Below are 56,443 nucleotides of genomic sequence, written 5' to 3' on the forward strand. Positions count from 1 at the left end.
GAAGAGCCGTTCAAGACCAGGACGTTGATAGGTCGGGTGTGTAAGCGCTGCGAGGCGTTGAGCTAACCGATACTAATTGCTCGTGCGGCTTGACTATATAACACCCAAGACAATTGCGGATAACGCAGAGCCTAACCGCTCAAACGAAATCAATACCACTCAGTTCCATCTCGTCCCCCAGTGATCAACCGTTTTGCCTGACGACCATAGCGGTCTGGAACCACCTGATCCCATCCCGAACTCAGAAGTGAAACAGACCAGCGCCGATGGTAGTGTGGCGTTGCCCATGTGAGAGTAGGTCATCGTCAGGCGCCTAATACCTAAAACCCCAGCATCCCAGATGCTGGGGTTTTTTATTGCCTGAAACTCAAGCCCTCACTCACCACAGCCCGGTGATATACTCTTTCCATAATGAACGAAATCTCAGAATGGAGCCTGCCAATGCCTGTCACTGATCACCTGGTTATCTTCGATACGACGCTCCGTGATGGTGAGCAAAGCCCCGGCGCCACCATGAACAAAGCGGAGAAGCTCCGCATTGCGAAAGCGCTGGAAAAACTCCGGGTCGACGTTATTGAGGCAGGGTTCGCGATTGCCAGTCAGGGTGACTTCGAGGCGGTGAAAGCGATAGCCGAGTCCATCAAGGACTCAACGATCTGCAGTCTTGCCCGGGCGCTCGACAAGGATATTGATCGCGCGGCAGAAGCTATCCGGCCGGCACAGCGAGGGCGTATTCATACGTTTATCGCCACGTCGCCCATTCACATGAAGCACAAGCTGCAAATGCAGCCCGATGAAGTGATCGAGCAGGCGGTTCGCTCGGTGAAGCGCGCGCGGAGTCATGTCGACGACGTAGAATTCTCTTGCGAGGACGCCGGACGTTCCGAGCTGGACTTCCTTTGCCGGATCATCGAGGCCGCCATTGATGCCGGCGCCAGCACGATCAATATCCCGGATACGGTCGGTTACGCCATTCCCGAACAGTTCGGTGAAACCATCCGTCAGTTGATGAACCGGATTCCAAACGCGGACAAGGCCATTTTTTCGGTGCATTGTCACAACGATCTGGGGCTGGCTGTGTCCAACTCCCTGGCGGCGGTCTCCCAGGGGGCCCGTCAGGTAGAGTGCACCATCAATGGTTTGGGTGAGCGCGCCGGTAACGCGGCGCTCGAGGAAATTGTCATGGCGGTTCGTACTCGCCAGGATCTGTTCCATATCGATACCCGCATTGATGCCCAGCACATCGTGCCCGCGTCTCGTCTCGTTTCCACAATCACCGGGTTTCCTGTACAGCCCAACAAGGCTATCGTCGGCGCCAATGCCTTTGCCCATGAATCCGGGATACACCAGGATGGAGTTCTCAAGCACCGGGAGACCTACGAGATTATGCGGGCGCAGGACGTGGGTTGGCATACCAACAGCCTCGTCCTGGGCAAACACTCCGGTCGGAACGCCTTCCGTACCCGTTTGCTTGAGCTGGGAATTCAGTTTGAGACCGAGACGGAGCTGAACGAGGCCTTTACACGGTTCAAGGCGCTGGCAGATCTCAAGCATGAGATTTTTGATGAGGATCTGCAGGCGATTGCCAGCGATACCCGCCAGAAAGAGGAAGATGGCCGCTACGGTCTGGTTTGTATGCAGGTATGCTCCGAGACCGGGGTGGTGCCCAAGGCCAATCTGACCCTGACCGTGGACGGTAAAGAGCACAAGGTTGAAGCTGAGGGCAGCGGCCCGGTCGATGCCACGTTCAAGGCGATCGAATCTTTGGTAGATTCGGGCTGCAATCTCCAGCTTTATTCCGTAAACAATATTACCAGCGGCACCGATGCCCAGGGTGAGGTGACTGTGCGCCTGGAACGCGGTGGCCGCATCGTTAACGGCGTCGGTGCTGATACTGATATCATCATCGCGTCCGCCAAGGCTTACATAGAGGCCTTGAACCTGATCAGTAAGGGTGGAATTCGACAGCATCCACAGGTTGCGGATGTGTGAGACTGCAAATTCGGTGAGTCCCGGCAGGCTAAGTAAATGATTGGATCGGAAGCAGAGCGTCAGTTTTATCTGGGAGCGGCGGGGATACGCATGTGGTATGCCCGGCAACCGTTGCCGGGCGCGGCCCCCAGCCCGGATTTTGAGTTTCCTGAGGAGGTTGATGCTCCGGAGGCAATCCCTGGAATTTCCGAATCTGTACCCCGCCCGGTAAGAGAGTCAGGCCGCGCGGCGCCGGGTAAACCGGCAGTGCCGGATCGAACTGAGGGCGTTGCCCGAATTGCGGATCTGCAGGCATTGATGGAAGGTGAGGCTGTCGCCCCAGGAAAAACCTCGCGAGAGCCCCCCGAATCGCCTTCCGGGTCGGATGACGCTGCGGAGCAAGCACCGCCAGAGGAAATGTCAGAACCGGCTTCCGGGATTCCCTCTGAGAGCGTTAACTTCATGATCTGGGCGGGAACCGGGGCGGTACTTATCGGAGGCATGTCCGAGGATGCCAGCAGTCGGCTGCAGGAAACCCTCGCCCTGAATATTCTCAAGAGCCTTGGTGAAGGCCAGCCTCGAGTGCTCGGGCAAGTCTCCTGGCCCATTTTTAACAATCTGTTGGTGCCCGGGAACTCCGGCCATGACTTTGTTGAGGTGATGCGCAGTGTTCTGTCAGGCATAGAGCGTCAGCAGGTTGTAGTCTTGCAGGGTGGAGAAGATGCAGAACAGAACTGGCTGAGGGAAGCGCTTGGTCGCGAAGCAGCAGTTCGGTTTCCGCACACCCTTGCCGCGATTGCCGGTAACCCGACACTGAAGCGGTCCCTATGGGAACAGATACGGCCTCTGGTCGCCCGTTAATGCCTTATCCGGAAACCTACCAAAAAGTTCTCGACGCCGATCTGATCGTACGGCCCCTGATACCCGAGGATGTCCTGGAAGTGCTCGATATAGAGCGCCAGGGATATTCCCACCCCTGGAGCGAATCGGTGTTTCTGGATTGTTTCAAGGACAACTACCGGCTCTGGGGTGCCTGCCATGGGGGCACGCTCACGGCGTATGCTGTCGTGGCCTATATGGTTGATGAAGCGCATTTGCTGAATATCTGCGTTCACCCGAGAGCCCGCGGTGAGGGTGTGGGTCGCTATCTTCTGAGGCATGTGCTGGCAACCGCAGCCCATGAAGGCATGGCCCAGTTGTTGCTCGAAGTCAGAGTAAGCAATCATGCCGCCCTCGCCTTGTATCAGAATGAGGGCTTTCATGAGATCGGCCAGCGCCCCGGGTATTATCCGTCTGCCAGTGGGCGGGAGGATGCCCGGGTCCTGATGCTTGCCCTTGGCTAGTGATCACTGTAGTGCGGGTTAGCGTCACAGCGGCATAGGGCCTATAATGGCCGCCTTTTCCAGAACTTCAGATTCAGGTTGCTTTTTGATTATGTCTAACCTTTCCCAGGAAGTGGCCAAGCGCCGCACCTTCGCCATTATCTCGCACCCGGATGCCGGTAAAACCACGATTACCGAGAAGGTGCTGTTGTTCGGGCAGGCAATCCAGAAGGCCGGAACAGTCAAGGGAAAGAAGTCTGGCCAGCATGCCAAGTCCGATTGGATGGAAATGGAGAAAGAGCGGGGTATTTCGGTAACCACCTCCGTCATGCAGTTTCCCTATGGTGGCAAGCTGGTAAACCTGCTCGATACGCCGGGCCACGAAGACTTCTCGGAAGACACCTACCGCACGCTCACGGCGGTGGACTCCTGTCTGATGGTTATTGACAGCGCCAAGGGTGTCGAGGAGCGGACCATCAAGCTGATGGAGGTTACCCGGCTGCGGGATACGCCGATTATCACGTTCATGAACAAGCTGGACCGGGACACCAGGGATCCGGTGGAGCTGATGGACGAGGTTGAGGAAGTTCTGAAAATTGCCTGTGCACCGATCACCTGGCCCATTGGCATGGGCAAGAGCTTCAAAGGGGTTTATCACCTGCTTCGGGACGAGGTCATTCTCTATCAGTCCGGTCAGGGGCATATGATTCAGGACAAGCGCGTTATCTCAGGGCTGGACAACCCGGAGCTTGATCAGGCGATTGGCGCTTACGCAGGCGACTTGCGCGATGAAATTGAGCTGGTCAAAGGCGCGTCTCATGAGTTTGATCAGGAAGCTTTTCTTGCTGGCGAACTGACGCCGGTCTTCTTCGGTACCGCACTGGGTAACTTCGGCGTGGACCACATGCTGGACGGTCTGGTGGAGTGGGCGCCGGCGCCGCAACCGCGGGAAACCGACCAGAGACTGGTCCAGCCGGCCGATGACGGGTTCTCGGGCTTCGTATTCAAGATTCAGGCAAATATGGATCCGCAACATCGAGACCGTGTTGCCTTCCTTCGCATTGTCTCCGGCAGTTACAACCAGGGTATGAAGGCCCGCCATGTCCGTATCGGCAAGGAAGTTCGGTTTTCCGACGCGCTGACGTTCATGGCCGGCGACCGAGAACACGCCGAACAGGCGTTTGCCGGCGATATCATCGGCCTGCACAACCATGGCACTATCCAGTTGGGTGATACCTTTACTGCCGGCGACGACATGAAGTTCACCGGCATCCCCAACTTTGCGCCCGAACTGTTCCGCCGGATTCGTCTGAAGGATCCGCTCAAGGCCAAGCAGCTCCAGAAAGGGCTGATACAGCTCTCGGAAGAAGGCGCTGTCCAGGTGTTCAGGCCCCTGCGAAATAACGATCTTATCGTGGGCGCGGTCGGTGTGCTGCAGTTCGATGTGGTGGTCAGTCGCTTGAAAAGCGAATACAAGGTGGAGGCCATCTACGAGCCAATTAACGTGGCTACTGCGCGGTGGGTCACCTGCAGCGATGAGCGCAAGCTTGACGAGTTCCAGCGCAAGAACAACGACAACCTGGCCCTCGATGGCAGTGACAGGCTGGCCTACATTGCTCCGACCATGGTCAACCTGAATCTCGCCCAGGAGAGGTATCCAGACATTCAGTTCCACAAGACCCGGGAGCATTAACGATTCCGGGCGGAGGTAACTGTGCAGCTGATCGATGCCCATTGCCACTTTGATTTTCCGCAGTTCGACGGCCGCCGCGATGCAGAGCTTGATCAGGGCCGATCGCGCGGACTCAGCAGGCTGGTGATACCCGGTGTCCGGCGACCGGACTGGGACCGGGTCCGCGAGACAGCGCTGGCTCATGATGGTCTGTTTTACTGTCTCGGCATTCATCCCTGGTTTGTGGGTGAGCATTCTGAAGAAGACCTGAATCAGCTCCGCCGGCTGCTGCAGGGGCATCCCGACCGCTGTGTGGCAATCGGTGAATGCGGCCTCGACCGGCTCAAAGGCAACCTCGAAACGCAATGGCCCTGGTTTGAGGCGCAAGTGGATCTGGCCCGGGAGCTGGACATGCCGCTGGTGATCCACTCGGTCAAGACCCATGACGAAGTCCACGGTTTACTCAATCGTCGCCAGTGGCACGGTCGAGCCCTGATTCACGGGTTCAGCGGAAGCTTCCGGCAGGCTGCAAAGCTGGTCGATCTTGGATGCTTTATCGGGGTGGGGGGCGTGATCACCCATCCCCGGGCCCGAAAGACTCGCGATGCAGTTGCAAGATTGCCGCTGGAGGCGCTGGTGCTTGAGACCGATGCCCCAGATATGGCGCCGGAAGGCGTACCGCAGGGAAAGAACTCTCCACGCTACCTGCCGGATATTCTGGACGCGCTCGCGGAGCTCCGTGGCGCGTCGCCGGAGCAACTGGCGCCGGCACTTCTGGAAAACGTCTCTCGTTTATACGGTTGGGCCGCTGCCGGTATAGGGGAATAACGAAACGAGGCGACACAGGGTTGGCTTTCCTGGGTGGTTCGAGTATACTTCGCGCCCTGGCTTTTCAAGGCGATGTCATTATCTCAGCCCCGAATGATGACAACGCAACACAGGTATGGAACCCCCTCCGGATGCCTTGCATTTACCGGTGGTGGTTTTTAACGTTTCTTATATAGCGTTCAAGGCGGAATCAATGAAGACTCTGAGTGCGAAACCAGAAACAGTAAAACGTGACTGGTACGTTGTAGACGCAGCCGGCAAGACGCTGGGTCGTCTGTCAACCGAAATCGCCCTTCGTCTGCGGGGCAAGCATAAGCCTGAGTACACCCCCCACGTAGACACTGGTGATTACATTGTAGTGATCAACGCCAGCCAGGTGCGGGTTACCGGCAAGAAAGCATCTGACAAGATGTACTACAGTCATACCGGCTTTCCGGGTGGAATCAAATCCATCAACTTCGAGAAGCTGGTCGACAAGGCGCCCGAGCAAATCATCCAGAAGTCTGTCAAAGGCATGCTTCCCAAGGGACCGCTCGGTCGCGCCATGTTCAAGAAGCTGAAAATCTATGCCGGCGCTGAGCACCCTCACGCAGCCCAGCAGCCCAAAGAACTCGACATTTAACGGAAGGCGGATATGTCTGTAGCACAAAATTACGGTACTGGTCGCCGCAAGACATCCACGGCTCGGGTTTTTATCAAGCCGGGAAGCGGTAACATCTCTATCAATGGTCGCTCAATCGAAGATTTCTTCGGTCGTGATACCCTGCGCATGATCGTTCGTCAGCCCTTGGTGGTTGCCGAATCTACCGATCGTTTTGATATCCAAATCACCGTCAAGGGTGGTGGTATCAGTGGCCAGGCCGGCGCAATTCGCCATGGTCTGACCCGCGCTCTGATGGATTACGACGAAACTCTGCGTCCGGCGCTGCGTAAAGCGGGTTATGTTACCCGTGATGCACGTGAAGTCGAGCGTAAGAAAGTGGGTCTGCGTAAGGCGCGTAAGCGTCCTCAGTACTCCAAGCGTTAATTTCGCTGGAGCAGATCCTGGAAAACCCGGCCCTTTTCGGTCGGGTTTTTTTGTGTTCGGGCGATTTGTCAGCAAATTGATCTGGAACAGGGATGAGGCGCCAGCGGCGGCTTTCCGACTTGTAAGCCTTTGGTAATTTCATTACCATTTGGGCGCTTATATTTTTGGGTTGTGAAGTCCTTTTAGATGCACATTGCCGGCTGCGTTGCGGGCTGTGACATCGCCTGATGGGAGAAAACCATAATGAGTAATGGCGACGTGAGCCAAGGCAGGCGCCGGTTTCTGATCGGTGCTACGTCTGTGGTGGGTGGAGTCGGCGTCGTCGGTGCGGCGGTTCCGTTCCTGGGGTCATGGAATCCCAGTGCAAAAGCGGAAGCGGCCGGTGCACCGGTAACCGTCAATATCAGCAAGATCGAGCCGGGCCAGCAGATTACTGTTGAATGGCGAGGCAAGCCGGTCTGGATCATCCGCCGTACCGAAGAAATGCGGGCAAATATCGAAAAGCTGAACGACCGGGTGAAAGATCCCCAGTCTGAAGCGCCGCAGCAGCCTCCGTATATCGATGGCATCCTGCGCTCGCTGAAACCGGAATTTGCTGTGCTTGTAGGTCTGTGTACCCACCTTGGCTGTGTTCCATCCTATCGCCCGGAAGTTGCTCCGGCAGATCTGGGTGACGAGTGGCTGGGCGGCCTGTTCTGCCCCTGTCACGGTTCACGATACGATATGGCCGGCCGGGTTTATGAGGCGCAGCCTGCTCCCCTGAACCTGGAGGTGCCGCCCTATCGTTACGACGATGATGTGACCCTCACGATTGGTCTTGATCCGGAGGCAGCGTAATGAGCAAGTTACTCAACTGGGTAGACGAACGGCTTCCGGTCATTGATGCCTGGAACAAGCACCTTGGCAAGTACTACGCCCCGAAAAACTTCAACATGTGGTACTTCTTTGGTTCCCTGGCGATGCTGGTTCTCGTGAACCAGTTGGTCACGGGAATCTGGCTGACCATGAGCTACAACCCTTCGGCGGAAGGCGCATTCGCATCCGTTGAATACATCATGCGCGATGTCGAGTGGGGCTGGCTGCTGCGTTACCTGCATTCCACTGGTGCCTCGGCATTCTTCATTGTGGTCTATCTCCACATGTTCCGGGGGTTGATGTACGGCTCCTATCAGAAGCCGCGTGAGCTGATCTGGATCTTCGGTATGCTGATCTACCTGATCCTGATGGCTGAAGCGTTCATGGGCTACCTCCTGCCGTGGGGCCAGATGTCCTACTGGGGTGCGCAGGTTATCGTTAACCTGTTCGGGGCTATCCCCGTGATCGGTGAGGACCTCTCTCTCTGGATTCGTGGTGACTACCTGATTTCCGGTATTACCCTCAACCGTTTCTTCGCACTGCACGTAGTGGCGCTGCCGATCGTTCTGCTGGGCCTGGTAGTGCTTCACATCCTGGCACTGCACGAAGTGGGCTCCAACAACCCCGACGGTATCGATATCAAGAAGAACAAGGACGAAAACGGCATCCCCAAAGACGGAATCCCGTTCCATCCTTATTACACCGTGCACGACTTGCTCGGCGTGGGCGTTTTCTTCTTCATCTTCTTCATTGTCGTGTTCTTCTTCCCGGAAGGTGGCGGGTTGTTCATCGAGAAGCCGAACTTCGAGCCGGCAAACCCGTTGAAAACACCAAATCATATTGCGCCCGTGTGGTATTTCACTCCGTTCTACGCAATGCTGCGTGCGGTGACGATCGACCTGTTCGGTCTTGACGCCAAGTTCTGGGGTGTTGTTGTGATGGGTGCGGCAATCGCCATCCTGTTCGTACTGCCCTGGCTGGACAAGAGCCCGGTACGGTCCATGCGTTACAAAGGCTGGCTGAGCCGTATTGCACTGGCCATCTTCGTGGTGAGCTTTGTGATCCTCGGCTATCTCGGTCTTGTACCCGCTACTGAAGGCCGCACAATGGTTGCCCAGGTTCTGACGGTGCTGTACTTCCTCTACTTTATCCTCATGCCGTTCTATACGCGCATGGAGAAAACCAAGCCAGTTCCAGAGAGGGTGACAGGATAATGAGAAAGCTGATTTTTGGTCTTTTCATCGCGGTCCTGCCAGCTCTCGGGCTGGCAGCGGTTGCAACCGTGCCGCTGGACAGCTTTGAGTCAGATCATTCTGACAAGGCATCTCTCCAGCGCGGAGCGGCAACCTTTACCAACTATTGCATGGGTTGTCATTCCATGGAGTATGCGCGCTACAAGCGTGTAGCTGATGATCTCGAGATTCCCGATGAGCTGTATGAGGAAAACCTGATCTTCACCGGCGCCAAAATTGGCGAGCTGATGAAAAACTCCATGAACAAGGACATGGCTGCTGACTGGTTTGGCGCTCCGCCACCGGACCTTACGCTGGAAACCCGTCTGCGTGGCGAGGCGTGGGTGTATTCCTATCTGCGTGGGTTTTACAAGGACGAGTCGCGTCCACTGGGCGTGAACAACGTGGTGTTCCCTGCTGTGGGTATGCCCCATGTTCTGGTTGGGATGCAGGGGCTTTGCGCCGTTGAGCCCAATATCGGTACCCCGGCCAGCGTTGAGCCTTTGAGTGGCAACATCAACAACGCGGACGTTTGTCCGGAGTACGCGATCGAAGGCAGCATGTCTGGAGCCGAGTTTGACCAGGCCATGTATGATCTGACCAACTTCATGTCTTACATGGCTGATCCGGTCAAGCTTGAGCGTGAGCGTCTGGGGATCTTTGTCCTGATTTTCGTGGCCATCTTCTTCGTGTTTGCCTACTTGCTCAATCGTGAGTACTGGAAGGACGTACACTGAGAAATAGGGTATAATCCCGTCCCCTGAGTTCCAGCGGGCATAACCGGCCCGCTGGATTTTTGCGTTTTTTCAGGATCATTTCGGTTTGTTTACTCGTGAGGTAGTTCTATGGGCGTTGTGACCAAGCGGTCATCAATGACGTTTTTCTCGGATCCGGCCAGCCATTACAGCCACAGGGTGCGTATTGTTCTGGCAGAGAAGGGTGTTACCGTCGATATCGTTGATGTGGATCCGGACAACCCGCCGGCTGAACTGGCGGACCTGAACCCATACAACGCCCTGCCGACGCTGGTCGATCGTGATCTTGTGCTCTATGAGCCCAACATCATGATGGAATACCTCGACGAGCGTTTCCCGCATCCGCCCTTGTTGCCGGTTTATCCTGTTGCGCGGGCCAACAGCCGTCTGATGATCCATCGGATCCAGAAGGATTGGTGTGGCCTTGTCGACCAGATTTTGGCCCAGCCGAACGCCAAGGCGTCCGACACAGCTCGTAAAGAGCTGAAGGAAAGTCTGTTGGCGACGGCGCCGCTGTTTGGTGAGATGCCGTTTTTCCTGTCTGAAGAGTTCACCATTGTTGACTGTTGCATTGCCCCTATCCTGTGGCGTCTTCCGTCGCTGGGTATTGAGCTGAATGAGAAGCAGGCCAAGCCGCTGCAGAAGTATATGGAGAGCATCTTCGGTCGGGATGGCTTCAAGGCAAGCCTGTCAGATCTGGAAGAAGACATTCGCAGCTGATTTGGTAACGTTCCGCTGGCCGGAGCAGGAGAGTGGCAGTGGCTGAGAGTAAAAACACCATGACGTCCAGCCGTCCGTACCTGGTACGAGCATTCAACGAGTGGATTCTGGACAATGACTGTACCCCCTACATAGTAGTGGATGCAGGCATTCAGGGTGTGCAGGTGCCCACCGAGCATGTCGCGAACGGGCAGATTGTGCTGAATATCAGCCCGGGCGCCGTGCGCGGCCTGGTCATCGGTAATGGCGCGCTGGAATTCAGTGCCCGTTTCGGAGGCGTGCCCATGCAGGTGTTTATTCCGTTGCAGGCGGTGATGGCGATCTACGCCAAGGAAAACGGTGAGGGCATGGTCTTCGGCAGTGAGCCAGGCTCCCCCGATCCTGACGGTACCTCAAGGGAGCGCGATGGTGAGCAGCCTTCACCCGGTCAGGAGGATCGCCCCTCGGGCAGACCTACCCTCAAGGTTGTGAAGTAACTCCCGCGCACTCGTTCTGAAAAAGCCAGCTTACGCTGGCTTTTTTTATCCCCCGAAGATTTTTGCGTCGATAAGCCCGCAAAGGGCATTGATGATGAGCAAAAGCAGAGGTGTGGCCTCGGTGGGGCTGAGATCGTTCAGGGCGATTTCATGGTCTTCCGGATGCAATAAAGAGGTTATGTCCGATTTCTCCCTGGCGCTGAGAACCACGACACTCATTTCCCGGTCATGGGCAACCTGGATAGCCTGGATAAGATTTGCCTTGTGGCCATCGTCGACGATCACGAACAGCAGATCCCCGGGTTTGCCAATCGCCCGGACCTGACGGGAGAAGGTGTCGTTGAAACGGTTATCACGGCAGATGGCCGAATAGGTCGTTGCGTCGGCGCCGAGATTGATGGCGGGCAGTGCCGGCCTGTCCTGTTCGAACCGGTTCAGAAGAGCGGTACAGAAGTACTGGGCGAGAATGTTGGCATTACCATTGGCGCAGGTAATAATTTTCCCGTCCTGGAGCAGGGTTTCCACGAAGGCATTGGCAACCTCCTCGATAGCAGGGCCGGCCGTACTGGCGGCCTGCGCGGTATGCTCCATATGGCTTGCGAACCACTGGTTGATCTGGTGTTCGGTGTCGGTCATTTTCGGTATCACTATCCTGCCAGAATTGCATTCCTGATCCATTGTACCCGGTATTTTTTGACGGTACCCGGGCTGATGGCAACCACATCTATCCGTGAGAGATTGTCCCAGAGCCCGTGCCTGTGCAGGTAAAACGACACTGCACGAATCAGGCGTCTTTGTTTGGGGTAATTGATGGAGCTTGCAGGATCAACAAGACTGCCCGCGCCCCGATAGCGAACCTCGAAGAAGACGAGAGTCTCACCCTCCTGGCCGACGAGATCAATCTCGCCACCGCGATTGTAGACGTTGCGCTCAATTATCCGGACGCCCCGACTGGCGAGGTAACGGGCTGCAACGCCCTCGAAGTGGTTACCCAGGGTTTTGATGCCATCCATGGCTGCTGCTTTGCTCCTTTGGTGTTATTCGCTGAGGGGGGCGGTTTCCTCTTGGGCGCTTTCCATCTCTCCCTCTTCGGTTACCGGCTCAGGGATGAGCTCGGGAGCTCCGTTGCGGAACTGGGCCCAGAGCTGTTCCCGATGGATGCTGCCCTCGGGTGTCATGGTCAGGACACCTGTTTGCCCTGATATCGAGGCGCTTTCGACCTGTTTCAGCAACGGCAGGCGTTTGCTCAGGTGCCACGCATCGGCGCCCATGGCGAAAAGGCGCCCGGGCTGGCCACGGGTTCCGGACAGATTCTCAGTGGCTCGTGTACGCAGCTCATTATCCTCGCCCAGAACCCAGGGAATGTCGGTGAAAATAACACCGTTCAGGTCGCGGTCCCGTGAAGGTGCCGGTGTGCCCTCATAAATAATGGAAGGCGAGTATACAGGCAGGTCTCCGCCGAAATAGAAGGCGAAAAGCGGCTTGAATTGCCGCGCAACAGTGGGTTCTGCCACCATCACGATGGCGTCGGCATCCTGCCGGCGACGTGGCTCGAATTCGACATTCATACCAATGGTGCGTTCAACCTGGATGGCCCTGTCGCGGGAAACGGTGATGCCCAGCAGGTCAGCCGTTACCGCCCGCAGGTTGTCTTCCCGATAGAAGCGCTCGATATCCAGGGCAACACCTTCATGGGAAGCCATGCGTTTCAGTAAGGCAGCTTCAACGCGATCGCCCCATTCGCCGCCGGGGATAAGGACCAGAACCTGGCGCAGCTGTTCTGCGGCAAGCCGGTCGGCAATTTGCCGGGCCTCGTCCTCGGCCGAGAGACCGAACTGGTAAAGTCCGTTAGCAGGCTTGGTCTCCGCAGGCAGATAATTCAGTCCGAGGGCGGGTACCGGCAGCGTATTCATTGAGCCCAGTCCGGCCAGCGCCTCTTTTTCCAGGGGGCCGACAATCAGGTCGATATCCTGTTCCGACAGCTGCTTGTAAAGTTCGCTGAAAGAGGTGCCGGCCGTATCAAATATCCGGATGTCGGTTTTGCCCCGGTCGGCGGAGTCATCCAGATAGTAGGCTGCCAAAAAGCCATCCCGGATCGCTTTGCCAGCCGTTGCCAGCGGGCCCTGGAGAGGCAGGGCAAGAGCGATTTTTTCCGGACGGCTGTCCGCCAGTGTGGCGATCAGCTGGAGTTCCGAGGGCAGAACCTGGGCGGCGGGATGGCCGGGCCAGTTGTTTTGCCAACCTCTGATGAGTCGGCCCTGCTCGTCTATGCCGGTGTCCGGATTGCGCACCAGGTTCGCCAGCTCGAGCCAGCCCTGGGCTTCATAGCCAATCGCTTCGGCAGAGGCCGAGCTCAGCTCGTTGCCCGGTACCGTCTCCAGCAGGGACCAGATGCGGTTATGAATCTTTTGCGCATCCGCCGTGTTATCCGTCTGGGCCAGCAGGATCAGGGTCATGGCAGCAGGCATGGGTTTGCCCGCCAGGTCGTAAGTGTCCGCCTGCAGGTTGGCCGCCCGGGCCATCAGGTCGGCCGGGTAGTCTATGAAAGTCGACGGCGTGAGTTCGGCGGCAAGCTCTCTTGCCCAGGATTCATCCTCGAGAGCCTTGGCGCTTGCCATGGCCAGCAGGAGTTTCTGGTTGCCAAGGCCCGCAGCCGGTTGCGCCAGCTGCGAACTTTGAAGTAGCGTTCGTGCTGCCATGTCGTTGCCCTGGTCCTGGAACCTGCTGGCGATCCGGAGGAGGTAGGCCTGGGCGGTCTCGATATTATCTTCGTTGCCGGCAAGCTCGAGTGCCTGGTCAGCCGTTTGCGCGATATGGGTTTCGAGATTCACGGTGGCGCAGCCCGCCGACAAAAGGGCGGCAGTAAATACGCTGGCCAGGGCTCGTTGATGAATGCGGATCTTTAACATGGCAGGCTCGACATACTCCGGATGATTGGGCTTGTAGCGCCAGACTAACGCTGGCAAGTTTAACAGCTCCGGGGTTAATTCACATGACGTAACTGTCACGGTCCCTGATACCCGATCACAGAGGCACAAGCTTTGAAAAACGAGGTCAGCGATTTTCCGTCGTCCGATAGCCGAAGGGGTGAATTGGGCGGCACTCTTTATGTTGTTGCCACCCCGATTGGCAATCTTGAGGATCTGTCTCCACGGGCAACCCGGACCCTGGCCGGCGTGGATGTGGTCGCAGCAGAGGATACACGTCACAGTGGCCGGCTATTGAGCCATCTGGGCATACAGAAACGAATGATCGCGTTGCATGACCATAACGAAAAAGACCGCGCTGCCGGGATCCTCGCTGAGCTTAAGGTTGGGCGCGATGTGGCGCTGATCTCCGACGCCGGTACACCGCTGATCTCCGATCCTGGCTACGTGCTGGTGCGCGACGCCAGGGCTGCGGGGTATCGGGTGAGCCCGATTCCGGGTCCCTGTGCACTGGTGGTGGCTCTGAGCGCGGCCGGCCTGCCGACGGACCGCTTTCTGTACGTGGGGTTTCTGCCTGCCAAACGTTCTGGTCGCAGGGCCAGTCTTGAGCCATTGGCCAATGAGCTGGCCACTCTTGTGTTTTACGAATCGCCTCACAGGATTATGGAGTCGGTGCGGGATATTGCCGAGGTGCTGGGCGAGGATCGTGAGATGGTTTTGGGGCGGGAAATCACCAAGACCTTTGAAACCTTCTATTCCGGTTCGGTTGCGGAGGTTCTGGCAGAGTTGGAACAGGACCCCCACGGAACCCGGGGGGAGTTCGTGGTCATGGTTCGCGGTGCGATGGCTCAACCCGGTAACGATGACGCGGCTACCATGGATGTGGACCGTGTGCTTCGGGTTTTGCTGGCAGAGCTGCCGGTGAAGAAGGTCGCCAAAATGGCCTCGGAGCTGACCGGTTTGTCGAAAAATGAGCTTTACCAGCGCGCACTGGCGCTGAAGGACAGCTGAGTGCAGTGGCGTTTTCCCTTGCAAGGCTCTGGGCGCAGGAGTATTGTCTCGCCCGAGCTCGCCAGACAGTCGCCGCCGGTTTTCCGGGGGAGGAAAGTCCGGGCTCCACAGGGCAAGGTGCCAGGTAACGCCTGGGCGGCGCGAGCCGACGGAAAGTGCAACAGAAAGTATACCGCCTAAGCGCCCTCGGGCGCCGGTAAGGGTGAAACGGTGCGGTAAGAGCGCACCGCGTGGCTGGCAACAGTCCACGGCGATGGTAAACCCCACCTGGAGCAAGACCAAATAGGAATCCAATGGCGTGGCCCGCGCTGGATTCGGGTAGGTTGCTTGAGGTCTGTGGTGACGCAGACCCTAGATGAATGACTGTCCAAGACAGAACCCGGCTTATCGGCGAGCTCGCTCTTTTCCCTTCCTGTGGCATTCGTCATTCTCAACAGATGTCCTTTATATCCAAAAAATCTTAAACCTCACTTGCAGTCTTCAGACTTTTTTGCAGGTATTTGATTTTGCTTCTTTTCTTTTCCGTAATCTCACCATTTCGTCGAATCCGTCTCTGTAACCTCTTGTCATAAAAGGAACTTTTCCAAGTGTGGCGCTGATTGCGGCGCTTGCATTGTGTATTGCGTGTTTCTATAGTGTGCAGAAGTGGGAAAAAGTGGTTTCTAGTGGTTTTTTGTGGATATCGGGCACCCAGAGACAGCGTAAATGAGTAATTTTCTCGGCAGTCATGCCATCAATATGGATGCGAAGGGTCGCCTGGCGATTCCCTCCAAGGTGCGCGAAGAGCTCGCGCAGGCCTGTGGTGGGCGCATTGTATTGACAGCAAACGCTGACGAGGAGCGGTGCCTGCTGGTCTATCCGGAGCCCGAGTGGGAAGTTTTACGGCCCAAAATCGAGGCGCTTCCCAATATGAATAAGGCGGCCCGGCGGCTGCAGCGTTTGATCCTGGGTAATGCTGCGCCCATGGAGCTGGATTCGGCCGGGCGAATTCTGATTCCGCCAACCCTGAGAAGCTATGCCCATCTGGAGAAAAAGCTGATGTTGATCGGGCAAGGCAAGAAGCTCGAGCTCTGGAGTGAAGAGCGCTGGTTTGCCTGGCTGGATGAATCCTCTGATGACGAAGACATGCCGCCCGAGATGGAGGCGCTGTCCTTATGACCACCGATCGCAGTCAGGAGGCCGGAGCAGCGTACTCGCATCGCTCGGTGCTCCTGGATTCGGCGGTCGACTATCTGGTCAACGACCCCGACGGTTATTACGTGGATGGCACCTTTGGACGGGGTGGTCACAGCCGTCTTATTCTCGGTCGCCTCGGCCCGTCGGCGCGGTTGCTGGGTGTCGACAAGGATTCCGAGGCAATCCGCGCGGCAAAGGAATTGGAAGCCCAGGATAACCGGTTTCACAGTTTCCACGGTTCTTTCGCCGAGCTGGGCGCTGCCATGGCCGGTCAGGGTTGGCAGACAGTGAACGGTGTGTTGCTGGATCTCGGCGTATCATCGCCGCAGCTTGATGATGCCTCCCGTGGATTCAGCTTCATGCGTGATGGCCCATTGGACATGCGCATGAATACAGAGCAATCGCCCAGTGCGGCCGAGTGGCTTGCGACAGCGGACGAGTCGGACATCGCAAACGTGATCTTCCGTTACGGCGAGGAGAAGTTCTCGCGGCGTATCGCCCGGCTCCTGGTCGAGCGTCGTCAGGCAGCGCCCGTCGAGACCACTCGCCAGTTGGCAGAGTTGGTCAGCGAGGCGGTGCCGAAGAAGGAGAAACATAAGCATCCGGCCACCCGGACCTTTCAGGCAATCCGGATTTTTATCAACCGGGAGCTGGAAGATCTGGAAGTGGGTCTTCAGTCTGCTGTTGACCACCTTGCCCCGGGGGGGCGTCTGGTGGTCATCAGTTTTCATTCGCTGGAAGACCGGCTGGTCAAGCGGTTCATGAGGGATCTGGCGCGCGGGCCACAGCTGCCCAAAGGTGTGCCCGTAACCGCAGAACAGGAAGCCTCGGACTTCCGGCTCGTTGGCAAGGCCAGCAAGGCCGGCGCAGAAGAAGTAAGTGACAACGTACGTGCCCGCAGTGCAGTCATGCGGGTGCTGGAACGCACCGATATCAGGAAAAACTCGCAGGGGAGCGCGTAACCATGGGCGCTGTTGCCATTGAAGAGCCGGTAAAGACGGCGAAGCTCAACAAGCAGAAGGTCCGGAACGGTGTTGCAACCGCGGTCCGGATTTCAAGGCAGGTTTTCGCTGCCACGAAGCAGGGCAAGGTGCTTGTCTCGCTTGGTCTGGTTGCCGTGTTGCTGGCTTCCTCTATTGGCGTAGTGGTCAGTGCCCACGAGAACCGGGAGCTTTTCAACACACTGTCGCAGCTTCAGTCCGAGCGCGACCGTTATCAGAGCGAGTGGAGCCAGCTTCTGCTCGAGCAGAGCGCGTTGAGCGCTCATGGCCGGGTCGAAAAGCTGGCGGCTGAACGTTTCGGCATGGTGGTGCCGGGACGTCAGGATATTGTGCTGGTGCCACTGATGTCGCCGGTTACCAGCCGGTAATCAACGAGAACAACAACGAATCAGGGTGATCGACGTGTCCGATCAGGGAAAGAAGACAACATGGGGGCAGCGTTTGGCGTCCGGGCTGGCAGTCTGGCGTTTTGGCTCCGTCGTGGGCGTCTTTCTCCTGGTCGTGGGTGTGCTTGGCTGGCGCCTGGTCGACCTCCATGTTGTGGATAATGATTTCCTGCGCAAGCAGGGTGATGTCCGTACGATCCGGGTTGAGAGTATTGATGCTCATCGTGGTGTTGTCACCGATCGTTATGACGAGCCGCTAGCAGTCAGCACACCAGTGCAGACCATCTGGGCGAATCCTTCTGAAGCCAATCCCTCCGAGGCGCGACTCACCAACCTTGCGCGGCTGCTCGATATCAATGAAGCCTCTCTCCGGCAACGTCTCGAAGAATACTCCGGGCGGGAATTCATCTATCTGCGCCGCAAGGTTCAGCCGGATCTGGCCAGAAAGGTTCTCGAATTGGAAGTTGACGGGATATACACCCGTCAGGAGTACCGTCGCTATTACCCCGCGGGCGAAGTGACCGCTCACGTTGTGGGCTTCACCGACATCGACGAGCGCGGGCAGGAAGGGATCGAGCTTGCCTACAACCAGTGGCTGTCCGGTGAAACCGGCCGGAAGCGGGTCCTGAAAGACAACCGTGGCCGGATTATCAAGGATCTGACCCTGATTCGCGATGCCAGCCCCGGCCAGAATCTCGCCCTCAGCATCGACCTGCGCCTCCAGTACCTGGCCTACCGGGAACTCAAGGCTGTCGTGGCGGCTCATAATGCCAGAGGGGGTACGCTGGTCATGCTCGACGTGGATACAGGTGAGGTCCTGGCGATGGTCAACCAGGGGTCCTATAACCCCAATGACCGCAGTCAGCTCGCAGCGGAAAATCTTCGAAACAAGGCTATTACCGACCTGTTCGAGCCCGGCTCAACCATGAAGCCGATCACCATGGCGGCTGCTCTGGAATCCGGCAGCTACTCCGTTAACAGCACCATTGATACCAACCCGGGTTTTCGCCGTTTCGGTCGTTTCACCATCCGGGATCATCGCAACTATGGCGTCATGGATATGACCGAGATCATCGTCAAGTCCAGCAACGTCGGAATCAGCCGGATTGCCACCGACCTTGGCGGCGATGTGATTCGTGATCTCTACGCCCGTCTGGGGCTTGGCCAGCCAACGGGGATTGGTTTTCCCGGCGAAGCGGTGGGCGTATTGCCATCGCCACCCAAGTGGCGCCCTGTGGAAGAGGCGACGCTGTCTTACGGATACGGTATGAGCGTGAACGCTCTCCAACTGGCCCAGGCCTATATGGTGATCGCCAATGGTGGCGTGCGCTATCCCCTGAGCCTGGTCCGGCAGGATAAGAAGCCGGAGGGGCAGCGAGTGCTCTCGGAGCAGGTCACCCTCCAGGTTCGCAATATGCTGCGCGAGGCCGTTTCAAGGGGTACCGGTAAGCGGGCCCAGCCGGGATTCTACTCGGCCGGCGGCAAGACCGGGACCGTTCATCTTGTTGGGGCCCAGGGTTACGAGGATAGCCAGTACAAGGCGATTTTTGCCGGTATGGCGCCTATTGATAACCCCAGGCTGGTTACGGTTGTGGCCGTTGATGCGCCGCAGTCCGGAGAATACTACGGTGGTGAAGTGGCCGCGCCAGTATTCTCACGGGTAATGAGTGACGCACTGCGACTGTTGAATGTGAAGCCTGAACTGGAAGTAGGAAAGGCCGAAATGGCTTCTTCTGCACCCGGAGAGCGAGGGTAGGCCTATGTGCATCACATCTCTCAGCACGTTATTGCAGGGTATCGTAGCGGTTCCGTCGGTGTTCGACGTGACCATCCACGGACTGAAAACCGACAGTCGGGAAGTCGCCTCCGGCGACGCCTTTATCGCCCTCTCGGGCGCCCGAACGCCGGCTGATTACTATGTCGATAAGGCCATTGCAGCGGGCGCAACGGTCATCCTCCTGGAAGCGCAGCAGGCGGGAGAGTGCACCGAACACCACGGTGCCCTGATGGTGCCTGTTGCTGGCCTGCGCAGTCTGGTGGGGCGAATCGCAGACCGCTTTTTCGAGCATCCGTCGCAACGGCTTCGCCTGATTGGCGTGACCGGAACCAATGGCAAAACGTCGGTCTGCCAGTATGTCGCACAGCTGCTCAAGGAAACGGGAACGCCCTGCGGTATTCTCGGCACCCTGGGCTATGGCATGCCCGGCGCCCTCCAGCCCGCGACGCACACGACACCGGATGCGGTTCAGGTCAACCGGGTCCTGTCGCGGATTGTTAAACAGGAAGGTCGTGCTGCGGTGATGGAGGTGTCTTCCCATGCCCTTGACCAGGGCCGCGTGGATAACCTCTCCATGACCGGCGCGGTATTCACGAATCTGACCCGGGATCACCTGGACTACCACGGCTCCATGGAAGCCTATGGTGCCGCCAAGGCCCAGCTATTCCAGCGCGAAGAGCTGCATTTTTCGGTCATCAATTTTGACGATCCATTTGGTCGACAGCTGTTCGAACAGCTGGACGGCAAATGTGATCGCGTGCGCTACAGCCTGCACGAGGCCCAGACCGAGCTCTGGTTGCGGGAATTCCGACCAACCGACGAAGGTTTCGAAGCTGAGGTCGATGGCGAATGGGGCCGGTTTGTTGTCTCGGTTCCGCTGATGGGAAGTTTCAACGCGAGCAATGTATTGGCGGCTATGGCAACCGTTCTCACGCTTGGGGTGCCGATCGAGCGCGTACAGCAGGCTGTGGGTCGGCTCACACCGCCACCTGGCAGGCTGGAGCGGTTTGTGGGTGCAAATGGTGTCAGGGTGGTAGTCGATTACGCCCACACCCCGGATGCCCTCGCCAATGCCCTGACAGCACTGCGCCCGCATGTGACCGGTGAGCTGGTGTGCGTATTTGGTTGCGGCGGTGACCGTGATGCAGGTAAGCGCCCGGAAATGGCCCGGGAAGCCGAAAGACTTTCGGATCGGGTGGTCGTTACCGATGACAATCCCCGCAGTGAGGACCCCGAAGCAATTTCAAAGGATATCCTGGCCGGTTTCACGGACGCTGCCCGAGTCTCTGTCATCCATGATCGGGCCGAGGCCATTCAGTCGACAATCCGCTCGGCCACGCCAAACGACGTGGTTCTGATTGCAGGGAAAGGTCACGAGGCGTATCAGGAAATCGCCAGCCAGAAATACCCGTTCAGTGATGCGGAGCAGGTTCGCCACGTCTTGAAACTCAATGGGGGTGTGGCATGATGCGCGCCTTTTCGCTGGCGGAAGCCAAGCGTTGGCTGGGCGCCGAGTGCACTTCGGGCGATCTTGAGTCGGTGAGCTTCACCGGGGTTTCCACTGATACCCGTACCCTCGAGCAAGGCCAGCTGTTCGTGGCCCTGCGAGGCGAAAATTTTGATGGCCACCGTTTCCTGCAACAGGCCATGGATAAAGGCGCAGCTGGCCTGGTGGTCGATACGCCTGATACCAACTTGGCTCTGCCTCAGTTGGTAGTGAATGACACGCTGGAGGCCCTTGCACGGCTAGCGGATGGCAACCGTGAAGAAAGCACAGCCGCCATCCTCGCGATCACCGGTAGCAGCGGTAAGACCACCGTCAAGGAGATGTGCGCCGCCATTCTCTCGCAGATGGGCAGGACGCTTTCGACAAAAGGCAACCTGAACAATCACATCGGTGTCCCGCTTACGCTGTTCGGCCTTTCTCCGGAACACCGGTACGGCGTGATTGAATTGGGTGCCAGTGGGCTGGGCGAAATTGCCCATACCGTCGCCCTGGCGAAGCCCCGCGTTGCCATTCTCACGAATGCTGGCGAGGCTCATCTGGAAGGGTTTGGCAGCTACGAGAATATTGTCCTGGCCAAGGGCGAAATCATTGACGGCGTGGCGGCAGATGGGCTGGTGGTGCTCAACGGCGACGACCCGGCCTTCGCGCAGTGGCGAACGCGTGCCGGAGCCCGCCGCGTCGCTGGCGTCAGCCGTCTCGGCGCCGAAGCTGATTATCACGCGGTCATCGAGGGCCAGGACGCCGAACCGAGAACCCTTCAGGTGAGCGGCCCGGACGGCTGGCGATGCCGGGTCACGCTGGGGCTGGAGGGCGATCACAACATCACGAACATGCTGCTTGCTATTGCGGCCACCCGTGAGTTGGGTGCCAGCGATCAGGCGATTGTTGCAGGGCTGGCCAGTGTTGCGCCGGTGAAGGGGCGGCTCCAGCTCTTGCAGCTGTCGCCGGAACTGACCTTGATTGACGACAGCTACAACGCCAACCCGTCGTCCATGAAAGCCGCGCTTGGAGTTCTGTCCGGGCGCGAGGGGCAGAAGATTGCGGTACTTGGCGCCATGGCAGAGCTTGGCGCTGAGGCCAGGGCGTTGCACAGGGAAGTTGGAGACTGCGCCCGGAAGCACGGCATCGACCGACTGATCACGGTGGGCCCGGGTTGTGAAGGTTATGCCGACGGGTTTGGAGAGTCCACGGAGCTTGGGCTGGGCCATGAGCAGGCCGTTGAGTCGGCTATTAGAGACAAAAACACACCATTGACAGTGCTGGTCAAGGGTTCTCGCAGTTCCGCCATGGAGCGTGTGGTGGAGGGAATTAAAGAAAAGGTGAATAACTCATGCTGCTCTGGCTGACAGAGGTCCTATCACAGTATTTCTCCGCACTGACGGTGTTTCAGTACCTGACCCTGCGTGGAATTCTGGGCACACTCACCGCGCTGCTGATTTCGCTGATCATCGGCCCGGTGATGATCCGCAAGCTGAGCCAGTACCAGATTGGTCAGGCGGTGAGAGATGATGGTCCGCAAACCCATCTCAGCAAAGCTGGCACCCCGACTATGGGTGGCGCACTGATCCTTGTGGCCATTGGCATCAGTACGTTGCTCTGGGCGGATCTTGGTAACCGCTACGTCTGGGTCACCCTTCTGGTGACGCTGCTGTTCGGCGCAATCGGCTGGGTTGATGACTATCGCAAGGTGGTGGAACGCAACCCGCGGGGCCTGCCGGCCCGCTGGAAGTATTTCTGGCAGTCGGTCATCGGCGCTACGGCGGCCGTCGTGTTGTTCTTCAGTTCCGCCTTGCCCCAGGAGACATCTCTGTATGTACCCTTTGTAAAGCAGGTGTCCCTCACCCTTGGCCCGGTGTTGTTCATTCTGCTCACCTATTTCGTGATCGTTGGCAGCAGCAACGCCGTCAACCTGACTGACGGCCTGGACGGTCTGGCAATCATGCCGACGGTGATGGTCGCCGGTGCGCTTGGTATCTTCGCTTACCTGTCCGGGCACGCCCAGTTCGCCAATTACCTGCTGATCCCGCACCTGCCGGGCACCGGGGAGCTTATCGTTTTCTGTGGCGCGCTCGTCGGAGCCGGGCTTGGTTTTCTCTGGTTCAACACTTACCCGGCCCAGGTATTCATGGGGGATGTGGGCGCTCTGGCCCTCGGCGCAGCCCTGGGTGTGGTTGCGGTGATTGTTCGCCAGGAAATTGTCCTGTTCATCATGGGCGGGGTGTTCGTGATGGAGACCATATCGGTGATCCTGCAGGTTGCGTCGTTCCGTTTGACCGGGCGGCGGATCTTCCGCATGGCGCCGCTGCACCACCACTTTGAATTGAAAGGCTGGCCGGAGCCACGAGTGATTGTCCGGTTCTGGGTTATCACCGTCGTTCTGGTCCTGATTGGCATCGCCAGTCTGAAACTGAGATAGGAAAGCGCTGCAACTATGAGTGTCATTGTTTCGGATCGTCGCACACTGGTCGTAGGGCTCGGTAAAACCGGGCTTTCCTGCGTGCGCTATCTGTCCGAACAGGGGCGGGACGTAGCTGTGGCCGATAGCCGCCAGGCTCCTCCAGGCCTTGATCAGCTGAAGGCAGACTGGCCGGATATTCCGGTCCACCTGGGCACCTTTGACTCGGAACTGTTTGCCGGTTTCAACGAACTGGTGGTAAGTCCGGGCATCAGCATTGCGGAGCCTGCCATTGCTGCAGCCGCGCGCCAGGGCGCAAGAATCCGCGGGGATATTGATCTGTTCGCCGAGGCGGCCGATGCGCCCATCGTGGCCATTACGGGCTCCAACGGTAAAACAACCGTTACCACCCTGGTGGGTGAAATGGCGAAAGCCGCGGGCCGGAAAGTGGCTGTTGGCGGCAACATCGGCACCCCGGCCCTGGATCTTCTGGGGCAGGGCGCCGACCTTTATGTGCTCGAGCTGTCGAGTTTCCAGCTTGAGACCACCGATGAGCTGAATGCCCTTGCGGCGACGGTACTGAACGTCAGTGACGATCACATGGATCGTTACCCGAACAAGATGGCTTACTTCCAGGCCAAACAGCGGATTTTCCGGGGCTGCAAGAATGCCATTGTTAATCTGGACGACGCCCTGAGTACCCCCATGGCACGGGACACTCTGAGGTTCCTGTGTTTCGGTTTTCACCGGGTGAACCCGGAAACGTTCAGCACCCGGGACGATGACCAGGGCACCTGGATTACCTTTGGCTTCGATAACCTACTGCTGGCCAGCGAGCTGAAGCTGATGGGGCATCACAATATCAGCAACGTGATGGCCGCTCTGGCACTGGGCCATGCCGCTGGTCTGCCCATGGATGTAATGCTGACGGTCGCCCGTGAATTTCCGGGGCTGCCGCATCGCTGCGAGTTTGTGCGCCGGCTGAACGATGTGGATTTCATCAATGATTCCAAGGGCACCAATGTCGGAGCCACAGTGGCCGCCATTGAAAGCCTTGCACCGGACAATGGCAAAGTGGTGCTGATTGCCGGCGGAGATGGCAAAGGTGCCGATTTTACCGCCCTGGAAGCGCCCATTGCCCTGCATTGCCGGGCCGTACTGTTGATTGGGCGTGATGCGCCGGCCATCGCCGATGTGCTGGGCAGCGGTATTCCGGTTTATCGGATGGAGAATCTCGCCGAGGCGGTTTCCCGTTCCGCAGAGCTGGCGGTGCCGGGGGATCGGGTATTGCTTTCGCCGGCCTGCGCGAGTTTTGACATGTTCCGTGATTATCTCGATCGCGGTGACCAGTTCCGTTCTCTGGTGGAGGCCCTGTGATGCACGCAGATCTTTCCCTGCAGAACCGGAACCAATGGCTGGGCGAGATCCAGCCGCTACCGATGTTGGTGATCAGTTCGGTTGCACTGCTGGTCATGGGCGTTGTCATGATTTCCTCGGCGTCCATGGATATGGCCGCTGAAACCATGGGGAACAGCTACCACTACGTGATTCGCCAACTGATGTTTGCCGGCCTTGGTTGCCTGTTGGCGCTGGTCGCCGTCAACGTTCCGGTAGCCTGGTGGGAGCGCAGCGGCTGGCTGCTCCTGGGGGTCGGTCTGCTGGCCCTTGTTCTGGTGCTGACGCCTCTGGGAAGGACCGTCAACGGCTCTACCCGCTGGATCCCGTTCGGCCTGTTTAACGTCCAGGTGTCGGAAGTGGCGAAGCTCTGCCTGATTGCTTACCTCGCAGGCTACGTGGTCCGTCGCCGGGATGAGCTGCTCAATACCTGGGCTGGCTTCCTCAAGCCACTGGTTGTTCTTGGATTGGCATCGGTTCTGCTGGTTATTCAGCCGGACTTTGGTGCCACTGTGGTGCTGGTGACGGCAGCGGCGGGCATGATCTTTCTCAGTGGTGTGCGGCTTAGCCGGTTTGTCCCCCTGATCGGTACGCTGGTGGTTCTCGGTGCCATTCTGATTGTTACCCAGCCATACCGCCTGAAACGGGTGGTCAGCTATCTTGACCCCTGGAAAGATCAATTCGACAGCGGTTACCAGCTGACTCAGTCTCTGATCGCCTTCGGTCGCGGAGACTGGGGCGGCGTCGGGCTCGGTAACTCCATCCAGAAGCTGTTCTATTTGCCGGAGGCACATACCGACTTCATCTTCGCCATTATTGCCGAAGAGTTCGGTCTCCTGGGATCCCTACTGGTACTCAGCCTTTTCACTCTGTTGGTGGTGACCGGGTTCGTCATTGCCCGTCGGGCAGAAAAGGCTGGCATGCCGTTCGGTGCCTGTTTCGCCTACGGCCTGACCTTGCTGATCGGGCTGCAGGCCGGGATCAACATGGCGGTCAGTACCGGCCTTTTACCAACCAAGGGTCTGACTCTGCCACTGGTAAGTTACGGCGGATCCAGCCTGATGATTACCTGTATCTGCATTGGCATTCTGGCCCGCGTCGAAATGGAGCGTCTCGATCAGGAAAAACTGGCCCGTGAAAAGGCCGGCCCGAAGACGCGGGGAGGTGCGGTGTATGACTGAACAGCGTCGCTTCCTCATGATGGCCGGTGGTACCGGAGGCCACGTTTTCCCGGCCCTGGCGACGGCCCGTGCGCTTGAGGCTCGAGGTCATCAGGTCTACTGGCTCGGAGCCAGTGGCGGGATGGAGCAGAGATTGATCGGGGAAACCGATATACCGCTGTCATTGATTCATATTTCGGGTTTGCGGGGCAAGGGCAAGCTTGCTCTGTTGCTGGCACCGTTCCGGCTGATGCGGGCACTGGGTGAAGCGTTCACCATCCTGCGCCGGATTCGCCCGGATTGCGTCGTCGGCATGGGTGGGTTTGTGACCGGGCCCGGTGGTGTCGCCGCCTGGCTGAGCCGAACACCGCTGGTGATTCATGAACAGAACGCCATCGCCGGTATGACCAACCGGATTCTGGTTAGATTTGCGGAAACCGTGCTGGAGGCGTTTCCGGGTAGTTTCGGGCCGAAAGTGGTTACCCGCTGTACCGGCAATCCGGTGCGGGAGGACCTCGCCGCCTTGCCAGTTCCGGAAAAGCGCATGGCGGACCGTGAAGGTGCCCTCAGATTGCTGGTGATCGGCGGCAGTCTCGGCGCGCAGGTCTTCAATGAACAGCTCCCCGAGGCGCTGGCCATGTTGCCGGAGGGTGACCGGCCAGTGGTCCGTCACCAATGTGGTGAGCGCCATGCCGAGGCAGCGAAGCAGGCCTATGAGGAGCATGGCGTGGAGGCGGCCGTCGAGCCGTTCATCAAGGACATGGCCGAGGCCTATCAGTGGGCAGACCTGGTGCTGTGCCGGGCAGGCGCACTGACGGTTTCGGAATTGTGCGCCGCGGGTATCGGTGCGGTGCTGGTGCCCTTTCCCCACGCCGTGGATGACCACCAGACGAAAAACGGGCAACAGATGGTGTCGGCGAAGGCAGCCATTCTGATTCCACAGGCAAAAATGACCCCGGCGGTGCTTGCGGAAACCCTGGGCGATCTGGCCCGGGATCGTGGCCGGGTAAACAAAATGGCGACGGCCGCGCGAACGCTGGCCCGCCCTGATGCAACGGAGAGAGTCGTGAATTACTGTCTGGAGGCCGCCAATGGCTGATGCAACCAATCCGCCGCTGGTCTATCAGGTGCCTGAAATGCGCCGGATCCGTCATATCCACTTTGTGGGCATCGGCGGTGCAGGGATGAGCGGCATCGCCGAGGTTCTCAAGAATCAGGGCTACGACGTTTCCGGATCGGATCTGAAAGAAGGGGGCGTTACCGATCGTCTCAAGGCCATGGGCGTTGAAGTGCAGATCGGCCATCGGGAAGAGAACAGCGCCAGCGCCGATGTGGTTGTGGTGTCTTCAGCGGTGTCTGCGGAAAACCCGGAAGTCGTGGCGGCCCGCAGTCGTCGGGTGCCAATCGTGCCCCGGGCGGAAATGCTGGCGGAAATCATGCGCTATCGCCACGGCATCGCCGTCGCTGGAACCCATGGCAAGACCACGACCACCAGTCTGATTGCATCCATTCTCGGTGAGGCGGGTCTGGACCCGACCTTTGTGATTGGCGGCAAGTTGAACAGCGCGGGGACCAACGCGCAGCTGGGCGGTTCCCGCTACCTGGTGGCGGAGGCCGATGAGAGTGACGCGTCCTTCCTGCACCTGACTCCGGTGATTTCGGTGGTGACTAACATCGAAGCCGACCATATGGATACCTATGGCGGCGATGTCGAAAAGCTGAAGCAGACCTTTGTGGACTTTCTGCACAACCTGCCGTTTTACGGTGTTGCGGTGATGTGCGTCGACGACGGTTACGTCCAGGAGATCATCCCCCGGATATCCCGGGCCATCATCACCTACGGAATTGACAACCCGGAGGCGGATTACCGTGCGGAAAGCATCAACTCCGACGGTCTGCGGACCCACTTTGTGGTGAAGCGTCCGGCCGGGCGCAGTGACCTCACGGTCGAGTTGAAAATGCCGGGCCGCCATAACGTGCTGAACGCGCTGGCGGCCATCGCTGTGGCCACAGACGAGGGCGTTGACGATGACGCGATCTGCCGCGGGTTGGCGGGATTTGCCGGTGTCGGACGCCGGTTCCAGGTCTACGGCGATTACCAGACCCCCAAAGGCATGGTCACCCTTGTGGACGATTACGGACACCACCCCACAGAAGTGGAGGCGGTTATCCGTGCGGCACACGATGCCTGGCCGGATCGCCGTCTGGTCATGCTGTACCAGCCGCACCGGTTCACCCGGACCCGCGACCTTTATGAAGACTTTGTCCGGGTGCTTTCGGAAGTGGACGGCTTGCTTTTAATGGACGTGTATTCCGCCGGCGAACCGGCGATTCCGGGTGCCGACGGTCGGGCCCTGTGTCGCAGTATTCGCCAGCGCGGGCAGGTGGAACCGGTGTTTGTTGAGGACAACCTGGAGATCGAGTCTCTGCTGGCCAATGTGCTGCAGGACGGCGATCTGCTGATAACCCAGGGCGCTGGAGACATTGGCGGTGTGGCAGCGCGGCTGGCAGCCGCGGGAGTGATAGCTGGTGAGTGACATGCATCATGCGGAACCACAGGCCTATCAGGCCGACCCGGATCTCGTTCGGTCTCTCGGTCGGGTAGCCGTGTTCATGGGTGGAGATTCCGCTGAACGGGAAGTGTCCCTGAAAAGCGGCAAGGCGGTACTGGCGGCGCTGGTGTCGGCCGGCGTCGATGCCTTTGCAGTGGACGTCCGCGGCTGCCTGCTGAGAACCGTCGACACCCCTGATTTTGACCGGGTGTTCATTGCCCTGCATGGTCGGGGAGGCGAGGACGGCACCTTGCAGGCCATCCTCTCGCAGGCAGGTATTCCCTACACCGGCAGTGATCTGCTGGCCTCGGCATTGGCCATGGACAAACTGAGAACCAAGTACGTGTTTGAAGGCTGTGGCCTGCCAACGCCGAAGTTCCGCACCATGTCCGGAGCAGATCAGGCCGAACAGATCATTGGCGAACTGCGGGCGCCCCTGAGTGTGAAGCCTTCCCGGGAAGGCTCCAGCATCGGCATCCGCAAGGTACACACTGTTGCCGAACTGGCTGAAGCCTACGCGGCCGCTGCCGCGCTGGATAACCTGGTGCTGGTGGAGGAGTGGATCGAAGGGCCAGAATTCACCGTCAGCCTGCTGCAGGATCGGGCGCTTCCAGCCATTGGACTGAGCGCAAGCACCGAACATGTTTTTTACGATTACGAGGCCAAGTACCTGGCGGACGATACCCGCTATCGCATTCCCTGTGGCCTGGCACCGGAAGACGAAGTACGCCTTCAGCACCTGGCACTGGAGGCCTTCCGGGTTGTGGGCTGTCGGACCTGGGGCCGGGTCGACATCATGCAGGACAGCGACGGCAAGTTCTGGCTGCTGGAGGTCAATACCGTGCCCGGTATGACCGATCACAGTCTTGTGCCCATGGCCGCGAAGGCGGCAGGCATCAGCTTTGAAGAGCTGGTGGTCCGGATATTGAAAGATAGTCTGGAGGACGCCAATGCTTGAAACACTGCTGATCCGGAGCCGGGCGACACCGTCCGAGCCCCCGCGACGCCGGGGGGCAACGTCCCTCGGTCCCGAGCGGGACCGGTTTGGCGTGTTGAAGGGTGTGCTGGCAGCTGTACCCTGGCTCCAGGTGGGCATGGGCGCGGTGATTGTGCTGTTGGCTGCACTGGTGCCGTGGGGCACTGGCAAGGTATTGGGCGCCATGGATCAGCAGATCCTGGCAGTCGATGTGAAAGGAGAATTTGTAGGCGATAGCCGGGTCGCCATTGAGCGCGCCGCTGGCGACTGGATTGGCAAGAGCTATTTCGCCACGGATCTTTCGGAAATCAAAGGCAGCCTGGAGCGTCGGCCCTGGGTTGAGTCCGCGGCGGTGCGTCGGGTATGGCCGGATCGCCTGGTGATCGATATCAGGGAGAAGAAACCCCTGGCTTACTGGACCGACGGACGTCTCGTGAGCCGGACCGGCGAGCTGTTCGCGCCGTCCAATCCGGAAGTTGCCGGTCGGTTGCCGCGACTCGCCGGGCCGGATGAAAGGGTGCGGGATGTGATCGATATGGCGCGGAACATGAGCGACAAGCTGGTCGCCCGGGGCCTTGGATTTTCGGGCCTGACCCTGGAGCACCGGGGTGCATGGACCCTGCAACTGGCCAATGGCATCGAAGTGGTGCTTGGCCGTGATCAGGTGGAGCAACGGTTTGATCGGTTTATCACGGTTTATGAAAACCGACTGGCAGCAAGGTCGGACGAAGTCAGTCGGGTAGATGCCCGCTACACCAATGGTGTGGCGGTCAAGTGGAAGGCTGTCGAGACAGCCTCCAGCCCAAAATCATAGCAACGGTTAATTCAGACCTACGGTTTGGTGGAACACATGTCATCGGTTGAAACGGAAAACATGATTGTCGGCCTCGATATCGGAACCTCGAAGGTGGTTGCGATTGTCGGCAAGCGCAAGATGGACGGCACCATCGAAGTGGTGGGCATTGGTTCCCATCCTTCCCGGGGCCTCAAGCGTGGAGTGGTGGTGAATATTGAAACCACCGTCCAGGCAATTCAGCGCGCGGTGGAAGAGGCGGAGTTGATGGCTGGGTGCCGCATTCACTCGGTGTATGCGGGTATTGCCGGCAGCCACATCAAGAGCCTGAATTCCCACGGGATTGTTGCTATCCGTGACCGTGAGGTCACCCAGGCCGACATTGATCGGGTGATTGACGCCGCCCAGGCGGTTGCGATTCCTGCAGACCAGAAGATTCTCCATATTCTGCCGCAGGAGTTCGTGATCGATAGCCAGGAAGGCATCAAGGAGCCCATGGGTATGTCCGGTGTGCGCCTGGAAGCAAAGGTGCATCTGGTGACCTGCGCGGTGAATGCCGCCCAGAACATAGAGAAATGCGTTAAGCGCTGCGGGCTTGAGGTGGATGACATCATCCTGGAGCAGCTGGCATCCAGCCACGCCATTCTCACCGAGGATGAAAAGGAGCTGGGTGTCTGCGTGGTGGATATCGGTGGTGGCACCACGGATATTGCCGTGTTTACCGGCGGTGCTATCCGGCACACGGCGGTGATTCCGATTGCCGGCGACCAGGTGACCAACGATATTGCCATGGCGCTACGCACACCGACCCAGAATGCCGAAGAAATTAAGATCAAGTATGCCTGCGCACTGACCCAGCTGGCCGGTGCGGATGAAACCATCAAGGTGCCCAGTGTTGGCGATCGCGCGCCGCGCGATCTGTCCAGGCAGGCCCTGGCCGAGGTGGTGGAACCGCGCTACGAGGAGCTGTTCACCCTGGTTCAGTCAGAGTTGCGCCGGTCCGGATTTGAAGACCTCATTCCGGCAGGCATCGTGATAACCGGCGGTTCCTCCACCATGGAAGGCGTGGTGGAGCTGGCCGAAGAGATCTTCCACATGCCGGTACGGCTGGCCTGTCCGCAGGCGGTTTCCGGCATGACGGAGGTGGTCAACAATCCGATCTACGCCACTGGCGTTGGGTTGTTGATTCATGGTTTCCGCCAGATGGATCTGGGGCGGGCACCGGTGCTCAAGGGTGAAGATGCACCCTCGCTGTTTGAGCGCATGAAAGCCTGGTTTACCGGTCATTTCTGACGGAGCCGGGCGGGTATTCCACGAAGGTATCTCGAAAACACAATCTCGAACAAACAGCCCGGAACAAGGGCTGAAAACAGCACGAAGGAGTAGGGGAAATGTTTGAACTCGTCGATAATGTCCAGCAAAACGCTGTCATTAAAGTCGTCGGTGTAGGCGGTGGTGGCGGCAACGCCGTTCGCCATATGCTTAACAGCGACATCGAAGGTGTGGAATTCATCTGCGCCAACACGGATGCTCAGGCGCTGACCGATATGGACGCGCGTCAGATCATCCAGCTCGGTGGCAACATCACCAAGGGACTGGGTGCCGGCGCCAATCCGGAAGTCGGTCGCCAGTCTGCCCTGGAAGACCGTGATCGTATCGCCGAAGCCATCAAGGGCGCGGATATGGTCTTCATTACCGCGGGCATGGGCGGTGGTACCGGTACCGGAGCCGCGCCGATCGTGGCGGAAGTGGCCCGCGAACTCGGCATCCTGACCGTTGCCGTTGTCACCAAGCCTTTCATGTTCGAAGGCGGCAAGCGCATGAGCGTTGCCGAATCCGGTCTGAAAGAGCTGGAAGAAAGCGTCGATTCCCTGATTACCATTCCCAATGAAAAGCTGCTGGCGGTCATGGGTAAGAAAACCAGCCTGCTGGACGCCTTTGCCGCAGCCAACGATGTGCTTCTGGGCGCAGTTCAGGGTATCGCCGATCTGATTACCCGCAACGGTATGATTAACGTCGACTTTGCCGACGTGAAGACGGTCATGTCCGAGATGGGTATGGCCATGATGGGCACCGCACGTGCCACTGGTGAAAATCGTGCGCGGGAAGCCGCCGAGGCAGCCGTTCGCAGCCCGCTGCTCGAAGACATCAACCTGCAGGGTGCCAAGGGTATTCTGGTCAATATCACCGCGGGCATGGATCTCAACCTGGGCGAATTCTCCGAGGTTGGCGACATTGTGCGTGAGTTTGCTTCTGACTCTGCCACCGTTGTGGTCGGTACCGTCATTGATCCGGAAATGACCGACGAATTGAAGGTGACGGTCGTTGCGACCGGTCTGGGTGGTGATCGTGAGAAGCCGACCAAGGTGGTGGACAATACCCGCACCCTGGATGGAAAAACCGATTACAACCAGCTGGACCGTCCCGCTGTTCTGCGTCGCCGGGCCGTTTCCCATGGAAACGTGGCTATCGACCAGAGCAAGGACAGCGAGGAGCAGGGTGTCGACTATCTCGATATTCCCGCATTCCTCCGTCGTCAGGCTGACTGATAATCTGGTGCAATTGTGATCCGGTTGTGGTTCGTGTGCGAAATAGTGAACCCGATAGCCGGTAAATACGTGCACTGATTGCCATGGGTTGGATGCTGGATGAACATTCAGCAACAACGGATTGGTTAAATGGTATTCAGTCTTATTTTCTGATATTCTCCGGGCAGATTTTTGCCTAGAATATCGCCTTTTTGTGACGGAATTATGTACCGATGATCAGACAACGGACACTTAAAAACACCATCCGTGCCACCGGTGTTGGCTTGCACTCGGGTGAGAAGGTCTATCTGACTCTCAAGCCTGCCCCGGTGGATTCCGGTATCATCTTCCGCCGTACCGATCTTGACCCGATGGTTGAGATTCGCGCCTGTGCGGAAAATGTGGGTGAGACCATGCTGTCCACGACGCTGGTAAAAAACGGTGTCCGTGTGGCGACTGTGGAGCATCTGCTCTCGGCCATGGCTGGTCTCGGGATTGATAACTGTTTCGTCGAGCTTAGTGCCGCGGAAGTGCCCATCATGGACGGCTCTGCCGGTCCTTTTGTGTTTCTGCTGCAGTCCGCCGGTATTGCCGAACAGGATGCGGCCAAGCGTTTCATCCGCATCAAGCGTGAGGTAACGGTTGAGGAGGGCGACAAGAAGGCTACCCTGCTGCCTTTCGAAGGCTTCAAGGTAAGCTTCGGTATCGACTTTGATCACCCCGTGTTCAAGGGTCGCGCCCAGACTGCAACTGTCGATTTTTCCAGCACCTCCTTTGTCAAGGAAGTGAGCCGCGCACGGACTTTCGGGTTTATGCGTGACATCGAAAAATTGCGTGCCATGAACCTCGCTCTTGGCGGTAGTGTGGACAACGCCATCGTTGTTGATGACTACAAAATCCTCAACGAAGACGGTCTGCGCTATGACGACGAATTTGTGAAGCACAAGCTGCTTGATGCCATCGGCGATCTCTATCAGTTGGGCAACAGCCTGATTGGTGAGTTCCGGGGGATCAAATCCGGCCACGATCTGAACAACAAGCTGTTGCGCAAGCTCAGGGCAGAAGAGGATGCCTGGGAAGTGGTTACCTTTGATGACGAGGCCACTGCCCCGATTTCCTACATGAAGCCTGTGCTGGCGGCGGGCTGAAGCAGGACGCTTTAATCCCGGACGTGGCTAGCGAGTTTTTCGAGAACCTCGCGTAATGCTTTATCCTTCGTGTGCCCGGCCTCCTCTTTGAGGAGCCGGGCATTTTCTTTGCTCAAGGGTTCTTTTTTGAACACCGGTTTTTCCCGAAATCTGGGCGGTGCAACCTTAACCTTCAGTTTCCAGACGAACCGGAACAGCTCGTTCTCTCGCAGCTTTTCCATGATCTCGTGCTGGCGGAACCGGATCTGACTGGCTTTACCCGCGGTTTCGGCGGTCAGGACCAGCTCTCCGTCCTTGCAGCTGACAAAGCGTGTCCCGTTGACCAGCTCGCTCGGAAGGGCGGCCAGAACTTCTCCTTCCGCCTGTCGATGGAGCTCGGCCTTTGCCACAAGATCCTTCAGTACCGGGGTTCTGCCAAGCTTGTCGAAGGTCATTTTTTGCTCGCTTTTGCGTTTCATGGCGGCGTTTTTACTCGACGGCTGCGTTTACGATTGGTTACACTTCGGCACGGTTTATGCGTAGTGCCTGTATTACACTCGTTTTACATTGTGGTAAATGAGTATGTCTACCGGGCGCTGCAATTTTTTCAGTATGTAGCTGTTGCCAAAGGATGGCAGACCCCCTTCGGATTTTTCCGGGGCGCAACACTACAGGATGCGGTTGCGGCTCAACGATGAAACCAGATGATGATATGAACATTATTCTCGTTGGCAAACGCCACGGAAAGTCCCGTGTGCTGTCGATTAACAGCACGCTTTCTGCCGGCTTGCTGTTCCTCGTGCTCTCCCTGCTGGTCGCGGCTGGCTGGGCAGGGTATCAGGTGGCTGTGGAGCAGGCAGAGGCCAGAGAGCCCACCAACTCCGAGCTGGTAGCCGAGTGGAAGCTGAAGCTGGCAGACCAGAAGGCAGAGCTGGCCAGTATCGAGCAGAACGTTCAGCAACAGGTTGATGCGCTGACCCTTCGCCTTGGCGAGATCCAGGGCCGTCTCCTGCGCCTGGATGCCCTGGGCCAGCGTTTTGTGGAGTCCGGCCTGGTGGCCAGTGATGAATTCAACTTCGATCAGCCGGCTGCAGTCGGCGGACCGGAAGATGCCTTGTCCGGGGATTCCTTCTCCGCACCTGAGCTGACACGGATGATCGAGGAAATGGAATGGCGGATCGAAGACCGTGAACAGCAACTGCGGTTGCTCGATCAGTTGGCATCCAGCAAGCGGCTCGAAGACGAACTTTACCTGGAAGGCCGCCCGATCACTTGGGGCTGGCTGTCTTCAAAGTACGGTTACCGGTCCGATCCGTTTACCGGCAAGCGTACCTGGCATGCCGGTGTTGATCTGGCCGGCAAGGATGGCAGCGACATTATTTCGGTCGCCGGCGGCGTGGTTACCTACGCCGGAGAGCGCTATGGCTACGGAAACCTCGTGGAAGTCGACCATGGCGATGGTCTGATAACCCGCTATGCCCACTGCAAGTCTATCAAGGTGAAGGTGGGCGATGTTGTCCAGAAAGGCCAGGTGGTTGCGCTAATGGGCAGCACAGGGCGCTCGACAGGGCCCCACGTGCACTTTGAAGTCATCCGGAATGGCAAGTCTGAAAACCCGGAAACCTATATCAAGCGGGCGAGCCGCTGATCCGGTTCCGGCCCGCACGCCGTCGTCAGCACCTCCCCGCCAGTCGGCCTCCGGCCAGTTTTTATCCGTGAATCCGGTGCCTCATCAGCGACTTATTGCGCCTGTGTGAGGCCTACCTTTTGTCCTGTTACAAAATAAGGTTAGAATGCCGGCTTCCTCCGTTTAATCAAAGAAGCAGTGGTCTATGTTCACAAAGCTTGCAACCAAGATGTTCGGCAGTAAAAACGCCAGAGAAATCAAGAGAATGCGTAAGGCTGTCATACGCATTAATGAGCTTGAAGAGCAGTATGGCAATCTGTCCGACTCCGAGTTGCAGGGCAAGACCGCGGAGTTCCGTCGCCGGATCGATGAAGGCGAATCCCTAGATGCGCTGCTTGCGGAAGCCTTCGCAACCGTGCGTGAAGCGGGCCGCCGGGTTATGGGCATGCGTCATTACGACGTCCAGCTGATCGGTGGTATTACCTTGCACGAAGGCCGGATCGCGGAAATGAAGACCGGTGAGGGCAAGACGCTGGTTGCTACCGCTTCCGTTTACCTCAACGCATTGTCCGGCAAGGGTGTCCACGTGGTTACCGTGAACGATTACCTGGCCGGTCGTGATGCTGACTGGATGGGCAAGCTTTATCGGTTCCTGGGCATGCAGGTGGGTGTCGTGGCCTCGGGCCAGCCAGCAGAGGAAAAACGGGCAGCCTACCAGGCGGATATTACCTACGGCACCAACAACGAATTCGGCTTCGACTACCTGCGCGACAACATGGCGTTCAGTACCGAAGACAAGGTTCAGCGCGGGCTGAACTACGCGATCGTGGACGAAGTGGACTCGATCCTGATCGACGAGGCACGAACGCCGCTGATTATCTCCGGGGCAGCCGAGGACAGCTCGAAACTGTATCAGGCTATCAATGAACTGATCCCCAGCCTCGAAAAGGGCGAAGTGCCGGAGGAAGGCGAGCCGACCGGTGATTTCACCATCGATGAGAAATCCCGCCAGGTCGAGCTGACAGAAAGCGGTCACGAGAAGGTTGAGGAGCTGCTGCTTGAGCGGGGCCTTCTGAAGGAAGGTGAGAGCCTTTATTCCGCCGCCAACCTCAGCCTGCTGCACCACGTGCACTCGGCACTGCGCGCCCACCACCTGTTCCAGAAAGACGTGGATTATATCGTCCAGGGCGGCCAGGTGGTCATCGTCGACGAGCATACCGGTCGTACCATGCCGGGTCGTCGCTGGAGTGAAGGTCTGCACCAGGCCGTTGAGGCCAAAGAGGGCGTCAAGATTCAGGCCGAAAGCCAGACGCTTGCCTCCACCACCTTCCAGAACTATTTCCGACTCTACGAGAAGCTGGCCGGTATGACCGGTACGGCAGACACCGAAGCTTTCGAGTTTCGCCAGATTTACGGCCTCGATGTGGTGGTCATTCCGCCCAACAAGCCGATCCAGCGAACCGATTACAACGACCTGGTCTATTTGACCCAGGAAGAGAAATTCCACGCCATTATTGACGAGATCAAGGATGTCACCGCCGAAGGGCGTCCGATCCTCGTCGGTACCGCGTCCATCGAGGCTTCCGAGCTGCTCTCCATGCTGCTCAAGAAGGCACGGATCGAACACAAGATCCTGAACGCCAAGCAGCACGAATCCGAAGCCCATATCATTGCCCAGGCGGGCCGCCCCGGCGCGGTCACCATCGCCACCAACATGGCCGGTCGTGGTACCGATATCGTGCTCGGTGGTAACTGGGAGCACGAGGTTGCCGCCATGGACAATCCCTCCGAAGAGGAGATTGCCCGGGCCAAGGCCGAGTGGACCGAGCGACACAATCAGGTGCTCGAGGCCGGCGGCCTGCACATCATCGGTACCGAGCGTCACGAATCCCGTCGAATTGACAACCAGCTTCGCGGTCGTGCCGGTCGTCAGGGTGATCCCGGCTCCTCAAGGTTCTTCCTGTCGCTGGAAGACAACCTCATGCGCATCTTTGCCCCCGACCGGGTCAAGAGCCTTATGCAGGCCATGGGCATGAAGAAGGGCGAGGCCATCGAGCACCGGATGGTGACCAACGCGATCGAGAAATCCCAGCGCAAGGTGGAAGGCCGCAACTTCGACATGCGGAAGACCCTCCTGGAATACGATGACGTGGCCAACGACCAGCGCACGGTTATCTACGACCAGCGCAACGAAGTCATGTCTTCCGACGACATTTCGGACATGGTGACGACCATTCGGGAAGACGTTGTCGATTCGCTGATCAGTGAATACATTCCGCCCCAGAGTATGCCGGAACAATGGGATGTCGCCGGGCTGGAAGCACAGCTGCAGTCTGAGATGGCGATTGATTTGCCGGTTCAGAAGTGGCTGGAAGAAGACAACAAGCTGTACGAAGAAAACCTGCGTCAGAAGATTCTCGACGAGATTGTGGCTGCCTACCAGGCCAAGGAAGAGATTGCCGGTTCCGAGGCCATGCGCAAGTTCGAGAAACAGGTGTTCCTGCAGGTGCTTGATACCCTCTGGAAAGAGCATCTTTCCAACATGGATCATCTGCGCCGTGGTATCCATCTGCGGGGTTATGCCCAGAAGAACCCCAAGCAGGAGTACAAGCGCGAGGCGTTCAACCTGTTTGAAACCATGCTTGATACCATGAAGCGGGATGTTACCCGGGTACTCTGCCACGTACGTGTTCAGAGCCGTGAAGAGATGGAAGAAGTCGAGCGCCGTCGCAAGCAGGAGCTGGAAGAAGAGCTCGCCAGGGCTCGCCTGCGCCACGACGAAACCAGTGCCACGGCCCAGAGCCAGGGTGAGGGCGAGGCTGACGAAGCCCGGCAGTCGACTCCGGAAACCTTCGTTCGACAGGAGCGCAAGGTGGGTCGAAACGAACCCTGCCCCTGCGGGTCCGGCAAGAAGTACAAGCAGTGTCATGGCAAGGTCAGCTAATACAGAGCACTGACTGCACCATCGGAACCCGCACTCTGCCAGTCGCAACTGGTGGGCTGCGGGTTTTTTCGTTTTCAGCGGGTTGTGTGGCTCGTCGAGCGCAACCCCAGACAAGAGGAGTGGCAGAATGGCGGTAGGTCCGGGAACCTTACCTGAGTTTTACCCGGTAGCCGGGGTCAAGGTCGGCATAGCCAGTGCCGGTATCAAGAAGCCGGGACGTAAGGACATTGTTGTGTTCGAGCTGGCCCCAGAAAGCCGGGTTGCCGGTATTTTCACCAAGAACCAGTTCTGTGCGGCACCGGTTACCCTCAGCCGCCGGCATCTGGCCGAGACCTCGCCCCGGTACCTCTTGATCAATACCGGCAATGCCAACGCCGGTACCGGTGAGCAGGGGATGCGGGATGCCGTGGCCTGCTGCCAGGCGCTGGCGAAACAGGCTGGCGTTACGGAAGCCGAGATTCTGCCATTTTCCACGGGAGTGATTGGCGAGCCGTTGCCGGTGCAGAAGATTGTGGGTGTCCTCCCGGACGCTTTGTCGAACACCGCCGAGAACCGCTGGGCAGATGCTGCCAGTGGCATCATGACCACGGACACCCGCCCCAAGGGCGCTTCCTGTCAGGTGGAGCTGGATGGTCATACGGTAAGCATCTCGGGCATTAGCAAGGGTGCGGGCATGATTCGTCCCAACATGGCCACAATGCTCGGTTTTATTGCCACCGATGCCCGGATTGCGCCGGAACTGCTGCAGACGCTTGCCTCTGAACTGGGGGAGAAGTCCTTCAATCGCATCACCATAGATGGCGATACCTCCACCAATGACGCCTGCATGCTGATGGCCAGCGGGCAGTATTCCGGCCCCGAGATTACGGCCTCCAGTCCGGCGCTGCCGAAGCTGCGCGAGGCCTTGCAGGCGGTCTATCTGGAACTGGCCCACGCCATTGTCCGCGACGGCGAAGGGGCAACCAAGTTTGTCACCATCGACGTCAGCGGCGCGGCCAGCCAGCAGGAAGCGCTGGATGTGGCCTACACCGTTGCACATTCGCCGCTGGTCAAGACCGCACTGTTTGCCTCGGACCCGAACTGGGGCCGGATTCTGGCGGCGGTAGGGCGCGCCGGTGTCGACGGGCTGGATCTGAATGCCCTGGAAATATACCTGGGGGATGTCTGTCTGGTCCGCAACGGTGGCAGGGCCGAGGACTACTCGGAAGCTCGTGGCCAGGCTGTGATGGACCGGGAAGAAATCACCATTGCCATTGATCTCAAGCGGGGTGATGTTCGGGAGACGGTATGGACCTGTGACTTCTCCCACGATTACGTCACCATCAACGCCGAGTACCGGACCTGACCATGTCTGCGTCGGAAGCCGGGGTGAAAGAAGTTCACGTTGCCGTTGCGGTTATTGTCCGGGATGGACGGGTGTTGATTGCCCGACGGCCGGATCATGTTCATCAGGGGGGCTTGCTGGAGTTTCCCGGGGGCAAGGTGGAGCCGGGGGAGAGTGTTCAGGCGGCTCTGGTACGTGAGATTGCCGAAGAAACCAGTCTTCGCGTGCCTGAGGCCTCTCTGGAGCCTGTTATCGGTATTCGTCACGACTACGGTGACAAGCGGGTTTTCCTGGACGTCTGGGAAACCGGCGCTGCCGAGGGCGAAGCAAGGGGGTGTGAGGGGCAGCCGGTTGAATGGCTGACTCCGGAGCAGCTTCGGGATGATGATTTTCCCGCTGCCAACCGGCCGATCATTCGCGCTCTGCGCCTGCCCCGGCAGCTGGCAATCACCGGTTCCGAGAATGGCCTGGAGCCAGCCCTTGCGCACCTTCAGGAGGGACTGAGCGGTGCTCGGCCACCGCTGGTACTGCTCCGGGCTCTGGCGATGAGTCCGCAGGCCTATCGGGAGTTGGCGGCGAAAGCGCTGCCGGTTTGTGAAAAGGCCGGAGCTGCCCTGATTGTGCACGGTGGACCGGAGGTATTCCGCGCCACACCCGGTGCCCACGGGCTGCATCTGCCCTGGCGCGAGGCGGCCGCGCTCTCGGCCAGACCGGTTCCGGAAGATGTCTGGCTGGGGGTTTCCTGCCATGACAGGCAGGAAATCGATCATGCCACGGCTATCGGGGCGGACTACGTGACCCTGGGGCCAGTGCAGCCTACCGAAAGCCATCCGGGTGCGGCGACCCTGGGATGGTCGGTCTTTACCGATCTGGTGTCCGAAGCGGTGCTTCCGGTATTTGCTCTGGGTGGGTTGTCGCCCGGCGATCTCCGTGAGGCTCGCCAGCGGGGCGGTCAGGGCATCGCCGGTATCCGCTTCTGGTGGCCGCAAAGCTGACACTTGTCAGCGACGCCGTGGCCATGTCTGTTATGCTGTTGTTCCTGCACTTTTCACCATCTTGCACAACCGATTCCGGGAGAGACCGTGAGCAAACTGACCCATCTCGATGACAAGGGCGAAGCCCGCATGGTGGACGTGACCGACAAGGCGCCCACCGAACGCGAGGCCCGCGCTGAAGCCACCATCCGCATGGCGCCGGAAACCCTGAACATGATTATTGAGGGTGAGCACCCCAAAGGGGATGTCCTGGCTGTTGCCCGCATCGCCGGTATCATGGCCGCGAAGAAAACCCATGATCTGATTCCCTTGTGTCACGCACTGAACCTGACGTCTGTGAAAGTCGAACTGACTCCGGGCGACGATGGCGCTTCTGTGCATATTCTTACCCGCTGCAAACTGTCCGGCCAGACCGGTGTCGAGATGGAGGCGCTAACCGCGGCAAGCGTTGCGGCACTGACTCTGTACGACATGTGCAAGGCCGTGGACCGTGGTATGGAGATTGGTTCTGTGCGTCTGCTTGAGAAGAAAGGTGGTCGCAGTGGCCACTGGGTCGCCGATAACGCCTGATCTGGCGGACCGCTGCGCTCGTAAGTGTTGGTTATCAAGACCACTCCGGAGGAGCGACAGTGCCGAGACTACGCCAAGCGGGCGGGCCCGTGATAGAATGCGCGGCCCGATTGACTGAACCACGAGGAAACACTGTGGCTGTTCGTTACATCCAGACCTGCCGGTTGCCGACCCCGTTCGGGGTATTTGATATGCACGGCTTTGAAGAACCGGACACCGGAAAGGAACACGTTGCCCTGACCCTCGGCGACCTGGATAGCGACGAACCGATGCTGGCCCGCACGCATTCCGAATGTCTGACCGGCGACGCCCTCTACAGTATGCGGTGTGATTGCGGCTATCAGCTGGAAGAGGCGCTGCGCAGCATTGCCCGGGAAGGGCGGGGTATCCTCATGTATCTGCGCCAGGAGGGTCGGGGAATCGGCCTGTTGAACAAGATCCGGGCCTACCACCTGCAGGATCAGGGTGCTGATACGGTAGAGGCCAACGAGCGTCTGGGTTTTGCGGCCGATCTCCGTGACTACAGTATGTGCAAGGACATGCTGGAGCATCTCGGTATCAGGAGCCTGAGGCTGATGACCAATAATCCCCGCAAGGTCAAAGCGCTCTCCTCCTACGGCATCGACATCACCGAACGGGTACCTCTGCACGTGGGCCGCAACCCCCACAATGAGCACTACCTCGATACCAAGCAGAGCAAGCTCGGCCACTGGCTGGAGACCCATCAGGACGACGATCCCGAAGTCTGAGCTGGTTTTGTAGTCACATATGAAAAAGCCCGCGAAATCCGCGGGCTTTTTGCATTTTCAGGTGTGTGTTCCGTCTATTTGACAACTTTCAGATTCTGGTGGCGCAGGGTCTCGATCCGCGTGCGGATAGCCGATTCAATACCCGCGGCGTCCAGACCACATTCGGCCAGCAGTTCCCCATGCTTGCCGTGGTCCATGAAGGTATCCGGCAGGCCCAGTTGGAGTACTGGCATGGTAACCAGACGGCTGTTCAGGAATTCGGTCACGGCGCTGCCTGCGCCACCGGCAATGGCGTTTTCTTCCAGGGTCACCAACAGCTCATGCTGCTCGGCCAGCTCCAGCACCAGTTCCTCATCCAGGGGTTTGACGAAACGCATGTCGGCGACCGTTGCGCCGATGGCTTCTGCGGCCTCCAGAGCAGGCGCCAGCAGGGTGCCAAAGTTGAGGATGGCAACACCTTTGGCGTTGCGAATCCGGCGGCCCTTGCCAATCTCAAGCGGCGTCAGTTCCTGCTGAATTTCGGCACCGGGGCCAGTGCCACGCGGGTAGCGCACCGAGGCCGGTCCTTCATAGAGCATGCCAGTCTGGAGCATCTGGCGGGTTTCGTTTTCGTCCGACGGTGTCATCACCACCATGTTCGGCACGCAGCGCAGGTAGCTGATGTCGAAAGCGCCAGCGTGGGTCGGGCCGTCTTCACCGACCAGGCCCGCGCGATCAATCGCGAACAGCACATCCAGGTTCTGGATAGCGACATCGTGAATCAGTTGATCGTACGCCCGCTGCAGGAACGTCGAGTAGATAGCGACAACCGGCTTGGCGCCGTCACAGGCCAACCCCGCAGCCAGCGTAACCGCATGCTGTTCTGCGATGGCGACATCGAAATAGCGTTCCGGGAAGCGCTGTGAGAATGCCAGCAGATCCGAGCCTTCACACATGGCCGGGGTGATGCCCACCACGCGCTCATCCTGTTCGGCGGAATCGCACAGCCATTGCCCGAAGACGTTGGCATATTTGGGCTTCTTCGGTTTCGGCTTGACCGGTTCGGGTTTGCTGGGTGGAACCGGCTCGATCTTGTTGATGGCGTGATAGCCAATCGGATCGGCTTCGGCCGGGGCAAAGCCCTTGCCTTTGGTGGTCACCACATGCAGGAACTGCGGGCCTTCGAGTTCGCGGATGTTCTCCAGGGTTTCCACCAGCAGGGGCAGGTCGTGGCCATCGATCGGGCCGATGTAGTTGAAACCCAGTTCCTCGAACAGCGTGCCGGGGGCAATCATGCCCTTGAAGTGTTCCTCGGTCTTCTTGGCCAGCGCCATAAGGTGTGGCGCTCCCTGCAGAACCTTCTTGCTGCTGTCGCGGACCTGGTTGTAGGTGCGACTGGACAGCAGTTTGGCAAAGTAGTTGGACAGCCCGCCAACGTTCCGGGAAATCGACATGTCATTGTCGTTGAGGATCACCAGCATGTCGGCGTGCAGGTGACCGGCGTGGTTCAGTGCCTCGAACGCCATGCCGGCAGTCATGGCGCCGTCACCAATAACGGCAATGCTCTTGCGTCCGGTCTGCTGCAGGCGCGCGGCGATGGCCATGCCCAGCGCTGCACTGATGGAGGTGCTGGAATGGCCAACGCCAAAGGTGTCGTACTCGCTTTCGGCCCGTTTCGGGAAACCAGCCAGACCGCCTTTGCGGCGGATGCTGCCCATAGATTCTTTCCGTCCGGTCAGGATTTTGTGGGGGTAGGCCTGGTGGCCGACGTCCCACACCAGGCGGTCGCTCGGCGTATCAAAGACGTAGTGAAGGGCGACGGTAAGCTCGAGCACGCCCAGACCGGCCCCGAAATGACCGCCAGTCTGGCCCACTGACCATAACAGAAAGGCCCTGAGCTCCCGGGCCAGCCGGGTCAGCTCTTCCGGGGCCAGCTCTCTGAGCTGGGCCGGTTCGTCAATCCGGTCCAGAAGCGGCGTATTGGGCCGCTGTGACGGGATTTCCTTGAAAATATAAGTGTCCTGCATCTGCTCGGGTCTTTTCCGGTACGTTCAGTAACTGACTGGCATTATAAGGGAACAGGGGGAGCTGTTTCACACAAAGCGGGCCAGTTGTTACGAAAATATTTACGGCCAGTGTGCGCCTTCGGAGCGCCGGGATTCAATGGGTTCTTGCCACCACGTAATCGGCCATTGCCCGCAGGGGGTCTGCTTCGGGACCAAACGCCTGCAAACTTTGCTGGGCCTGTTCAAGCAGATTCGCCAGGTGCTCCCTGGCACCATCCAGGCCAAGCAGGGCGGGGTAGGTGGGTTTGGCGCGGGCCGCATCCGAGCCCTGGGGTTTGCCAATGATCGTCGTGTCGCCCTCAATGTCCAGCAGGTCATCCTGAACCTGGAATGCCAGGCCCAGGGCTTTGGCATATTGGGTCAGGGAAGTCAGGGCCTGCTCGTCGACCGACGGCGCCGTCAGGGCGCCAATTCGTACGCTGGTTTCGATAAGGGCGCCGGTCTTGTGGCGGTGCATGGTTTCGAGTTGCGCCAGTGCCAGGGTTTTGCCGACGGATTCCAGATCGATGGCCTGGCCACCAACCATTCCTCCGTGGCCGCTGGCCCGGGCCAGCTCCCGGACCATGATCAGGCGCACCGACTCAGGCAGTCCCGGCGCTTCGGCAAGCCAGCCGAAAGCCAGTGCCTGCAGGGCATCGCCAGCGAGGATGGCAGTGGCTTCGTCGAACGCAATGTGAGTAGTAGGCCGTCCCCTGCGCAATTCGTCGTCGTCCATGGCGGGCAGGTCGTCATGAATCAGTGAATAGGCGTGGATCAGTTCTACCGCGCAGGCAGGAATCAGGGCATCATCACCGGTCTGGCCCAGTGCCTTTGCCGCCGCAAGACACAATGCCGGCCGGATCCGTTTGCCACCGCCCAGCACGCTATAGCGCATGGCTTCCTGCAGCCGGCCAGACGCGGAATCACGAGTAATGCACCGGTCCAGTTCCGCATCGATGCGGGCCCGGCAGGTTTCCAGAAAATCAGAGGCAAGCAGGTTCTGTCCGGACATCAGTCAGCATCATCCGGTGAGAACGGGCGGGTTTCCAGGGTGCCGTCGTTGTTCTGGACCAGTTGTTCGACCCGTTGCTCGGCACTCTTCAACGCCTGCTGGCATTCCCGGGTCAGCTTTACACCCCGCTCGAACGCCGTCAGGGACTGTTCCAGGGATAGCTCGCCCTGCTCCAGATCGCGAACCAGCTTTTCCAGTTCATCAAGAGATTTCTCAAAATCGGCTATCGATGTGGCGCCTTGTTCACCGGCCATCAGGGGCCCTCCGATCGGGTGGCAGAATTTCGCGGATTATACCAGAGCCTGATCGCTATCGCCGCCAGTGGAAGTGACGGCGTTCACCGGTACTGGCATCCGGACCCCAGCTCTGCTCCGTCACCTCGATTTCACCGCTGGCTGAAACGGTCACCACGGTGGTTGCCCGAGTGCCGTAGTCCGAACCCACGATGAATGGCGACGACAGGAAGCGCTCCGTCTCCAGGCCAACGCCCGTATCGGGCAACATATGGTCTGGCGCGGGCGTGTTGTCCTGGAGTAGTGGAATCAGCTCGCTGTGCAGTTTGGCTGCATCCCGTCCGGCAGCGGCAATGGTATCTCCTGCAGCTTGCCGAAGGCGCAGGAGCTTGGGCCAGGGCGTCTGCAATAGATGATTGCTCAGTCCGTAGATCCCGCGGTGGATTTGTCGGCCTGGATGGGCATCCCGGTTGCTGAAATACCATCCGTCTGCTGTGGTCAGCTGCACCAGGTTGAAGCCGGAAAACTGGTCGGCGGTGTCGAGCAGATAACTTTCAAGATGCTCCCGGGAATCAGTGAGTGCCCGCAAAGGCAGTTCACCCCGACTGATTCGGCCGGTTTCCGGTGCCCCTTCCCGGACGTTGGTCACGGCGCTGACCTCTCCCGAGGTATTAATCGCAAGCCACGTGCCACCGGAGAGCAGGTCACGGCCGGCAAGCACCCGGGTACCGGATTCGGTAGTCCACCAGTCCATGGCGGCCGTCGGGCGGCGGAAGAATTCATCCCGATTGGCGGCAACCACCAGTGGGAAATGAGGGTTCTGGCCAAGGGCGAAAGCGATCAGGCACATGGTGTAGGAGTAGGCTCCCGGATTTAATGAAGTTGACTCTTGCGCTGTGTATCATACCAGCCTTGGTTTCGCGGGTGCGGCTCAAACTATGACCCTGTTCTACGTAATTGCATCTTATCTGGCCCTCGGTGCCCTGGCAGGTACTGTGGCGGGGCTGTTCGGTATTGGTGGCGGGCTGATTATCGTGCCCGTGTTGATGTTCACCTTTGGTCTGCAGGGAATCGATCCGGATATCATCCCCCATCTGGCCGTTGGCACCTCGCTGGCGACCATCGTGTTCACCTCGGTCAGCTCCATTCGGTCCCATAACAAGCACGGCGCCGTGCGCTGGGATCTGTTCCGTCCGATGACGGTCGGCATTATTGCCGGCGCACTGGTGGGCGCCTGGACCGCGTCCCTGATGAGTGGTCGGGCGCTCGAGCTGGTCATCGGCATTTTTGTCATTCTGGTGGGCCTTAAAATGTTTTTTCAGGTTGACCCCAAGCCGGGTCGGGACGTTCCCGGGAGCGCCGGTCTTGGCGCCGCCGGTGGTGTTATCGGGTGGGGCTCGGCGATTTTCGGAATCGGCGGGGGAACCCTTACGGTGCCTTACCTGAGCTGGTGCAACGTGCGGATGCAGCAGGCGGTCGGCACATCTGCCGCCTGTGGTCTGCCCATCGCCGTGTCCGGTGCGCTGGGTAATATCTGGACGGGGTGGCACAATCCCGCAGTGCCGGAACTGAGCGCCGGCTTCATTTATCTGCCTGCGCTCATCGGTATCATACTCACCAGCGTTTTTTTCGCCCGGGTTGGTGCCAATCTGGCCCATCGGCTGAATCCCCGGATTCTCAAGCGTACGTTCTCCATCATGCTCCTGCTGGTGGGGCTCCGTTTTCTCCTTAGCTGAGAGGTAGTTGATGCTGCAGCATCCCCAGATTGATCCGGTGGCCATTGCCATCGGTCCCCTCAAGATCCACTGGTACGGTCTGACCTATCTGTTCGGCTTTTTAGCCGGCTGGTGGCTTGGACGCATTCGCACCCGCAAGCCCTGGTCGCCTATCAACGAAGAGCAGATGGGTGACCTTCTGTTTTACCTGGCCCTAGGGGTCATCCTGGGCGGCCGCTTCGGCTATGTCCTGTTCTACAACTTTGACGCCTTCCTGGCGGACCCGCTCTGGCTGCTACGGGTTTGGGAAGGGGGAATGTCTTTCCACGGCGGTTTGCTGGGCGTGATGTTTGCCATGTGGTGGTATGGCCGCAAGGTGGGCAGTGGTTTCTGGCGCCTGGCTGACTTTGTGGCGCCGCTGGTGCCCCTGGGGCTCGGCGCAGGTCGGATCGGAAACTTTATTAATGGCGAGTTGTGGGGCAAGCCCACCGACGTTGCCTGGGGTATGGTGTTTCGAACGGCTCCGGATTCCCTCGCCCGCCATCCCTCCCAGCTTTACCAGTTTGCCCTTGAAGGCGTGGCCCTGTTCGTGATCCTGTGGTGGTTCTCATCCCGGCAACACCCGACCATGGCGGTTTCCGGTCTGTTCCTCGTTTGCTACGGCGTGTTCCGCTTCCTGGTGGAATTCGTCCGTCAGCCGGATCCGCAGCTGGGCTACCTTGCCTTTGACTGGCTTACCATGGGGCAGGTACTTTCCTTCCCGATGATCGTTGCCGGCGCCGCCCTGATGTTTATTGCCTACCGGAGACAAGCCCGATGAAAGCCTATCTCGACCTTATGCAAGACGTTGTTGATAACGGATTCGACAAGGGAGACCGCACCGGTGTCGGCACCCGGTCGGTGTTTGGCCGTCAGATCCGCTTCAACCTGCAGGAAGGCTTTCCCCTGGTGACCACCAAAAAGGTCCACCTGCGAAGTATCATCTATGAATTGCTCTGGTTTCTCCGGGGCTCCACCGACAATACCTGGCTGCAGGAGCGCAAGGTCTCGATCTGGAACGAGTGGGCATTGGAGAACGGTGATCTCGGGCCTATCTACGGGAAGCAGTGGCGCAGTTGGCAGTGCCCCAATGGCGAGGTGGTTGACCAGATCAGTGAAGTGATCGAGCAGATCCGCACCAAACCGAATTCACGCCGTCTGATCGTGTCCGCCTGGAACCCCGCTGAACTCCCGGACGAGTCTATCGGTCCCCAGGATAACGTTCGCGAGGGCCGCATGGCGCTGGCACCCTGTCACTGCCTGTTCCAGTTCTACGTGGTGGACGGCAAGCTCTCATGCCAGCTTTACCAGCGCAGCGCCGACCTGTTCCTCGGCGTGCCCTTCAATATTGCCTCCTACGCCTTGCTGACGCACATGATCGCCCAGCAGTGTGACCTGGATGTTGGTGAGTTTGTGCATACCTTTGGCGACTGTCACCTGTATCAGAACCATCTGACCGATGACATCGTCTTCGAGCAGTTGAAGCGCGAGCCCCGCGCGTTGCCGACACTGGTGATCAAGCGCAAGCCCGGGAGTATTTTCGAGTACGAACTGGAAGACTTCGAATTTGAGGGCTATGACCCCTACCCGGGCATCAAGGCGCCGATTGCCATCTGACCGAACCCAGAAGAGGCGAGTACATGAGAAAAGCCCTGATCGTCGCCATGTCCCGTAACCGGGTCATTGGTCGTAACAACAATCTGCCCTGGTATCTGCCGGGTGATCTGCGTTATTTCAAACAGGCCACCATGGGCAAGCCTATCATTATGGGCCGGAAGACCTGGGATTCGATCGGTCGGCCATTGCCGGGGCGGATGAACGTGGTGATCTCGCGGAATGAAGCCTGGGAAGCACCAACCGGAACGGTGGCCGCGACGTCATTGCCCGAAGCGCTGGTCAAGGCCGAGGCGCAGGCAGAGCTGGAAGGTGGCGACGAAGTGATGATCATTGGTGGCGGGCAGATCTACGCCGAGGCGCTGCCAATGGTTGATCGCATGTACATCACCCAGGTGCACGCTGAGGTGGACGGGGATGCGTTTTTTCCGGAAGTAAACTGGGATGAGTGGGAAGAAATCGGACGGGAGGATTTCTCCGCGTCCGATAATAACCCTTACGACTACAGTTTCGTGGTCTATCAGCGCCAGGCTTAAGCTTGGCGAGGTGGGCGCTTGCCTGCGGGCTTGCCGCCCTTGCCGGGAGGCTTGCCGCGACCACCGGGACCGCTACGTCCTTTCGGACCACCTTTCTTGAAACCGCCTTTCGGGCCCTTGCGATTCTCGCCTGGACGGCCGCCGCCACCTTTGCGATCACGGCGAGGAGGTGTTGCCGACACGGTTGGCAAAGCCTCAGGCTGCTCCAACGGCAGGGAGCCTGGCTGAGCCGCTTCCATCCAGCAGGCGAGGGCGCCGGCTACCATGGCCATATCCATCTCATTGCGTTCGGCAATCTCGTCCAGCAGGGCCATAGTCTTGGCCAGCTTCTTGTCTTCTGCGAACGCCAGCAGCTGGGTTTCAAACTGCTGCTCCCGCATTTTCTTGAGCTCGATGGGCGATGGCAACTCGTAAGCTTCCATCGGCGAGTTCGTTGCTCGTTCGAGCGTTCTCAGCCAACTGCGCTCGCGGGGTGTTACCAGCAGGATCGCCTTGCCCTCGCGACCGGCACGACCGGTACGGCCAACCCGGTGGATGTATGCTTCAGTGTCGTAGGGCACGTCGTAGTTGATCACGTGGGTGATCCGGGGCACGTCCAGTCCGCGGGCGGCGACGTCTGTGGCCACGATGATATCTTTCTTGCTGCGCTTGAGGTCTTCAACGGTCTGCTCGCGCTGGCGCTGGTTAAGATCACCGTTGAGAGGAGCAACTGCGTGTCCGCGTGCTGACAGCTTCTCGGCCAGCAGCGTGGTTTCCGCCTTGGTGCGCACGAAAATGATGGCAGCGTCGAATGGCTCCACTTCGAGAATACGGGTCAGGGCATCGAGTTTACGCTCAGCGTAAACCGGCAGAACGAACTGTGAGATCCGCTCGACCGTGCGGGTTTCGCTTTCAATGCGAACTTCTGTGGCATTGCGCAGGTAGGTCTGGGCCACTTTCTTGATCTGTGGTGGCATGGTGGCCGAGAACAATGCCCGTTGGCAGTTCTCCGGCGTCTTCGCAAGAATGGCTTCCACATCGTCGATGAAGCCCATGCGCAGCATTTCGTCGGCTTCGTCCAGAACCAGCGCTTTCAGGCTGTCCAGCTTCAGGGTGCCCTTGCGCAGGTGGTCGAGCATCCGGCCCGGTGTGCCCACGATCACCTGGGCACCGCGACGCAGGCCCTTGATCTGGGGATAAAAGTCTTGGCCACCGTAAATGGGCAGAACGTGGAAATTCCGGAACTTGCTGGCGTAGGTGGTAAAAGCTTCCGCCACCTGGATGGCAAGTTCCCGTGTTGGGGCCAGAACCAGAATCTGGGGATCGGTAACAGAGGCGTCAATCCGGCTCAGCAGTGGCAATGCAAATGCCGCGGTCTTGCCGGTTCCGGTCTGGGCAACGCCCAGCAGATGGTTACCGGCCAGCAGCGCGGGGATCGCCTGGGCCTGGATGGGTGACGGGGTTTCGTAGCCAACGGCAGACACAGCTTCAAGTACGGCTGGATCCAGCCCCAGTTCGGCAAAGGACAATTCAGACATTGATTCACTCGGAATTCGGGAGGTAGAGCATTGCCGGGCAATGCATGATGTGCGGACATTATAGCGGTTTTGTTGCGGCTTTAATACGCAAAACCCCGGTGAGGCTATAGGTAGTTGCCGGGGACAAGCCATTGCGTTGCCGTCCGATCTTGGGCACTCTTCGAAGCTATCCCGATAGGTTGCTAACAGGAACTTGAAATGACCTTTGACGAATTATTGCGGGCGGTCCGTGGCAGTGAGGAACTGGTCTTGCCCGAGAGCTGGTCCCAGGGCAGAGCCACCTTTGGCGGTCTCACGGCGGCGTTGATGTTTGAGCGAATGGAAAAGCTTGTCGCCGAGGGCCGTGCGATGAGGTCATTGCAAGTGTCATTCGTGGGGCCGGTGGAGCCGGAAGTCCCTGCCAGTTTCGAAGCCGAGATTCTGCGTGAGGGGAAAGCGGTCAGTCAGGTGCAGGGTCGCATTGTCCAGAAGGGTGAAACCCGGCTGGTTTGCCTGGCCAGCTTTGGCGGAGACCGGGACTCGCAGGTGCAGGTGGACGCCCTGCCTGCGCCCGAGGCAAACCCGGTCAGCCAGTGCCCGGGGCTGGACTACATCGAGGGTGTGACCCCGGAATTCATTCAGCAGATCGAGATGCGCTGGGCCTTCGGCAACCTGCCATTCAGCGGCAAGGGCGGCCGGGAGCTCGGCGGCTGGATGCAGTTCCGGACAATGCCGGAAACGTTCTCTGACGCCCACATTATCGCACTGGTGGACGCCTGGCCACCGGCGGTTCTGCCCTATGTGAAACAGCGGGTGAGGACCAGCTCCCTGAGCTGGGCGCTGGATATCGTGCATCCGAGGCCCGTCATGGAGCCGGGTGACTGGCTCCTGTACAAGGTTTCCATCGATCAGGCGGGCGCCGGTTACGGCCACACCCAGGCTGGAATATGGACCGCCAAAGGCGAGCTGGTGGCGCTGAGTCGCCAGACGGTAACGGTCTTCGGTTAACGGAAATGGCGGCTCAGGCCGCCATTTCCGATTTCAGGGCATCGATAATGATGCGGGCGAAATCTTCCGGTGAATCTTCCTGGAGAAAATGCCCGCCTTGAAGTGTGATATGAGGTTGACCGTGGGCGCCGGGAATCCGGCGCTGCATGTGCCTGTCGCCGCCCCGGGTAATCGGATCGCCACTGCTAAAGCAGGTGATGAAGGGCTTGTTCCACTTCTCCAGGACCTGCCAGGCCGCCTTGTTGGCGTCGCTGTCCGGTGTGTCCGGTTCAGTCGGAACCAGCTTTGGAAACGCTCTGGCCCCGGCCTTGAACTCTGCCGAAGGGAATGGGGCTTCGTAGGCGGCAATTTCAGCTTTGCTCAGGGTACGATCGGTACCCAATTGCACGATGCGACCCACCGGGAACCAGGGGCTGTGTGTGGCAAATGCCTTCCACATGGAAAAGACCGCGGGAACAGGCGTTTCGCCGGTTGGCAGCATGCCGTTTCCGACGATGATTCGGCTGAATCGCTGACGGTGTTCTGCGGCCAGTCGCAGACCCAGCAACGACCCCCAGTTCTGGCACACGAGGGTGACATTAGTCAGATTGAGCTGTTCAAGCCAGCTGGCCAGCCACGTGAGATGGCGGCCGTAACTGTAGTCTGCAATCGACGCCGGCTTGTCGGATTTGCCGAAGCCGATCAGGTCCGGGGCCAACACCCGATGACCGGCCTCTGCCACCAGAGGGATCATGTGACGATAAAGGTAGGACCAGGATGGTTCGCCGTGGAGCATGAGAACCGGCGACGCGTTTCTCGGGCCTTCGTCAACGTAGTGCATCCGGAGCCCCGGTTCTACGTCGAGATGGTTTGGAGCAAAGGGGTAATCCGGAAGACCTGCGAAGCGGGCTTCATCGGTTCTCAGAATACGCATGCCATCGACTGTCCTGACTGATTGGTTGCGTGATTGCCGGGCGGAATCCGGTGCTCATAGTGCCCTACTACAATCGTCTAAGATCAGGATAAAGCAGATGGAAATTTTGTGTGTTTGAGTTGCGTAACAGAGCGTTGTGGCTTTGAATCAGGACGCAATGCCAAACAGGCGTTCGGGGTTGTCAACGTGGGCCAGAGCGTCATCGCAACAATTGACGGCGCCGCAATCGTCAGCTGAGCAAAGGCCAATGGTCTGGCACTCCATGTTCTGGTGCTGGTCGCCCTCATTCCGGAAAATCCGCGCCCTGGAGAGAATCGAGTGGCAGTGGCCACAAAGGAGTGTGGGAACCGCGCTGCCTTTAGCAAGAAGTGCTGTGTATTGATGTTGTTCAGTCATAAATATCCTCCTGATACTGCCCAACATATGGGCCAAGTATGACATTTCAAAGTCGGGATGCCGGTGTTATACGGCTTAACTGTCAGGATCGACCAGTGGCCGACGGTTGGAGCGCTTGTCATCCCAGTCAAGCTCCTTGGGGTCATACCAGCCGATTGCCCCCAGCACTCTCTCCCGTGTCTGTGGCGACAGGGTAGGCCACAGCTCCTGGAAGTCCTCTAGGCCAAGCTCCCTCTGCTTCATCTGCTTGCTCTGGAGCCGGTTGATAATGCGTGGTAGCTGCAGGGCCTCGCCCAACTGACCCGGCACCATGACTTCCTGACCCATCACTTTGCGTCGGTGAGTTCTGGCGGCCAGAACCTTGCGCAACTCAGTGGCCGCATCCAGGGCTGTTTCGACGGTGAAGGTTTCCAGTTCCAACAACATGACCTGTCTATTAGTTGATCAACAACCGTCCACTATAACCCGAAGACAGCTACAGTGGCCACGCCAGCGTGGTAGGGTAGAATGACTCGTTAAATCGCAGAACCAACATCAGGGAACCGCATAAGCTATGTACGCAAAACTTGAAACACGGACTTTCCTGGCGTTGCTGGTCGGCGTTTCCCTTGCCTTTGTATTTCTTATGAAACCCTTCTTCGGGCCCATATTCTGGGCGGTTGCCATCGCCCTGATTTTTCACCCTGTGCAGCAACTGCTGGTGCGGAAACTCGGGGACAGGCCCAATGTAAATGCGCTGATCACCCTGTGTATCTGCATGTTCATCGTCGTTATCCCGGTTCTGGTACTGGTGACCTCATTGGTTGCCGAGGGCGTCGCGCTTTATCAGCAGATTCAGAGTGGTGAAATACGGCCGGGGGAATACATAGATCGGGTCAACCAGTCGTTCCCCGCCATCCAGGCCTTCCTGGCGCAGTTTGATATCAGCTTTGCCGAGCTGAGGGACCGGGCCGTGAGTATCTTTGTCGGAGGAAGCCATTTCCTGGGCAGGCAGGCGCTGGGTGTGGGCCAGAATACCTTCCAGTTTTTCCTGGGCCTGGCCTTGATGGTGTATCTGGCGTTTTTCCTGCTGAGGGATGGCCATGCATTGGTGGAATTGATCATAAAGGCGCTGCCACTCGGAGATGAGCGCGAGCGGCTGTTGTTTGCCAAGTTTGCGGAGGTGACGCGGGCCACCGTCAAGGGGAACCTGCTGATAGCAATCATCCAGGGCGCGCTTGGCGGACTGATTTTCTGGATTCTCGGGATCTCTGGCGCCTTGCTTTGGGGTGTGGTGATGGCGATCGTATCGCTATTACCGGCGGTAGGTGCCGCCTTGGTCTGGGTGCCGGCCGCTATTTACCTTGCGGCCGTTGGAGATGTGGTCGAGGCGGTGGTTCTGACTGCCTTCGGCGTGGTGGTCATCGGGCTGGCAGACAACCTGTTGCGCCCGGTACTGGTTGGTCGCGATACCAAACTGCCGGATTACATTGTCCTGTTGTCGACCCTCGGCGGCATCGTCATGTTCGGCATCAATGGATTTGTAATGGGGCCGCTGGTAGCCGCACTGTTCATGGCGTTCTGGGGTATTTTCATCCGCGAATTCAGCGAGGAAGCCCACCGTCCACCCGCGTCAGCGGACGACGAGAACCCCAGCGCAAAGCAAGAAAACGGGACATGATGTCCCGTAAGGCGACATGCGACCAAAGTATGGTAGTCTTTTAACCGTTTGCCCCAGCCTGTGGAGATAGGCACCACATAACAAGAAAGAAACGGATATCGATGAGATATCAGGAGTTAGCAGGTGAGTACCATGAGAAACGCAACTACCCGATTGGGACGCCTGGCCACAGCGGCCGGATTGGCGGTCACACTGGGCTTTGCCCCTGCAGCCTTCGCGGATGAGATCGTTGCACTCAAGAATGCGCTCTACGGAGCAGGATACGACATTACCAATGTCAGCCCGCAGATGGATGACTCAACCCGGTCCGCGCTAACGCGGTTCCAGCAGGATAATGGTCTTCAGGCCACGGGAAATCTGGACGATCCGACCAAGGAATCCCTTGGCATGATATCGGTTCAGGTTGCCGCTTCGGCACCGTCACAGTCCACCGCAGCCAGCAGCGCACCGGCTCAGGAGTCGGCTTCTACCGCGGCAGAAACCTCAGCCCCGGAGCCTGAGCAGGATGACGCCATTGAAGAAGAGGAAGATGGCGGCTGGTCGCTCTGGTAATCGGAGTATCCTGAACGAAAAAAGCCCGGCGAGATCTCCCGCCGGGCTTTTTTGTTGGTTCAGGGTCTCAGTGATCAGTCGAGTTTTTCGAGGTCCCGAACGGCGCCCTTATCGGCGCTCGTGGCCAGCAGCGCATAGGCTTTCAGGGCCGCAGACACCTTGCGATCCCGTGGCAGTTCCGGTTTCCAGCCCTTGGCGTCCCGGGCTTCGCGGCGACGATCCAGTTCATGCTGATCCAGCTCCACGTTAATGCTCCGGTTCGGAATGTCGATGCGGATCGTATCGCCATTTTCGATCAGGCCAATGGCTCCGCCGGCGGCCGCTTCCGGCGATGCATGGCCGATGGACAGGCCGGAAGTGCCGCCCGAGAAACGCCCGTCTGTCAGCAGTGCGCAGTCTTTGCCGAGCCCCTTGGATTTCAGGTAGCTGGTTGGGTAAAGCATTTCCTGCATGCCCGGGCCGCCACGGGGGCCCTCATAACGGATGATCACAACGTCGCGCGGCTTGACCTCGTCGGCGAGAATCCCGGCAACTGCCGAATCCTGGCTTTCGAATACCTTTGCCTTGCCTTCAAAGACGAAGATGCTTTCGTCCACGCCCGCGGTTTTGACGACGCAGCCATCCAGAGCGATGTTGCCAAAGAGGACTGCGAGGCCGCCCTCCGAGCTATAGGCATGTTCGACCGACCGGATACAGCCGGTTTCCCGGTCGCCATCCAGAGTCGGCCAACGGGTGCTCTGGGAGAACGCGGTCTGGGTCGGAATGCCGGCGGGTCCGGCCTTGTAGAATTCGACTACTTCGGTGGGCGGCGATCGCATAATATCCCAGGTCTCGAGCGCTTCTCTCATGGTCTTGCTGTGCACGGTGGGAAGGTCAGTGTTGATCAGACCGCCCCGTTCCAGCTCGCCGAGAATGCCCATGATGCCGCCGGCCCGATGGACGTCTTCCATGTGATACTTGGGTGAGTTCGGCGCCACTTTGCAAAGTTGCGGTACACGACGTGAAAGCTGGTCGATCTCGTTCAGGGTGAAGGGGACACCGCCTTCCTGGGCGGCAGCCAGCAAGTGCAGGATGGTATTCGTTGAGCCGCCCATGGCGATGTCCATAACCATGGCATTTTCGAAAGCCGCCATTGAAGCAATGCTCAACGGCAGTACGCTGGCGTCGTCCTCCTCGTAATAGCGCCTCGCATTCTCCACAATCTGTCGACCGGCTTTGAGGAACAGCTGCTCCCGATCGGCGTGCGTTGCCAGGAGTGAACCGTTGCCCGGCAGCGCCAGACCGATGGCTTCGGTCAGGCAGTTCATGGAGTTGGCGGTGAACATGCCGGAACAGGAGCCGCAGGTCGGACAGGCGCTGCGCTCATATTCTTCCACCTGTTCGTCGGACGCGTTGGGATCTGCAGCAATGACCATGGCGTCCACCAGGTCGAGCTTGTGCTCGGACAGTTTGGTTTTGCCGGCCTCC

At 58.7% G+C, this 56,443-nt stretch carries 55 protein-coding genes, 2 rRNA genes and 1 other RNA gene (1 of these 58 cut by a window edge); 45 read left to right on the top strand and 13 right to left on the bottom strand.

All coding sequences use genetic code 11. From position 1 onward, the window contains the following. The 14 genes from ACWJ62_RS10635 to ACWJ62_RS10700 form a co-directional block, all read left to right on the top strand. A 23S ribosomal RNA gene (locus ACWJ62_RS10635) occupies positions 1-97 on the top strand; the annotation flags it as partial. Between the two features lie 99 nt (positions 98-196). Beyond that, positions 197-311: ribosomal RNA gene (gene rrf / locus ACWJ62_RS10640) — 5S ribosomal RNA — on the top strand. Positions 312-441: 130 nt separating this feature from the next. Continuing rightward, a complete protein-coding gene (locus ACWJ62_RS10645; protein WP_449286180.1) occupies positions 442-1,992 on the top strand; it encodes a 2-isopropylmalate synthase in 1,551 nt (516 codons plus the stop codon). Between the two features lie 36 nt (positions 1,993-2,028). Beyond that, the gene (locus ACWJ62_RS10650) at positions 2,029-2,832 is read left to right on the top strand and encodes a 2-isopropylmalate synthase (RefSeq protein WP_449286181.1); all 804 of its coding nucleotides are present in this window, start codon (positions 2,029-2,031) and stop codon (positions 2,830-2,832) included. After that, on the top strand, positions 2,799-3,314 hold the full coding sequence (gene rimI / locus ACWJ62_RS10655) for a ribosomal protein S18-alanine N-acetyltransferase (RefSeq protein ID WP_449286182.1): 516 nt from the start codon (positions 2,799-2,801) through the stop codon (positions 3,312-3,314). The genes ACWJ62_RS10650 and rimI overlap by 34 nt, the downstream gene beginning before the upstream one ends. A gap of 91 nt (positions 3,315-3,405) precedes the next feature. Next, the gene (gene prfC / locus ACWJ62_RS10660; protein WP_449286183.1) at positions 3,406-4,986 is read left to right on the top strand and encodes a peptide chain release factor 3; all 1,581 of its coding nucleotides are present in this window, start codon (positions 3,406-3,408) and stop codon (positions 4,984-4,986) included. A gap of 21 nt (positions 4,987-5,007) precedes the next feature. Further along, positions 5,008-5,793 (top strand): TatD family hydrolase, encoded by a 786-nt coding sequence (locus tag ACWJ62_RS10665; protein ID WP_449286184.1) that lies wholly within the window; start codon positions 5,008-5,010, stop codon positions 5,791-5,793. Positions 5,794-5,986: 193 nt separating this feature from the next. Then, on the top strand, positions 5,987-6,415 hold the full coding sequence (rplM, locus tag ACWJ62_RS10670; protein ID WP_008176556.1) for a 50S ribosomal protein L13: 429 nt from the start codon (positions 5,987-5,989) through the stop codon (positions 6,413-6,415). Between the two features lie 12 nt (positions 6,416-6,427). Next, positions 6,428-6,820 (top strand): 30S ribosomal protein S9, encoded by a 393-nt coding sequence (rpsI, locus tag ACWJ62_RS10675; protein ID WP_069184011.1) that lies wholly within the window; start codon positions 6,428-6,430, stop codon positions 6,818-6,820. Between the two features lie 243 nt (positions 6,821-7,063). Further along, positions 7,064-7,657, top strand: coding sequence for a ubiquinol-cytochrome c reductase iron-sulfur subunit (petA, locus tag ACWJ62_RS10680; RefSeq protein WP_449286185.1), 594 nt, complete (start codon positions 7,064-7,066; stop codon positions 7,655-7,657). Next, positions 7,657-8,889 carry a cytochrome b gene (locus tag ACWJ62_RS10685; protein ID WP_088829218.1) on the top strand — a complete coding sequence of 411 codons (1,233 nt, stop codon included), beginning with the start codon at positions 7,657-7,659 and terminating at the stop codon, positions 8,887-8,889. The genes petA and ACWJ62_RS10685 overlap by 1 nt, the downstream gene beginning before the upstream one ends. Then, a complete protein-coding gene (locus ACWJ62_RS10690; RefSeq protein ID WP_449286186.1) occupies positions 8,889-9,644 on the top strand; it encodes a cytochrome c1 in 756 nt (251 codons plus the stop codon). Before ACWJ62_RS10685 ends, ACWJ62_RS10690 begins: the two co-directional genes overlap by 1 nt. A 108-nt stretch (positions 9,645-9,752) precedes the next feature. Then, entirely contained in the window at positions 9,753-10,382 is a 630-nt protein-coding gene (locus ACWJ62_RS10695; RefSeq protein ID WP_449286187.1) for a glutathione S-transferase N-terminal domain-containing protein, read from the top strand. 59 nt (positions 10,383-10,441) lie between these two features. Then, the gene (locus tag ACWJ62_RS10700; protein WP_449286643.1) at positions 10,442-10,858 is read left to right on the top strand and encodes a ClpXP protease specificity-enhancing factor; all 417 of its coding nucleotides are present in this window, start codon (positions 10,442-10,444) and stop codon (positions 10,856-10,858) included. 45 nt (positions 10,859-10,903) lie between these two features. Here ACWJ62_RS10700 and ACWJ62_RS10705 read toward each other — a convergent pair whose 3' ends face one another. Genes ACWJ62_RS10705 through ACWJ62_RS10715 form a run of 3 tightly spaced genes read right to left on the bottom strand, consistent with a single transcriptional unit; the run spans position 10,904 to position 13,824 of the window. Continuing rightward, entirely contained in the window at positions 10,904-11,494 is a 591-nt protein-coding gene (locus ACWJ62_RS10705) for a D-sedoheptulose-7-phosphate isomerase (protein ID WP_449286188.1), read from the bottom strand. A gap of 11 nt (positions 11,495-11,505) precedes the next feature. Next, positions 11,506-11,871, bottom strand: coding sequence for a YraN family protein (locus tag ACWJ62_RS10710; RefSeq protein WP_449286189.1), 366 nt, complete (start codon positions 11,869-11,871; stop codon positions 11,506-11,508). 24 nt (positions 11,872-11,895) lie between these two features. Beyond that, positions 11,896-13,824, bottom strand: a complete 1,929-nt coding sequence (locus ACWJ62_RS10715) for a penicillin-binding protein activator (RefSeq protein ID WP_449286190.1) — start codon at positions 13,822-13,824, stop codon at positions 11,896-11,898. A 75-nt stretch (positions 13,825-13,899) separates the two neighbouring features. Here ACWJ62_RS10715 and rsmI point away from each other — a divergent pair, with 75 nt between their 5' ends. From rsmI to lpxC, 18 genes are all read left to right on the top strand, one after another. Then, the gene (rsmI, locus tag ACWJ62_RS10720) at positions 13,900-14,796 is read left to right on the top strand and encodes a 16S rRNA (cytidine(1402)-2'-O)-methyltransferase (RefSeq protein WP_449286191.1); all 897 of its coding nucleotides are present in this window, start codon (positions 13,900-13,902) and stop codon (positions 14,794-14,796) included. Between the two features lie 53 nt (positions 14,797-14,849). Continuing rightward, positions 14,850-15,199: RNase P RNA component class A (gene rnpB, locus ACWJ62_RS10725), an RNA gene on the top strand. Positions 15,200-15,501: 302 nt separating this feature from the next. Then, the gene (gene mraZ, locus ACWJ62_RS10730) at positions 15,502-15,954 is read left to right on the top strand and encodes a division/cell wall cluster transcriptional repressor MraZ (RefSeq protein WP_008176533.1); all 453 of its coding nucleotides are present in this window, start codon (positions 15,502-15,504) and stop codon (positions 15,952-15,954) included. Next, positions 15,951-16,934 carry a 16S rRNA (cytosine(1402)-N(4))-methyltransferase RsmH gene (gene rsmH / locus ACWJ62_RS10735; protein ID WP_449286192.1) on the top strand — a complete coding sequence of 328 codons (984 nt, stop codon included), beginning with the start codon at positions 15,951-15,953 and terminating at the stop codon, positions 16,932-16,934. Before mraZ ends, rsmH begins: the two co-directional genes overlap by 4 nt. A 2-nt stretch (positions 16,935-16,936) precedes the next feature. Further along, a complete protein-coding gene (ftsL, locus tag ACWJ62_RS10740) occupies positions 16,937-17,341 on the top strand; it encodes a cell division protein FtsL (protein WP_449286193.1) in 405 nt (134 codons plus the stop codon). Positions 17,342-17,375: 34 nt separating this feature from the next. After that, positions 17,376-19,115 carry a peptidoglycan D,D-transpeptidase FtsI family protein gene (locus ACWJ62_RS10745; RefSeq protein ID WP_449286194.1) on the top strand — a complete coding sequence of 580 codons (1,740 nt, stop codon included), beginning with the start codon at positions 17,376-17,378 and terminating at the stop codon, positions 19,113-19,115. Positions 19,116-19,119: 4 nt separating this feature from the next. Further along, a complete protein-coding gene (locus ACWJ62_RS10750) occupies positions 19,120-20,604 on the top strand; it encodes a UDP-N-acetylmuramoyl-L-alanyl-D-glutamate--2,6-diaminopimelate ligase (RefSeq protein WP_449286195.1) in 1,485 nt (494 codons plus the stop codon). Continuing rightward, a complete protein-coding gene (locus tag ACWJ62_RS10755) occupies positions 20,601-21,989 on the top strand; it encodes a UDP-N-acetylmuramoyl-tripeptide--D-alanyl-D-alanine ligase (protein ID WP_449286196.1) in 1,389 nt (462 codons plus the stop codon). Before ACWJ62_RS10750 ends, ACWJ62_RS10755 begins: the two co-directional genes overlap by 4 nt. After that, positions 21,974-23,059, top strand: coding sequence for a phospho-N-acetylmuramoyl-pentapeptide-transferase (gene mraY, locus ACWJ62_RS10760; RefSeq protein ID WP_449286197.1), 1,086 nt, complete (start codon positions 21,974-21,976; stop codon positions 23,057-23,059). Before ACWJ62_RS10755 ends, mraY begins: the two co-directional genes overlap by 16 nt. A gap of 15 nt (positions 23,060-23,074) precedes the next feature. Further along, positions 23,075-24,415 carry a UDP-N-acetylmuramoyl-L-alanine--D-glutamate ligase gene (murD, locus tag ACWJ62_RS10765; RefSeq protein WP_449286198.1) on the top strand — a complete coding sequence of 447 codons (1,341 nt, stop codon included), beginning with the start codon at positions 23,075-23,077 and terminating at the stop codon, positions 24,413-24,415. Next, positions 24,415-25,614 (top strand): putative lipid II flippase FtsW, encoded by a 1,200-nt coding sequence (gene ftsW / locus ACWJ62_RS10770; protein ID WP_449286199.1) that lies wholly within the window; start codon positions 24,415-24,417, stop codon positions 25,612-25,614. The genes murD and ftsW overlap by 1 nt, the downstream gene beginning before the upstream one ends. After that, entirely contained in the window at positions 25,607-26,692 is a 1,086-nt protein-coding gene (murG, locus tag ACWJ62_RS10775; RefSeq protein WP_449286200.1) for an undecaprenyldiphospho-muramoylpentapeptide beta-N-acetylglucosaminyltransferase, read from the top strand. The genes ftsW and murG overlap by 8 nt, the downstream gene beginning before the upstream one ends. Then, positions 26,685-28,130, top strand: a complete 1,446-nt coding sequence (gene murC, locus ACWJ62_RS10780; protein ID WP_449286201.1) for a UDP-N-acetylmuramate--L-alanine ligase — start codon at positions 26,685-26,687, stop codon at positions 28,128-28,130. Before murG ends, murC begins: the two co-directional genes overlap by 8 nt. Before the next feature lies 1 nt (position 28,131). After that, positions 28,132-29,103, top strand: coding sequence for a D-alanine--D-alanine ligase (locus tag ACWJ62_RS10785; RefSeq protein ID WP_449286644.1), 972 nt, complete (start codon positions 28,132-28,134; stop codon positions 29,101-29,103). Then, positions 29,096-29,935 (top strand): cell division protein FtsQ/DivIB, encoded by an 840-nt coding sequence (locus ACWJ62_RS10790; RefSeq protein ID WP_449286202.1) that lies wholly within the window; start codon positions 29,096-29,098, stop codon positions 29,933-29,935. The genes ACWJ62_RS10785 and ACWJ62_RS10790 overlap by 8 nt, the downstream gene beginning before the upstream one ends. 36 nt (positions 29,936-29,971) lie before the next feature. Beyond that, the gene (gene ftsA, locus ACWJ62_RS10795) at positions 29,972-31,207 is read left to right on the top strand and encodes a cell division protein FtsA (RefSeq protein WP_008176504.1); all 1,236 of its coding nucleotides are present in this window, start codon (positions 29,972-29,974) and stop codon (positions 31,205-31,207) included. A gap of 98 nt (positions 31,208-31,305) precedes the next feature. Beyond that, positions 31,306-32,463, top strand: coding sequence for a cell division protein FtsZ (gene ftsZ, locus ACWJ62_RS10800; protein ID WP_008176500.1), 1,158 nt, complete (start codon positions 31,306-31,308; stop codon positions 32,461-32,463). Positions 32,464-32,675: 212 nt separating this feature from the next. Then, positions 32,676-33,590, top strand: coding sequence for a UDP-3-O-acyl-N-acetylglucosamine deacetylase (lpxC, locus tag ACWJ62_RS10805; RefSeq protein ID WP_008176497.1), 915 nt, complete (start codon positions 32,676-32,678; stop codon positions 33,588-33,590). Between the two features lie 11 nt (positions 33,591-33,601). Here the strand turns inward: lpxC and ACWJ62_RS10810 are convergent, their stop codons facing one another. Beyond that, positions 33,602-34,048, bottom strand: coding sequence for a DciA family protein (locus ACWJ62_RS10810; RefSeq protein ID WP_088558033.1), 447 nt, complete (start codon positions 34,046-34,048; stop codon positions 33,602-33,604). Positions 34,049-34,263: 215 nt separating this feature from the next. Between ACWJ62_RS10810 and ACWJ62_RS10815 the strand changes: the two genes are divergently transcribed. The 6 genes from ACWJ62_RS10815 (at position 34,264) to ribA (ending at position 41,778) form a co-directional block, all read left to right on the top strand. After that, entirely contained in the window at positions 34,264-35,217 is a 954-nt protein-coding gene (locus ACWJ62_RS10815; protein ID WP_449286203.1) for a M23 family metallopeptidase, read from the top strand. A 184-nt stretch (positions 35,218-35,401) separates the two neighbouring features. Further along, a complete protein-coding gene (gene secA, locus ACWJ62_RS10820; protein ID WP_449286204.1) occupies positions 35,402-38,140 on the top strand; it encodes a preprotein translocase subunit SecA in 2,739 nt (912 codons plus the stop codon). Between the two features lie 127 nt (positions 38,141-38,267). Beyond that, a complete protein-coding gene (gene argJ, locus ACWJ62_RS10825; protein ID WP_449286205.1) occupies positions 38,268-39,485 on the top strand; it encodes a bifunctional glutamate N-acetyltransferase/amino-acid acetyltransferase ArgJ in 1,218 nt (405 codons plus the stop codon). 2 nt (positions 39,486-39,487) lie between these two features. Further along, the gene (locus tag ACWJ62_RS10830; protein WP_449286206.1) at positions 39,488-40,459 is read left to right on the top strand and encodes a Nudix family hydrolase; all 972 of its coding nucleotides are present in this window, start codon (positions 39,488-39,490) and stop codon (positions 40,457-40,459) included. A gap of 87 nt (positions 40,460-40,546) precedes the next feature. Continuing rightward, positions 40,547-41,029, top strand: a complete 483-nt coding sequence (gene moaC / locus ACWJ62_RS10835; RefSeq protein ID WP_449286207.1) for a cyclic pyranopterin monophosphate synthase MoaC — start codon at positions 40,547-40,549, stop codon at positions 41,027-41,029. A gap of 134 nt (positions 41,030-41,163) precedes the next feature. After that, the gene (gene ribA / locus ACWJ62_RS10840) at positions 41,164-41,778 is read left to right on the top strand and encodes a GTP cyclohydrolase II (protein ID WP_449286208.1); all 615 of its coding nucleotides are present in this window, start codon (positions 41,164-41,166) and stop codon (positions 41,776-41,778) included. Positions 41,779-41,852: 74 nt separating this feature from the next. Here ribA and dxs read toward each other — a convergent pair whose 3' ends face one another. From dxs to ACWJ62_RS10860, 4 genes are all read right to left on the bottom strand, one after another. Continuing rightward, positions 41,853-43,784, bottom strand: coding sequence for a 1-deoxy-D-xylulose-5-phosphate synthase (gene dxs, locus ACWJ62_RS10845; protein ID WP_449286209.1), 1,932 nt, complete (start codon positions 43,782-43,784; stop codon positions 41,853-41,855). A gap of 133 nt (positions 43,785-43,917) precedes the next feature. Continuing rightward, a complete protein-coding gene (locus ACWJ62_RS10850; protein WP_449286210.1) occupies positions 43,918-44,814 on the bottom strand; it encodes a polyprenyl synthetase family protein in 897 nt (298 codons plus the stop codon). Continuing rightward, on the bottom strand, positions 44,814-45,068 hold the full coding sequence (locus ACWJ62_RS10855; RefSeq protein WP_449286211.1) for an exodeoxyribonuclease VII small subunit: 255 nt from the start codon (positions 45,066-45,068) through the stop codon (positions 44,814-44,816). The genes ACWJ62_RS10850 and ACWJ62_RS10855 overlap by 1 nt, the downstream gene beginning before the upstream one ends. Before the next feature lie 55 nt (positions 45,069-45,123). Next, on the bottom strand, positions 45,124-45,897 hold the full coding sequence (locus ACWJ62_RS10860; protein WP_449286212.1) for an NRDE family protein: 774 nt from the start codon (positions 45,895-45,897) through the stop codon (positions 45,124-45,126). A gap of 88 nt (positions 45,898-45,985) precedes the next feature. Between ACWJ62_RS10860 and ACWJ62_RS10865 the strand changes: the two genes are divergently transcribed. Genes ACWJ62_RS10865 through ACWJ62_RS10880 form a run of 4 tightly spaced genes read left to right on the top strand, consistent with a single transcriptional unit; the run spans position 45,986 to position 48,951 of the window. Then, a complete protein-coding gene (locus ACWJ62_RS10865; protein ID WP_449286213.1) occupies positions 45,986-46,783 on the top strand; it encodes a sulfite exporter TauE/SafE family protein in 798 nt (265 codons plus the stop codon). A 10-nt stretch (positions 46,784-46,793) separates the two neighbouring features. Further along, positions 46,794-47,582: a prolipoprotein diacylglyceryl transferase gene (lgt, locus tag ACWJ62_RS10870; protein ID WP_449286214.1), complete on the top strand. Its 789-nt coding sequence runs from the start codon at positions 46,794-46,796 to the stop codon at positions 47,580-47,582. Beyond that, entirely contained in the window at positions 47,579-48,418 is an 840-nt protein-coding gene (locus ACWJ62_RS10875) for a thymidylate synthase (protein ID WP_449286215.1), read from the top strand. Before lgt ends, ACWJ62_RS10875 begins: the two co-directional genes overlap by 4 nt. Before the next feature lie 23 nt (positions 48,419-48,441). After that, complete coding sequence (locus tag ACWJ62_RS10880) at positions 48,442-48,951, top strand: dihydrofolate reductase (protein ID WP_449286216.1); 510 nt, start codon at positions 48,442-48,444, stop codon at positions 48,949-48,951. Here ACWJ62_RS10880 and ACWJ62_RS10885 read toward each other — a convergent pair. Further along, on the bottom strand, positions 48,948-50,468 hold the full coding sequence (locus ACWJ62_RS10885) for a DEAD/DEAH box helicase (RefSeq protein ID WP_449286217.1): 1,521 nt from the start codon (positions 50,466-50,468) through the stop codon (positions 48,948-48,950). The genes ACWJ62_RS10880 and ACWJ62_RS10885 overlap by 4 nt on opposite strands. Before the next feature lie 198 nt (positions 50,469-50,666). Here ACWJ62_RS10885 and ACWJ62_RS10890 point away from each other — a divergent pair, with 198 nt between their 5' ends. Then, entirely contained in the window at positions 50,667-51,455 is a 789-nt protein-coding gene (locus ACWJ62_RS10890) for an acyl-CoA thioesterase (protein ID WP_449286218.1), read from the top strand. A 13-nt stretch (positions 51,456-51,468) separates the two neighbouring features. Here the strand turns inward: ACWJ62_RS10890 and ACWJ62_RS10895 are convergent, their stop codons facing one another. From ACWJ62_RS10895 to ACWJ62_RS10905, 3 genes are all read right to left on the bottom strand, one after another. Beyond that, positions 51,469-52,368, bottom strand: coding sequence for a haloalkane dehalogenase (locus ACWJ62_RS10895; protein WP_449286219.1), 900 nt, complete (start codon positions 52,366-52,368; stop codon positions 51,469-51,471). 147 nt (positions 52,369-52,515) lie between these two features. Continuing rightward, entirely contained in the window at positions 52,516-52,764 is a 249-nt protein-coding gene (locus ACWJ62_RS10900) for a hypothetical protein (RefSeq protein WP_449286220.1), read from the bottom strand. A gap of 75 nt (positions 52,765-52,839) precedes the next feature. Further along, complete coding sequence (locus ACWJ62_RS10905) at positions 52,840-53,190, bottom strand: hypothetical protein (protein WP_449286221.1); 351 nt, start codon at positions 53,188-53,190, stop codon at positions 52,840-52,842. A 127-nt stretch (positions 53,191-53,317) separates the two neighbouring features. Here ACWJ62_RS10905 and ACWJ62_RS10910 point away from each other — a divergent pair, with 127 nt between their 5' ends. After that, positions 53,318-54,424 carry an AI-2E family transporter gene (locus ACWJ62_RS10910; RefSeq protein ID WP_449286222.1) on the top strand — a complete coding sequence of 369 codons (1,107 nt, stop codon included), beginning with the start codon at positions 53,318-53,320 and terminating at the stop codon, positions 54,422-54,424. Between the two features lie 132 nt (positions 54,425-54,556). Beyond that, positions 54,557-54,976 (top strand): peptidoglycan-binding domain-containing protein, encoded by a 420-nt coding sequence (locus ACWJ62_RS10915; protein WP_449286223.1) that lies wholly within the window; start codon positions 54,557-54,559, stop codon positions 54,974-54,976. A 74-nt stretch (positions 54,977-55,050) separates the two neighbouring features. On the opposite strand, the gene ilvD is transcribed toward ACWJ62_RS10915, so the two are convergent. After that, on the bottom strand, positions 55,051-56,443 hold the 3' portion of the coding sequence (gene ilvD, locus ACWJ62_RS10920) for a dihydroxy-acid dehydratase (protein ID WP_449286224.1). 443 nt of this gene lie beyond the right edge of the window; the window shows 1,393 of its 1,836 coding nt (coding positions 444-1,836); its start codon lies off the right edge, out of view; the stop codon is at positions 55,051-55,053.

Source organism: Marinobacter sp. PE14 (assembly GCF_053566155.1).

Excerpts from the sequence above, each read along its gene's own strand:
- ACWJ62_RS10645 (WP_449286180.1), top strand. The coding sequence starts at position 442 with ATGCCTGTCACTGATCACCTGGTTATCTTCGATACGACGCTCCGTGAT.
- ACWJ62_RS10650 (WP_449286181.1), top strand. The coding sequence starts at position 2,029 with ATGATTGGATCGGAAGCAGAGCGTCAGTTTTATCTGGGAGCGGCGGGG.
- rimI (WP_449286182.1), top strand. The coding sequence starts at position 2,799 with ATGGGAACAGATACGGCCTCTGGTCGCCCGTTAATGCCTTATCCGGAA.
- prfC (WP_449286183.1), top strand. The coding sequence starts at position 3,406 with ATGTCTAACCTTTCCCAGGAAGTGGCCAAGCGCCGCACCTTCGCCATT.
- rplM (WP_008176556.1), top strand. The coding sequence starts at position 5,987 with ATGAAGACTCTGAGTGCGAAACCAGAAACAGTAAAACGTGACTGGTAC.
- rpsI (WP_069184011.1), top strand. The coding sequence starts at position 6,428 with ATGTCTGTAGCACAAAATTACGGTACTGGTCGCCGCAAGACATCCACG.
- petA (WP_449286185.1), top strand. The coding sequence starts at position 7,064 with ATGAGTAATGGCGACGTGAGCCAAGGCAGGCGCCGGTTTCTGATCGGT.
- ACWJ62_RS10685 (WP_088829218.1), top strand. The coding sequence starts at position 7,657 with ATGAGCAAGTTACTCAACTGGGTAGACGAACGGCTTCCGGTCATTGAT.
- ACWJ62_RS10690 (WP_449286186.1), top strand. The coding sequence starts at position 8,889 with ATGAGAAAGCTGATTTTTGGTCTTTTCATCGCGGTCCTGCCAGCTCTC.
- ACWJ62_RS10695 (WP_449286187.1), top strand. The coding sequence starts at position 9,753 with ATGGGCGTTGTGACCAAGCGGTCATCAATGACGTTTTTCTCGGATCCG.
- ACWJ62_RS10700 (WP_449286643.1), top strand. The coding sequence starts at position 10,442 with ATGACGTCCAGCCGTCCGTACCTGGTACGAGCATTCAACGAGTGGATT.
- ACWJ62_RS10705 (WP_449286188.1), bottom strand. The coding sequence starts at position 11,494 with ATGACCGACACCGAACACCAGATCAACCAGTGGTTCGCAAGCCATATG.
- ACWJ62_RS10710 (WP_449286189.1), bottom strand. The coding sequence starts at position 11,871 with ATGGATGGCATCAAAACCCTGGGTAACCACTTCGAGGGCGTTGCAGCC.
- mraZ (WP_008176533.1), top strand. The coding sequence starts at position 15,502 with ATGAGTAATTTTCTCGGCAGTCATGCCATCAATATGGATGCGAAGGGT.
- rsmH (WP_449286192.1), top strand. The coding sequence starts at position 15,951 with ATGACCACCGATCGCAGTCAGGAGGCCGGAGCAGCGTACTCGCATCGC.
- ftsL (WP_449286193.1), top strand. The coding sequence starts at position 16,937 with ATGGGCGCTGTTGCCATTGAAGAGCCGGTAAAGACGGCGAAGCTCAAC.
- ACWJ62_RS10750 (WP_449286195.1), top strand. The coding sequence starts at position 19,120 with ATGTGCATCACATCTCTCAGCACGTTATTGCAGGGTATCGTAGCGGTT.
- ACWJ62_RS10755 (WP_449286196.1), top strand. The coding sequence starts at position 20,601 with ATGATGCGCGCCTTTTCGCTGGCGGAAGCCAAGCGTTGGCTGGGCGCC.
- mraY (WP_449286197.1), top strand. The coding sequence starts at position 21,974 with ATGCTGCTCTGGCTGACAGAGGTCCTATCACAGTATTTCTCCGCACTG.
- murD (WP_449286198.1), top strand. The coding sequence starts at position 23,075 with ATGAGTGTCATTGTTTCGGATCGTCGCACACTGGTCGTAGGGCTCGGT.
- ftsW (WP_449286199.1), top strand. The coding sequence starts at position 24,415 with ATGCACGCAGATCTTTCCCTGCAGAACCGGAACCAATGGCTGGGCGAG.
- murG (WP_449286200.1), top strand. The coding sequence starts at position 25,607 with ATGACTGAACAGCGTCGCTTCCTCATGATGGCCGGTGGTACCGGAGGC.
- murC (WP_449286201.1), top strand. The coding sequence starts at position 26,685 with ATGGCTGATGCAACCAATCCGCCGCTGGTCTATCAGGTGCCTGAAATG.
- ACWJ62_RS10785 (WP_449286644.1), top strand. The coding sequence starts at position 28,132 with ATGCATCATGCGGAACCACAGGCCTATCAGGCCGACCCGGATCTCGTT.
- ACWJ62_RS10790 (WP_449286202.1), top strand. The coding sequence starts at position 29,096 with ATGCTTGAAACACTGCTGATCCGGAGCCGGGCGACACCGTCCGAGCCC.
- ftsA (WP_008176504.1), top strand. The coding sequence starts at position 29,972 with ATGTCATCGGTTGAAACGGAAAACATGATTGTCGGCCTCGATATCGGA.
- ftsZ (WP_008176500.1), top strand. The coding sequence starts at position 31,306 with ATGTTTGAACTCGTCGATAATGTCCAGCAAAACGCTGTCATTAAAGTC.
- lpxC (WP_008176497.1), top strand. The coding sequence starts at position 32,676 with ATGATCAGACAACGGACACTTAAAAACACCATCCGTGCCACCGGTGTT.
- ACWJ62_RS10810 (WP_088558033.1), bottom strand. The coding sequence starts at position 34,048 with ATGAAACGCAAAAGCGAGCAAAAAATGACCTTCGACAAGCTTGGCAGA.
- ACWJ62_RS10815 (WP_449286203.1), top strand. The coding sequence starts at position 34,264 with ATGAAACCAGATGATGATATGAACATTATTCTCGTTGGCAAACGCCAC.
- secA (WP_449286204.1), top strand. The coding sequence starts at position 35,402 with ATGTTCACAAAGCTTGCAACCAAGATGTTCGGCAGTAAAAACGCCAGA.
- argJ (WP_449286205.1), top strand. The coding sequence starts at position 38,268 with ATGGCGGTAGGTCCGGGAACCTTACCTGAGTTTTACCCGGTAGCCGGG.
- ACWJ62_RS10830 (WP_449286206.1), top strand. The coding sequence starts at position 39,488 with ATGTCTGCGTCGGAAGCCGGGGTGAAAGAAGTTCACGTTGCCGTTGCG.
- dxs (WP_449286209.1), bottom strand. The coding sequence starts at position 43,784 with ATGCAGGACACTTATATTTTCAAGGAAATCCCGTCACAGCGGCCCAAT.
- ACWJ62_RS10850 (WP_449286210.1), bottom strand. The coding sequence starts at position 44,814 with ATGTCCGGACAGAACCTGCTTGCCTCTGATTTTCTGGAAACCTGCCGG.
- ACWJ62_RS10855 (WP_449286211.1), bottom strand. The coding sequence starts at position 45,068 with ATGGCCGGTGAACAAGGCGCCACATCGATAGCCGATTTTGAGAAATCT.
- ACWJ62_RS10860 (WP_449286212.1), bottom strand. The coding sequence starts at position 45,897 with ATGTGCCTGATCGCTTTCGCCCTTGGCCAGAACCCTCATTTCCCACTG.
- ACWJ62_RS10865 (WP_449286213.1), top strand. The coding sequence starts at position 45,986 with ATGACCCTGTTCTACGTAATTGCATCTTATCTGGCCCTCGGTGCCCTG.
- lgt (WP_449286214.1), top strand. The coding sequence starts at position 46,794 with ATGCTGCAGCATCCCCAGATTGATCCGGTGGCCATTGCCATCGGTCCC.
- ACWJ62_RS10875 (WP_449286215.1), top strand. The coding sequence starts at position 47,579 with ATGAAAGCCTATCTCGACCTTATGCAAGACGTTGTTGATAACGGATTC.
- ACWJ62_RS10880 (WP_449286216.1), top strand. The coding sequence starts at position 48,442 with ATGAGAAAAGCCCTGATCGTCGCCATGTCCCGTAACCGGGTCATTGGT.
- ACWJ62_RS10885 (WP_449286217.1), bottom strand. The coding sequence starts at position 50,468 with ATGTCTGAATTGTCCTTTGCCGAACTGGGGCTGGATCCAGCCGTACTT.
- ACWJ62_RS10890 (WP_449286218.1), top strand. The coding sequence starts at position 50,667 with ATGACCTTTGACGAATTATTGCGGGCGGTCCGTGGCAGTGAGGAACTG.
- ACWJ62_RS10895 (WP_449286219.1), bottom strand. The coding sequence starts at position 52,368 with ATGCGTATTCTGAGAACCGATGAAGCCCGCTTCGCAGGTCTTCCGGAT.
- ACWJ62_RS10900 (WP_449286220.1), bottom strand. The coding sequence starts at position 52,764 with ATGACTGAACAACATCAATACACAGCACTTCTTGCTAAAGGCAGCGCG.
- ACWJ62_RS10905 (WP_449286221.1), bottom strand. The coding sequence starts at position 53,190 with ATGTTGTTGGAACTGGAAACCTTCACCGTCGAAACAGCCCTGGATGCG.
- ACWJ62_RS10910 (WP_449286222.1), top strand. The coding sequence starts at position 53,318 with ATGTACGCAAAACTTGAAACACGGACTTTCCTGGCGTTGCTGGTCGGC.
- ACWJ62_RS10915 (WP_449286223.1), top strand. The coding sequence starts at position 54,557 with ATGAGAAACGCAACTACCCGATTGGGACGCCTGGCCACAGCGGCCGGA.